Source organism: Streptomyces sp. NPDC059169 (assembly GCF_042755225.1).
Classification (GTDB): domain Bacteria; phylum Actinomycetota; class Actinomycetes; order Streptomycetales; family Streptomycetaceae; genus Streptomyces.
The window spans coordinates 133,621-190,782 of record NZ_JBHZCF010000005.1; the positions used below are offsets into that span (position 1 = coordinate 133,621).

The following is a 57,162-nucleotide window of genomic DNA, read 5'->3' on the forward strand; positions in this document are numbered from 1 at the left end:
GGGGGGAAGGGGGGGGGGGGGGCCACCCCAGGGGGGGGGGGGTTCAGCAGGGGTGGGGGGGGGGGGGAGGGGGGGTAGGGGGCAAGTGCAGGGGGGGGGGGGGCCCCACACCCCCGTGTCGGGCCACCACGCGGCGGAGCGGTCCGACCCCGCTGGCCGGACCACCACGCACAGGGCGGTCACTCGTACTCGGTGCCGCCCTTGCGGGTCAGACAGGCCGTGCGCACGCGCTGGGCGACGGCCCCGCCCCCGACCACCGGGCCGTGGCGCTCGGTGACCGGGCGGAGTGTGACGCCCCCGCCCCGGTGCAGACCCCTCGCCGAGCCCGTTTCCCGGCCGCTCGCGAACTCCGGCACCGTCCCCCGTACGTAGGGACCCTCGTGCAGCCGTGGCACCAGCGGGACTTCGCCGTCCAGCAGCCCTGCGACAGCTCACCGCGCAGCCGCACCGCAGCGAGCCGGTCGGACGCCTTGCCGGCCGACCGCCCGGTGAGCCCGAGCTCCTCGATGAGTCCCGACGGCAGGACCGCCTGCTCCGGTACGCAGACGGCGGCCTCGCCCGAGCGGTAGGCGCCCTGGGCGACGACGGCTCGGGCGAGGCCCACCCGGGCGAGCTCGAGGGCGTCGGCGTTGGGGTGCTCATGGATCGTCAGCAACCCGGCGGTGACGCGCGGCGTCGACATGTCAGGGCTCCTCCGGTGTGATCCGCATCCCGCCACTGTGCTGATGGGCATAACCGGTGGGCCAGCCGTTTTCCGTTCTGGTATGGCCGTTCTCGGCGCCGCGCCGAGAACGGCGTGCCGGACTGCGGGTTCGGGAGGCCAGTGACCGCACGGCGTCGTCGGACCCGCAGCGGATGACCGCCCCCACGCGACGTCACTGCAGCGCCGCGGCAACCTCCTGCGCGCCCTCCTCCGGCCCGTCGACCGAGACACGGTCGGGCCGCACCACAGGGCCGCACGCGCTGCGCCAGGTGCGTCAGACGGGGCGCGGCTCCGGCACTGCCACCCCGACCAGTACCGCCGTGACAGCGTGGGCCGCTCGACGGCCTGGCCGACCGCGCGGGGCGACGGCGATTCGCTCCCGCGAGACGTACGCGGGTGCCGAAGGACTCCGGCCACCCCGACGGGCGCCGCGGCCACCGCCGACCCGGCGAAAGCACCGGGCGACTCGGGCAGCACGGCTGAATCCCCGGCGTCGCGGGCCCCGTTCGTACTCGCCTGCATCATGGACCCGATGCTGCCAGGCCCCACTGACATCGATGCTGATACTCGGGTTCCGGTGGTCGTGGCTCTCCCACTGACTGACCCCCTGCTGGGCTGTCAACGGGCCGCGGCCGGCCGGGTCGCCCGGACGGGGTGCGGGGCCCGGCACCCCGCGGGGCCACGCCCGACCGCCCCTCGTGCGGGGCGGGGAACGGCCGGGTCGCCGACGGGCGGGGGCGGCCGTCCGGCGGGCGGCGGTCCCGCCGTCCCTCAGGCAGCGGAAGCCAGTTCCCTGCTCCGCATCCGCTTGGCGGTCCTCAGCGCCTCGGTGGTCAGTACGGGCTGCGGGACCACGACCCCGCAGCCGGTGCACACCGGCCCGAAACGCGGTTCGTGCTGCAGGTCCTGCCGCCACACGATCCTGCGCCCGGTGCAGACCGGGCAGGCGGCACCCGGGGCGTCCTCCAGCGCGGCGATGAGACGCCGCAGAACCACCCCGAGGGGATCCGACGGATGCACCGACGGGTCATCGCACCGGGCGATGCCGTGGCCGCCCCAAGTGCGCCGGTGCCAGTCGTCGATGCTCCCCGGGCGCCGCAGGCCCTCGTGCTTCTCGCGCCTGCGGCGCTCCGCGAACTCCACCTCGTACGCGAGCCACACGGCTCGCGCCTCCTCCAATTCGTCGAGCGCGGCCACCAACCGCGCCGGATCGGGTTCCCGGTCCTCGGGCTCGATCCTGTGCCTCGCGCACAGGTGGTGCCAGGTCGCCCGGTGTCCGTACGGGGCGAACCGTTCAAGGCATTTGCGCAGCGAATACCGCCGCAGCGCCAGGTCACTCCGCGGGTCACGCACCTGTCTCGCAAGACTCCGGAATCCGGCCATCGCACTGCCACCTCCGTCGCTCCGTACTTCCGCGTCGAGGAATGGACGTACGACTACCCCATCCGGCTCCATCGAAAATCCGTTGGATTAGGACATGTGGTGATCACCTCGGGTGCACCCGCGGACGGGGAGGGCGCACCGCGGGTCGGAACGGGGACGTGCATCGCCCTTCGTCCGCTTCGTCGGCTCTGCAAGGGCGACGGGACCCGGTGCGCCGCCCGGGTGGGCCGGCAGGGGGCGCTCGAGCCGGTCCCGGGGCACCCGGCCCGTCAGTCTTACGTCCCGGAGGGCGTGTTGGGCGACAGATCCCCGGACCGTGTGCCCGGGGTGTCGAAGGAAAAGTGACGGCCCATCATCTTACCGGCTGGTCATATCCTCAGTACCCTCCGCCGCATCGGCCTCTTTCGAGGAGAACCCATGCGACGACGCCTAGGATCCCCCACCGGACGACTCAGAACCGCCTGCGCGACCCTCGCACTCGGCACGGCTCTGCTCGCACCCCTGCCGCGGGCCGCCGCCGAGGAACCGGCACCAACCGTCACCGACCACTGCCTGAACGAAGGTCGGAGTCAGTGCGCCGACGTGCTGCCACCGGGCCAGAACGGCAACGCCACCCTCGTCGACATCCTCGCCCACCGACTCTTCGGGACCCGCCCGGGCCACAGCTCCGACCAACTCGGTCGGTACGACGCCCTGGTAGGCGGCTTCGGCGGCCTCACGGACGCCAAACTGACCGACTTCTTCAACGACGCCTCGTTCGGCGTTCCCGAGGGACAGGTCGAGTCCGTGACCTCGCCGCGCCCGGACGTCACCATCACGCGAGACCGCAGGACCGGGGTCCCGCACATCAAGGGCACCACCCGGTACGGCACCGAGTTCGGCGCCGGTTACGCCGCCGCGCAGGACCGGCTGTGGATGATGGACCTGTTCCGGCACATCGGGCGCGGCGAGCTGACCCCGTTCGCCGGCGGTGCGCTCGCCAACCAGGGCCTCGAGCAGCAGTTCTGGCCGCAGGCGCCCTACACGGAAGCCGACTACGAGGCCCAGATCGTCCGCATCCGCGAGCAGGAGGGGGAGCGCGGCGAACAGGCCATGGCCGACGCCCAGGCGTACGTCGACGGCATCAACGCCTACCGCGTCCAGTCCAAGAACGGCCGCTACTTCCCCGGCGAGTACGTCCTCACCGGGCACGTCGATGCCCTCACCAACGCGGGCGAGATCCAGCCGTTCAAGCTCACCGACCTGATCTCCATCGCCTCCGTCGTGGGCGGCCAGTTCGGCGGCGGAGGCGGCGGGGAAGTCCAGGCGGCGCTTTCGCTGCTCGCCGCCCAGCAGACGTACGGCGTCGTCGAGGGCACCCGCGTCTGGGAGTCCTTCCGGCAGCGCAACGACCCGGAAGCGGTTCTCACCGTCCACGACGGCACATCCTTCCCGTACGCGCAGAAGCCCGCCGACCCGCGGGGCGCCGCGCTGCCCGACCCCGGCTCGGTCACGGCCGAACCCCTCGTGTACGACCGCACCGGTTCCGCGGGCACCGGTGCCAAATCCCCGGTACGTGCCCCGAAGGTCCTCCAGCCCGTCCAGGGGTTGTTCGACGACGGCGTACTGCCTCCGGGGGCGCTCAACCCCAAGCGCGGCATGTCCAACGCCCTCCTCGTCTCCGGGGAGCACACCGCGAGCGGTAACCCCGTCGCCGTCTTCGGCCCGCAGACCGGCTACTTCGCTCCGCAGCTGCTGATGCTCCAGGAGTTGCAGGGCCCCGGCATCTCCGCCCGCGGCGTCGCCTTCGCCGGCGTCGGCATGTACGTCCAGATGGGCCGCGGCCAGGACTACGCCTGGTCCGCCACCTCCGCAGCCCAGGACATCACCGACACGTACGCCGTCGAGCTCTGCGTCCCGGGCGGCGGCACCCCGACGCGGGACGCCGACCACTACCTGTATCGGGGTGCGTGCACCCCGATGGAGAGGCTGGAGAAGCGCAACGCGTGGAAACCCACGGTCGCGGACGGCACCGCGGTGGGTTCGTACCGGCTGCAGGTGTGGCGCACGAAGTACGGCGTCGTCACCCACCGCGCCACCCTCGACGGGAAGCCCGTCGCGTACACGTCGCTGCGCACCACCTACGGCCACGAGGCCGACTCCATCGTCGGGTTCCAGATGCTCAACGACCCCTCCTTCGTGCGGGACGCGCGCAGCTTCCAGCAGGCGGTCCACAGCGTCGACTACGCCTTCAACTGGTTCTACGCCGACTCCCGCACCGCGGCGTACTACAACAGCGGGCTGAACCCGGTGCGCGCTCCGGGCGTCGACCCGGCGCTGCCGGTGAAGGCCGAGCAGGCGTACGAGTGGCAGGGCTTCGACCCGGGGACCAACAGCGCGGCGTACACGCCGTTCGCGGAGCACCCCCAGTCCATCGGCCAGGACTACTACATCAGTTGGAACAACCGGCAGGCCGACGGGTACAACACCGCCGGATTCGGCTTCGGGTCCGTCCACCGTGCCGACCTGCTGGACGACCGCGTCGCCGCGCTCGTCGCACAGGGCGGCGTGACGCGCGCCTCGCTCACCCGGGCCATGGCGGAGGCGGGGGTGACCGATCTGCGCGGCGAGCAACTGCTGCCCGAGCTGCTCGCGGTCGTCCGCAGCTCACCGGTCACCGATCCCCAGCTCGCCGCTGCGATAGGCCAGCTGGACGCGTGGCGCGCCGCCGGGGCACAGCGCAAGGAGACAGCTCCTGGCTCGCACACCTACGGTCACGCCGACGCAGTGCGGATCATGGACGCCTGGTGGCCGCTCCTGGTCGAGGCCGAGTTCAGGCCGGGGCTCGGGGACGGCCTGTACCGGGCGCTGACCGGCAACCTGCACGTCGACGAGTCACCCGCGGCGAGCCACGGGCCGGCGGGCGGGCACAGCGGTTCGGCGTTCCAGTCGGGCTGGTGGGCCTTCGTGGACAAGGACCTCCGGCAGGTCCTGGGGCAGCCGGTCAGCGGCCCGCTGGCCAGGACGTACTGCGGCGGTGGCCAGCTCCCCGCCTGTCGGGACGCCCTGCTGGCCACGCTCAAGCAGTCCGTGGCGAAACCGGCCACCGAGGTGTACCCGGCCGACGGCAGTTGTCGGGCCGGTGACCCATGGTGCTCGGACTCGATCGTGCACCGGGCGCTCGGTGGAATCACCCACCCGGCGATCCACTGGCAGAACCGTCCGACCTACCAGCAGGTCGTCGAATTCCCGTCGCACCGCTAGCAGTCGGCGGCCGGGTCGGGCACCGTCATCAGGGCCCGACCCGGCCCGCGGCCAGCACCACCCGTGCCAGCTCCGGGTGCAGGATGTCGCTGTGCGCGCCGGACGGCGGTCCGCCGTGGCGCACCACGGACGTCGTGTCGATATTGAAGCAACCCGGGCCGGGTGACCAGTTGCGCAGCGCCGTCTCCAGGGTGAGCTGCCGCGTCCCGGTGACCGCCTGGATGCCGTCGTGCCCGACCGCCCACCACCGTCTGTCCGAAGCGAGGAGCGTCGAGGAGTCCCCGGCCATCCGCGACGCCAGGGGATAGATCACTCCGAGGGCCGTGTCGTGCCGCGAATAGCAGGCGACGACCGGCCCGTCGACCCGGTGCTGCACGTCGCGCAGGGCCCCGCTGCTGCCGGTCGCATGAGGTAGGGCGGGGGCGAACGCGTAGTGGGAGAAGGCTCCTTGGAGCAGGGTGACCGACTTCACCGGTCGTGCACCGGCAGGCAGGCCCCGTAGCGCGAAGGCGACGAGCCGGGCGCCCATGCTGTGCCCGACGAGGTGGACGCGGGTGGTGGGCGAGGAGCGGGCGATCTGCCCCAGCAACGGTCCGAGACCGCGCTCGCCGACCGTTCCCGCCCGTTTCTTCATCGTGTAGTAGGTGGCTTGGCGCAACACCTCCCGTGCGCCCTTCCACAGCCTCTTCAGCCCGCCGCCCATCGCGAGCGGGCGTTCGGCGTCGAGCGTGAGCGGGGGCTGGGCGCCGGCGAGCGCCTCGGTGAAGAGCCGGCAGACCTCGACGGGGTCCCCCGCCAGGAAGTCCGGCGACGCGTCGTGCTCCGCCCCCGTGTCCGGGACGCACCCCTCGATCGTGACGTCGGTCAGCTCCCCCACGAGCGAGCCGAATTCGTCGAATGCCGCGCGGGAGTCCGGTGCATCGGCGAGCAGCGTCGACAAGCGTCCCAGCGTCCGTTCCCGACCGGGGAAGACCCCGGCGAGCGCCTCGAAGTCGGGGACCGGTTCGTCCGTGAACATCATGGAGGGCCATACGACGCCCGCGTACCCGACCTGCGCGCCCCGCGGAAGCAGGTCGGGGAACGGGGCGAAGAAGCGCGAGTAGAAGCGCGTCGCCACGGAACGGGAGTTGTTCCAGCCGTGGGCGAACAGGACGAGGTCCCTGGCCCTCATGCCCAGCAGCGCGGAGATCTGCCCGGCGTCAGGATCCCCGTCCGTATCGAAGGTGATCTCCCGGTACGGCTGCACGCTCATCTCGTTCACGTGTGCGTCCCTCCTGTCGCGGGACCCCGTCCCGCCGAGATGCCGTCACGGACCGTCGTCCGTCCAGCATCCCGCGGTGATGCGGGAACGGCCAGGGCTTCGTACGAGCCGGTCAGAGACGGTCGGCGGCGATCACTGTCGGTCGAGCGGAGGACGTTGAACGCCCCCTGGCCCAAGGCGGATCCGGCGTCGACGCCGACGCTCCGCAGCGCGTCGCGCGGGAAGGCGCCCTGCACTTCGGTCAGGCGCCGGGCGGCTCGTCCGCTACGCGACGGGCGTTGTGCGCCGAGAGCAGAACGCAGTGGCCGCTGTGCCGCTGCCGGCACGTCGTGTGCTCGGCCACCGCACGGTCGCGGTGCAGGGGAACGTCCCCGGTCACGGGTACAGCAAGTACTCCCGGCGCACGTCCCGGAACGCCGTCAGGCCCCGCTGCCAGGCCGCCACCACGTCGTCCGCCGCAGCACCCGCGTCGATCATCGTGCGCACCTGCGAGGACCCGGTGAGCTTGTCGATCCAGTGGTCGGGGCGCCAGGCGAATCCGCTCCAGTTCCGTTTCGCCGTCACGAGCAGACCGATGCCGGTACGGACCGGGTCGAACGCCTCGCGGTCGTGGACGTGGAGCTGGACCCCGCCGACGGTCCGGCCCTGGAACTTGGAGAACACGGGGGTGAAGTACGCCTCGCGGAAGCGGACCCCGGGAAGCTCCAGCGCGTTGGCGGCCTCCGCCCACCTCCGGTCGAGGCCCTCCGCGCCGAGGAGTTCGAAGGGGCGGGTGGTGCCACGGCCCTCGGAGAGGTTGGTGCCCTCGAAGAGGCAGGTCCCCGCGTACACCAGGGCGGTATCGGGCGTCGGCACGTTGGGGCTCGGCGGCACCCAGGGCAGCCCCGTCGCGTCGTGGAAGTCGGTGCGCCGCCAGCCCGCCATCCGGACGGTCGCCAGCTCGACCGGCGTCGCCAGGAACTCCCCGTTGAAGAGCCCGGCCAGCTCGGCGACGGTCATCCCGTGCGCCTGGGCGATGGGTTCGCGGCCCACGAACGTCGCGAACGCGGGGTCGAGGACCGGGCCGAGCGCGGCCCGGCCGCCGACCGGGTTGGGCCGGTCCAGCACCACGAAGCGTTTCCCGGCCCGTGCCGCGGCCTCCATACAGTCGTACATCGTCCAGATGTACGTGTAGAAGCGCGCGCCGACGTCCTGGATGTCGAACACGATCGTCCCGGCGCCGGACGCGGTGAAGACGTCCGCGAGTGCCTGGCCGCTCTTGCCGTAGGTGTCGTAGACCGGCAGTCCGGTGGCCGGGTCCTCGGAACGGCCCTCGGAACCGCCCGCCTGGGTGGTGCCCCGGAAGCCGTGCTCGGGACCGAAGACCGCCACGGGACGCACCCGCTCGTCGCCGTGCATGACGTCGACGATGTGGCGGAGGTGGCTGGTGACGCCCGTCGGATTGGTGACGACGCCGATGCGCTCCCCGGCCAACAGGCGGTATCCGTCAGCTGCGAGGCGTTCGAAGCCGCTGCGCACCCTGCAGGAGCCGGTGCTGGACCCGGTGCTGGTGTGGGCGTCGGCGCTGCCCGGCACCGCCCCCGCGGCGCCCAGGGCGCCTCCTGCCGCGAGCAGAGCCCGTCTGGTCAGGCTCATCGCACTACCTCCGTGATGTCCTGTCATGCCCACGCAAGTTAGCGCGGGCGTCCGTCACCCGGAACGGGCCGGACGCAGTGGTTCCCCGCGGACCCTTCCTTCTGACATACCGACTGGTTAGTCTGCTGTCCAGGAGACGCTGAGGAGAGGCAGGTCCGATGGGTGCGGTGCAGGGTGCGAACGTGGTGGTCACCGGGGCGGGCGGCGGCATCGGTGCCGCCCTCGCGCGCCGGTTCGCGGCGGAGGGCGCGCGCGTCGTCGTCAACGACCTCGACCCCGTCCGGACCAAAGCGGTCGCGGATGAGATCGGTGCACTGGCCGTCGCGGGTGACGCGTCCGCGATCGTCGAGCAGGCGAAGGACGCCCTCGGCGGTACCGTCGACATCTACTGCGCCAACGCCGGACTCGCCTCACCGGGCGACGCGTTCGCCGACGAGGCCGTCTGGGCCTCCGCCTGGGACGTCAACGTGATGGCCCATGTCCGCGCCGCACGCGCCCTGCTGCCCGACTGGCTGGAGCGGGGCAGCGGCCGGTTCGTCTCGACCGTCTCCGCGGCCGGACTGCTCACGATGATCGGTGCCGCCCCCTACAGCGTGACCAAGCACGGGGCGGTCGCGTTCGCCGAGTGGCTTGCCCTGACGTACCGTCACCGCGGCCTGAAGGTCCATGCCGTCTGTCCGCAGGGCGTCCGCACGGACATGCTCACGGCGGCGGGCTCAGCCGGCGAGCTCGTCCTCGCCCCCACCGCGATCGAACCCGAGGACGTCGCCGACGCCCTCCTCGAGGGCATCGAGGCCGACCGCTTCCTGATCCTTCCGCACCCCGAGGTCGCCGGGTACTACCAGGCGCGTGCGGGCGAGCCCGACCGCTGGCTCGCCGGGATGAACCACATCCAGCAGACGTGGGAGGCGACCGCCGGTGACCGGCCGGCCCCCGGCGGGGCGCCGTCCTGAACGAGCTCCCGAAGGCGACTAGTGGCAAGATCCTCGGACGGGACGTGCGTTTCCGGCACGGACAGCGGTGAGCCGAGTGAGAGGCGGGTGGCGGCAATGGCCAGGACGACGGACGGGGACGGCACCCCTGTTCCCCAGAGGTTGCTGGCCGCCGCCACCCGCCTCTTCGCCGAGCAGGGGTACGACCGCACGTCGGTGCAGGAGATCGTCGAGGCCGCGGGCGTCACCAAAGGGGCGCTCTACCACTACTTCGGCTCCAAGGAGGACCTCCTCCAGGAGGTCTACTCCCGGGTGCTGCGCCTCCAGCAGGAACGCCTGGACGCCTTCGCGGAGGCGGACGCGCCGGTCGAGGAGCGGCTGCGGGGCGCCGCCGCGGACGTCGTGGTGACCACCATCGACAACCTGGACGACGCCGCGATCTTCTTCCGCTCCATGCACCACCTGAGCCCGGAGAAGAACAAGCAGGTCCGGGCCGAGCGCAGGCGCTACCACGAGCGTTTCCGCGCCCTCATCGAGGAGGGCCAGCGCAGCGGTGTGTTCTCCGACGCCACCCCGGCCGACCTCGTCGTGGACTACCACTTCGGCTCGGTCCACCACCTCTCCACCTGGTACCGGCCGGACGGGCTGCTCAGCCCGCAGCAGGTCGCCGACCACCTCGCCGACCTGCTGCTGCGGGCCTTGCGCCCCTGAGGGTCCGGAGGGCTGCCCCCGGACCCCGGCGGCGTACGGCGACGGCTCGTCAGAGGTGCTTCTTCAGCTCCCGCCGGGCCAGCGACCGCTGGTGCACCTCGTCCGGACCGTCGGCGATCTTCAGCGTGCGGGCCGCCGCCCACAGCTCCGCCAGCGGGAAGTCCTGGCTGACGCCCCCTGCGCCGTGCACCTGGACCGCTCTGTCGAGGATGTCGACCACCGCGCGCGGCGTGGCGATCTTGATCGCCTGGATCTCGGTGTGCGCCCCGCGGTTGCCGACCGTGTCCATCAGCCATGCCGTCTTCAGCACCAGCAGCCGCAGTTGCTCCACGGTGACCCGGGCGTCCGCGATCCAGTTCTGCACGACGCCCTGCTGGGCGATCGGCTTGCCGAACGCGGTTCGGGACACCGCGCGACGGCACATCAACTCGATGGCGCGCTCCGCCATGCCGATCAGGCGCATGCAGTGGTGGATGCGGCCCGGCCCCAGGCGCGCCTGGGCGATGGCGAAGCCTCCGCCCTCCTCGCCGATCAGGTTCGACGCCGGGACCCGCACGTCGTGGAAGACGACCTCGGCATGACCGCCGTGGGAGTGGTCCTCGTAGCCGTACACCTGCATGGCGCGCCGCACCTCGACGCCCGGGGTGTCGCGGGGGACGAGGATCATCGACTGCTGCCGGCGGATGTCGTCGCCGTCCGGGTCGGTTTTCCCCATCACGATGAAGACCCGGCAGTCGGGGTTCATCGCCCCCGAGATGTACCACTTGCGGCCGTTGACGACGTAGTCGCCGGTTCCGTCGGCGGACCGCTCGATCCGGGTCTCGATGTTGGTCGCGTCGGACGAGGCCACGTCGGGCTCGGTCATCGCGAAGGCCGACCGGATCTCGGCGGCCAGCAGCGGCTCCAGCCACTGCTTCTTCTGCTCGTCGGAACCGAACTGGGCCAGCACCTCCATGTTGCCGGTGTCCGGGGCCGCGCAGTTCAGCGCGATGGGGGCCAAATGCGGGCTGCGGCCGGTGATTTCGGCGAGTGGCGCGTACTGGAGGTTGGTCAGCCCGGCTCCGTGCTCCTCGTCCGGGAGGAAGAGGTTCCACAGCCCCTGCCTACGGGCCTCCGCCTTGAGGTCGTCCATCACCGCCGGGGTGTCCCACGGTGAGGCGAGCTCCGCCCGCTGTGCCTGCTCGACGGCCTCGGCCGGGTACACGTGCTCGTCCATGAAGGCGAGCAGTTTGGCGCGCAGCTCTTCGGTGCGGGCGTCGAATGCGAAGTCCATGGGGGGTCACCCTTCCTGCAGGGTCGCGAGTCCGTGCTCGATGAAGACGGGGACGAGGTCGCCGATGCGGTCGAAGCCTGCCCCGACCGTCTGGCCTTGGGTGTAGCGGTAGTGGATGCCTTCGAGGATCACGGCGAGCTTGAACCAGGCGAAGGCCGTGTACCAGGCGATGGCGGAGGTGTCGCGGCCCGAGCGGGCGGCGTACCGCTCGACGAGCTCGGCGGCATCCGGATGGCCGGCGGCTCCGGCGGTCGTGCTGATGGGGGAGCCCGGTAGGTCCAGCTTCGTGCTGTACATCACCAGCAGTCCGAGGTCGGTGAGCGGGTCTCCGAGGGTGGACATCTCCCAGTCGAGGATCGCGCTGATCCGGTCGTCGTCGCCGATGAGCACGTTGTCGAGGCGGTAGTCGCCATGGATGACCGACGGCTCGGGGGAGTCGGGCAGGCGGCGGCCGAGCGCCGCGTGCAGTTCGTCGATGCCGGGGAGGTCGCGGGTGCGGGAGGCGTCGAGCTGTTTGCCCCAGCGCCGCAGTTGTCGGTCGAGGAAGCCGTCGGGCCTGCCGAAGTCGCCGAGCCCCACCGACCCGGGGTCCACCGCGTGCAGCTCCACCAAGGCGTCGACGAGGCCCAGCACCGCGCTGCGGGTACGTTCGGGGCCGAGCGGGGCGAGTTCCTCGGCCGTTCGGTACGGCGTGCCGGTGACGAACTCCATGACGTAGAAGGGCGCGCCGAGGACGGACTCGTCCTCACACAGGAGCACCGGCTCCGGTACCGGTACGGCCGTCGGGTGGAGGGCGCTGATGACCCGGTGCTCGCGCTTCATGTCGTGCGCGGTGGCCAGCACGTGGCCGAGCGGGGGGCGACGGACCACCCAGTGGTCGGTACCGTCGGTGACGGCGTACGTGAGGTTGGACCGGCCGCCCTGGATGAGCCGGGCGCTGAGCGGTCCCCTCACCAGGCCCGGCCGCTCGCGGTCGAGGTGGCCGCGCAGCTGCTCGGGGTCGAGGCCTGGGGGGTGGACTGGGCTCATCGGGTACCTCCGGTGGGGCGGCGATTCGGTTCCCCGTCATGATGACCGACCAGTCGGTATGTCGTCCAGGGTGTACGCCGCCTGGGCGGGCCGCGAAGGCCCTCCCCGTCACCCTGCCCCGCCCGGCGCGGACCACGCGCGGCCGCCGGGAGGGAGCGGGCGGTGCCCGCCCCCACTCGTCGCGGCAGGGCGCCGGCCGTCATCGGCGCCCCCGGGGGACTCGGCTGCAGACCGGATCCCATACCGCCGGCGAACTCACGCCCCTCAAGGAACCGGCCCTCCACGTTCCGCGCCCAACGGCACCCGACCGGCTCTGCGGAGGCCCGACGGAGCCGGTCGTGGCCCGGGACCGACGCGGACCCCGGGTGCCCCGGGTCACGCGTGGCAGGCGACCGGCACCCCTCCGTTCATCGCCGTCATGTCCGCGAAGACCGTGACGGGGTCCAGGGGGGAGCCCTCGGGCTTCCCGTCCAGCTCCGCGAACGCACGGTGCAGGTTGCCCACGAGGCGCTCGCTCTCCCGTAGAGCCGCGAACTCCCCGAGGTCGGCGCCGCGTGCCGTCTCCAGGGGGGTGAGGCCCTTGGCGTGCCCGGCTTCCGCGAGTCCCGCGACATACCGCAGGTAGCGCTCGGTGGCGTCGTACGCCGTCGGGTCGGTGATCGGACCGTGCCCGGGGACGACGACCTCGGCGTCCAGCGAGCGCAGCAGATCAAGCGCGCGCAGTGAGCCGCCCAGCGACCCCATGGGGATGAACGGGGTGCCGCCTTCGAAGATCAGGTCGCCCGCGAAGACGATCCCGTGTTCCGGCAGGTGGACGACCGTGTCGCCCGGGGTGTGCGCCACCCCCGGGTGGAGGAGCCGTACCTCGGTGCCACCGGCACGCAGTGTCAGGCGTTCGCTGTAGGTGACGTCCGGTGGGGTGATCGTGATGTCGCCGAATTCGGTATCCGGCCAGATCAGGTGGAGTTGGTGCCCTGCCGCGATGACCTCCGTGCGGCAGGACTCGTGTCCGATGACCGTGGCCCCGGGGGTGAACACCTGGTTGCCGTACGTGTGGTCACCGTGGTGGTGCGTGTTGACGAGCGTGCTCGGCGGCGGGGCGCCGGTTGCGCGTACGGCGTCCCGCAGCAGCAGGGCCCGCCGCTCGGTCGCGGCGGTGTCGATCAGCAGGGTGGATTCCCCGTCGCTGATGAATCCGGCGTTGTTGAGGCACCAGCCGCCGTCGGGCTGCACATAGGCGTGCACGGACGGCGTGAGCTGGACGGTGTACGGATCATTGGCAGGCACCTGGTGTCCCCCGGGGAGTGGTCGAACTGACGATCAGAGACTGCCATTTGCGCCCGCGCCGGGGGAAGCGCACGCGTCCGGCCCGGCGGCGGGGGCCGGACCCCGGCGCGGCGAGCGCGCTCCCGCACTCCTCCGACCGGGCCCCGCCCGGCTTGCGGAAGCCCGGGTCGCGCCCGAGGGTCGGTCCTATGAAGGCGATCAGCTACCGCCGCTACGGCGGTCCCGAGGTCCTGGAGTACGGTGAGCTCCCGGAGCCCAAGGTGGGCCCCGACGCCGTCCTGGTCAAGGTGCGGGCGGCGGCCGTCAACCCGGTCGACTGGAAGTGTCGCGAGGGCTACCTGGACGGGCTCATCGACGCCGTCTTCCCCGTGATCCCCGGCTGGGACGTCTCCGGGGTGGTCGTCCAGCCCGGGGTCTCCGTTCCCGAGTTCGCCGTCGGCGACGAGGTCATGGGCTACGTGCGCGAGGACTTCCTCGCGCGCGGCACCTTCGCCGAGTACGTCGCGGCACCGGTGCGCACCCTCGCCCGGAAACCGCGCAACCTGAGCTTCGAGGAGGCCGCGGGGCTGCCGCTGGCAGGACTGACCGCCTACCAGGTGCTCACGCAGGCGCTGGGGGTCCGTCAGGGTGACACCCTGCTCGTACACGCCGCGGCCGGTGGGGTGGGATCCATTGCCGTTCAACTGGCCCGTCACTTCGGTGCCCGAGTGATCGGCACCGGAAGCGAGTCGTCCCACGACTTCCTGCGCGACCTGGGGGCAGAGGCGGTGCCGTACGGCGAAGGGCTCGTCGAACGAGTGCGGGCCCTGTCTCCCGGAGGCGTCGACGCGGTCCTCGACACCGTCGGCGGCGACACCCTGACCGCCTCCGCGGAACTGCTCGCCGACGGCGGCAGGCTCGTATCCATCTCCGATCCGGCGGTGACCACCTTCGGCGGACGCTACGTCTTCGTCCGGCCCAACACCGCGGACCTCTACCGGCTGAGCGAGCTCGCGGAGGAGGAGGTCATCTCCGTGCACGTGGCCCGCAGCTTCCCACTGGAGCAGGCCGCCGACGCGCACCGGCTCAACCAGGAGGGCCACACCCGCGGAAAGATCGTGGTGACCGTCGACTGGGAAGGCTGACCGCCCGGCGTGCGGTGACCCGCTCACCACACGATCGTGACCGCGAACGCGGCGAGCGCGAGGGTGCACAGCACGGCTGTCAGGGCCTGGCCCGGATCCATCGCGGTCGGCGGCCGGCTGGTCGCCATGGCTGCGATGCGCCGGTGGGCCGCCGTGAGGAACCCCAGCCAGACCAGCACGCTCAACCCGAGCGCGACCTGGTCGCCGGGCGTGATGCGGGTGTGGTGGACCACCTGACGTGCCGCCAGCACGGCGACGACCGTGAAGGACAGCGTCGTGCGTCGCCACGCCAGCCGGGTGCGCTCGGGCTGCAACCCCGGGTCGCGGTCCGTGTGGCTCACTCCCGACCCCAGGCGACGACGACCACCATCGCCACCGACACGGCGCCCACCACCAGTGCCAGCGCCGTCGGGAAGCGGGACACGGGGAGGTCCTCGCCGTGCCGCATGGCCCGCTCGCACCGCACCCAGTGGTTCACGGCCCGCAGGGCGCACAGCACCCCCGTGCCGATCAGCGCGAGGGAGAGCCCCACGCGCACCCCCCAGCGCAGGCCGGGGAGGAACTGGTCGACGGCGAACCCCCCGCCGACGAGGGCGAGTGCCGTACGGAGCCAGGCGAGGAACGTGCGCTCGTTGGCGAGCGAGAAGCGGTAGTCGGGGGTCTCGCCCTCGTCACGGATCCGCTCCGGCGCGAACCACAGCCGCAGGCTCTGTACGAATTCGCTCACGCTCCGCACCCTACCGGGGCCCTGGCCGTGGCCCCGCCCGGCATGTCCGAGAGGTCGGCGTGGTGCCGTCCGGCAGCCCGACGCCGTGTTCGACCTGCCGCGCTCGTCCGCCGCAGCCCGGGCGCGCCCCGCTGCAGCACGGCAACCCTGGCGCGTCCCGCCGGGCCCCGGCGGGACGCACCCGAGCCGGTTTCACCCCGTCGCCCGGTGGGCGCGCAGCCGTTCGTACGCGGCGAGGCCGTCCGGTACCCAGGCCCACTCGGCGAGCCGCTGCCCGAGCTCCTCCTCCGTGAGGAACGCGTGCCAGGCGACTTCCTCGGCCTGCGGGTGCACGGGGAGCTCACAGCGGACCTCGTACACGGCCGACCACCACGTCCGGCGGACCTCGCCCGGACCGGTGGGGCCCTCGTAGAGGAATGTGAAGAGGGGGACGGGCCGGGGGAGTCCGGCGACGCCCAGTTCCTCCGCCGCCTCGCGCAGCGCAGCGTCGTCGTAGGACTCGCCCGCACCCACCACGCCACCGACGAACATGTCGTAGAGCGAGGGGAAGACGAGCTTCGTGGCGGTGCGGCGGTGCACGAAGACGCGGCCCGCGGCGTCCCGTGCCTGGACGAAGACGCAGCGGTGGCGCAGACCCCGTGCGTACGCCTCACCACGCGGGGCTTGCCCGACGACCCGGTCGTTCTCGTCGACGATGTCGAGGATTTCGTCGGAGGGGGATGCGGCGGCACTCATCCCCCCATCCCATCAGGAGCACCGTGCCGCGCCAAGTTCCCTCCGACCGGTTGACGAGTTACCGCCGAGTACCGAAGATCGGAGCCACCTGCGCCACCCGTCACCACGGCCACGTCGCCCATGGGCCACGAGCCGTCCGAGCCCCGAGCCCCGAGCCGCCGAAGCCGTCGACCGAGCCCGCAGCGCGGGCGACACCTGCTCCGAGAGGGACACCACCCATGGCGTACGACGCTGATGTCATCGTGATCGGGGCGGGGCTCGCCGGGCTCGTGGCCACCGCCGAACTCGTCGACGCGGGCCGTCGAGTGATCCTGCTCGACCAGGAGCCCGAGCAGTCCATCGGCGGTCAGGCCCACTGGTCCTTCGGCGGGCTCTTCCTCGTCGGCTCGCCGGAGCAGCGCAGGATGCGCATCAAGGACAGCCGGGAGCTGGCTCTCCAGGACTGGCTCGGCACAGCGGGCTTCGACCGCAAGGAGGACCAGTGGCCGCGCCGCTGGGCCGAGGCGTACGTGGACTTCGCGGCGGGTGAGAAGCGGCCCTGGCTCCACGCGCGGGGCGTGCGGTTCTTCCCCGTCGTCGGCTGGGCCGAGCGCGGAGGGTACGAAGCGACCGGGCACGGCAACTCGGTACCGCGCTTCCACATCACCTGGGGCACCGGCCCCGGCCTCGTCGAACCGTTCGAGCGACGGGTCCGTACGGGTGCCGCACGCGGCCTCGTCGAGATGCGCTTCCGGCACCGGGTGACCGGGCTCGGCCGCACCGCCGGAGCCGTGGACACCGTGACCGGGGAAGTCCTTGAGCCGTCCGGGGCCGAACGGGGCACGGCCAGCAGCCGCGAGATCACCGGCACCTTCGAACTGCGCGCCCAGGCCGTCGTCATCACCAGCGGCGGCATCGGCGGCAACCACGACCTCGTACGGGCACAGTGGCCCGAACGACTCGGCACCCCGCCGGAGCGGATGCTGTCCGGGGTCCCGGCCCACGTCGACGGCTTGATGCTGGGCATCGCGGAGTCGGTGGGTGCGCACCACATCAACCGCGACCGCATGTGGCACTACACCGAGGGCATAGAGAACTGGAACCCCATCTGGGCCCGGCACGGGATCCGTATCCTGCCGGGGCCCTCCCCGCTCTGGTTCGACGCCCGTGGCCGCCGTCTCCCGGTCCCGCTCTTCCCCGGCTTCGACACGCTCGGAACGCTGGAACACATCATGCGGACCGGCTACGACCACACCTGGTTCGTCCTCGACCAGCGCATCATCGGCAAGGAGTTCGCGCTCTCGGGATCCGAGCAGAACCCGGACCTGACGGGCAGGTCCGTCCGCGGGGTCATCGGCCGCGCACGGGCCGAAGTGCCGCCCCCCGTCAAGGCGTTCATGGACAACGGCGTGGACTTCGTCGTCGAGAGGGACCTCGGTTCCCTGGTGCGCGGCATGAACGCCCTCACCGAGGAGCCGCTCATCGACGAGGACGCCCTGCGCCGTGAAATCACCGCGCGCGACCGGGAGATCGCCCATCCCTTCACCAAGGACCTCCAGGTCACGGCCATCCGCGGCGCGCGCAAGTACCTCGGCGACCGGCTCGTCCGCACCGCTGCCCCGCACCGCATCCTCGACCCCTCGGCGGGGCCGCTCATCGCCGTGCGGCTCAGCATCCTGACCCGCAAGTCGCTCGGAGGACTGGAGACGGACCTGTCCTCCCGGGTGTTGACGGACAGCGGGGAGCCCCTGGCCGGTGTGTACGCGGCCGGTGAGGCCGCGGGATTCGGCGGCGGGGGCGTCCACGGCTACCGCTCCCTCGAAGGCACGTTCCTCGGGGGGTGCATCTTCTCCGGCCGGGCCGCGGGTCGGGCGGCGGCGGAGGCGGTCTCGTAGGGGACGGTCCCGTGGGGGCGCGTCCCGCCCCCGTCGCTGCCCGCTCTGATCCCACGGACGTCGGAGGCGTCCCGTGGGGCGGTGCGCCGCCCGCCGGTGAACAGCCGTTCCGCCGGAATCCGGTGGCGGGTCGACCCAACCCAGAGCCGCGCCTCAACTGAGACGAGAACAAAAGGAGTTCGACCGTCGCTGGTCGCTCAGGGCCGGCCTTGACGCGGAGCATCGGCGACCTGTTTGCTGTGCGCGATCGCTCGCTCACGTCCTGCAGTGAAGGAAGCCCGCGGATGCCCCCACCTCCGCCTCCGCTCGGCCGTGCCCGCCGCCGGGCGGCGCGTTCCGGGCGCTTCTTCGACCCGGCCCTCGACGACGAAGCACTGATAGCCGCGCGTGCCCAACTGGCCCAAGGCAGGTGGACCTCCGTACGTGCCCTGCTCGCCACGACGGGCGACGACTGGGACCGCCGCGGGCACCGGCTCGTGGTGCTCGGAGCACCGCCCTCCAGCACGGCCTGGGCGCGCGAGTGGCTGATCGCCGAACCGGCCAGCCCCGACGCCGCCGCGCTCCTCGCCACCTCCGCCGTCTGTAGCGCCCTGCAGGGCAAGGAGCGCGCCGACCGCGCCCGTGCGCTCTGCCGAACCGCCGCAGGGCTCGCCCCGCACGACCCGACCCCGTGGCTCGCCCTGCTGCTCCTCGCCCGCACCGTGGGCACCGTGTCGGAAGTCCTCCAGCTCTTCGACGAAGTGCGTGCGCGGCACCCGGAACACCACCACGCCCACCACCTGTTGGCTGCCAGACTCGCCGAGCGGCACCCGGACACGGGCCAGGACCCACTGCACGAGGTGTACGACTTCGCATCCTGGGCCGCCGAACAGGCCCCTGCCGACTCCCCGCTCGCCGTCCTCCCCGTCGTCGCCCACGCCGAGCGCTACCGGGTGCTCGCCGCTGCGGGCGGCGCCTCCGCCGACCCGCGGACCTCCGGCCACTGGACCGGCCGCCGGGCCCGTCAGGTCATGAAGGCCGCCTTCGACTGGTGGCTGGAGTGGGAGGGCGAGGACCACCCGCGCAACCGTCTCGACCTCAACTTCCTTGCCCACGCGAAGTTCTGCGAGGGCAGGCCGGCGGAAGCCGCCGCACTCTTCCACCGGATCGGTCCGCACGCCACCCCGGCCCCCTGGTCCTACCCGGACCATGACCCGCACCGCGCCTTCCAAGCCGCGCGCAGTTCCGCGCTCGGCACCGCCTGAACGACATCCTCCGAAGGGACCGTCCCGCCATGCCGCCGGCAAGTTCGAGAACGAGCACCCCCAGCGCGAGCGAGATCAACACCTACAAGGGACAGGAACGGGCGCTGCGCGCAGACCGCCTCGGCACCGCGGGCCTGCTGCTCTCCGTACTCGCCGCGAGCGCCCCACTGATGGTGGTCGCCGGAGTGATGCCCACCGTGTTCGGTGTGATGGGCGTCGTCGGCCAGCCCCTCCTCTACGTCGTCCTCGGCGCCGTCCTGACGTCGTTCGGCATCGGGTACGCGGAGATGAGCCGGCATGTGCACAACGCCGGTGCCTTCTACGCGTACATCGCCCGTGGTCTGGGACCCACCGCGGGCGCCGGTGCCTCGCTCGTCGCTCTCGTCGCGTACAGCGCGATGCAGGTGGGCATCTACGGCATCCTGGGTTTCGAGGTGTCCGGGCTGCTCGCCGACCACCTGGGCCTGACCGTCCCCTGGTGGGTTCCCGCCTTCGCCGCCGTCGCGGTCGTGGGTGCACTGGGCTGGCTGAAGATCGACCTCAACGCCCGCGTGCTCGGCGTGCTCCTCCTCGTCGAATGCTCGCTCGTCGTGGTCTTCGACGTCGCCGCCGTCGCGGAGCCGGGGCCGCAGGGCGTCTCGCTGCACGCCTTCGCCCCGGACACCCTCACGGGGCCGGGCCTGGGAACGGCCCTGTGCTTCTGCATCGCCGCCTTCGTCGGCTTCGAGCAGTCCCCGGTGTACGCAGAGGAGACCAGCCGTCCCCAGGTGGTCGTCTCCCGCGTGATGTTCCTCGCCGTCGGTGGCGTCGCGCTGTTCCTCGCCCTCAGCTCCTGGGCGCTCACGGTGGCCACCGGTCCCGACGCCGTTGTGGCCGAAGCGGGCGCCCAGGGGCCCGGGTTGCTCTTCTCGCTCACCGCGTCCCGGCTCGGCGGCGCGTTCACCGATGTGCTGCACGTCCTCTTCGTCACCGGGATGTTCGCCGCGCTCCTGAGCTTCCACAACGTCGTCGCCCGGTACGCGTTCGCGATGGGCCGCGAGGGACTGCTCCCCGCCGCCTTCGGCCGCACGAACCACACGAGCGGTGCCCCCGCCACCGGCTCCCTGCTCCAGTCCGCCGTGTCCGTCCTCGTCGTCGCGGCGTTCGCAGCCACCGACGACCTGCCGGCCGGTGACCCCACCACGCCCGTGGTGCGCCTGTTCACCTGGATGGGCAACGTCGGAGCGCTCGGCATCATCCTGCTGATGGCCGCCGCCTCCTTCGCCGTGATCGCGTTCTTCGTGCGGCGCGGCGCGGCCGGACCGCAGGCCTGGCGGCTGATCGCCTCCGGACTCGCCGGACTCGCCCTGCTCGCGATCGCCGCCTACACGGTCAAGGACTTCGACGCCATGATCGGCGCCGGCCCCGACTCCCCGCTCAGCGTGGTGCTGCCGGGTGTCATCGCGGTCGCCCTGGCCGTCGGGCTGGTCCACGGTCTCGTGCTGCGCTCCGCGAGGCCCCGCGTGCACGCCCGCATCGGGCTGGGCAACGAGGCCTTCCGGCTGGAGCACGCCGCCGGGCCGGCCGACGCGAAGGGCGGCGGGGCGTGACGGGCGGCAGGGTGTGACGGAAGTCTGACGGACGCCCGCGGCCCCTGGATTTCCGGTGGCCCGGGTGCTCGAATCGGAGGGTGAAGGACCAGAACCACGACCCGGCCCCGGCTACGGAGGGCACGCCCGTCGGGCGGCGCATCGTGCTCGGGGTGCTCGGCCTCGGCGCCTTCGGCGTCGCCACCGCCCCGTACCTGCAGCGCGGTATGGAGACGTTCCTCGGTGCGGCCGCCGACAAGGACCCCACGGGGCTGACCGGGCTGCTCCCGAACGGCGGGGGATTCCGCTACTACTCGGTTGCGACGTCCGTACCGGAGAAGAACGCGCAGACCTACCGGCTCACCGTCGACGGACTCGTCGAGCGACCGGGGACGTACACGCTGGACGCCCTGCGCGCGCTGCCGCAGACCCGTGTCGTACGCGACGTCCAGTGCGTCACCGGCTGGCGCGTTCCCCAGACCTCGTTCCATGGCGTGAAGCTGTCGGTGCTGCTCGACGCGGCGGGGATACGGCCGGACGCCCGCGCCATCCGCTTCAGCTGCTTCGACGGGACGTACAGCGAGAGTCTCACCCTCGACCAGGCCCGGCGCTCCGACGTCCTGGTGTGCCTCGGCATGCAGGACGAGCCGCTGAGCCACGACCACGGTGGGCCGGTGCGCCTCTACGTCGCACCCATGTACTTCTACAAGTCCGCCAAATGGCTCTCGGGGATCTCCTTGACCTCCGAGGTACGGCCCGGATTCTGGGAGGAGCGAGGTTATGACGTCGACGCCTGGGTCGGCCGGTCGAACGGCCGCGACGACGCCCCCACCGTCTGAACGTCCCTCCCGTGCCACTCGGTTCAGCCGCGCCGAGCGCTGGGTGCACCGCACCACCGCCGGCCTGGTGCTGCTCTGCGTCGCGACCGCGGCCTGCCTCTACGTGCCGGTGTTCGCCGAACTCGTCGGCCGCCGGTACGTGCTGGTGACCGTGCACGAATGGGCGGGGCTGCTCCTGCCCGTGCCCTTCCTGCTCGGTCTCGCATCCCGGGCCTTCCGCGCCGACCTGCGCCGGCTGAACAGGTTCGGCGACCACGACCGGCAGTGGCTCCGGGCCGTTCTGCACCGCAGGTCCACCCCGGAGGAGCGCCCCGCGGGCAAGTTCAACGCGGGGCAGAAGGTCTACGCCGCATGGATCGCGGGCGCGGTGCTGGTGATGCTCGGCACCGGGCTGCTCATGTGGTTCACCCACCTCGCGCCGCTGGTGTGGCGTACCGGCGCGACCTTCGTCCACGACTGGCTGGCACTCACCATCGGCATCGTGATCTTCGGCCACATCAGGATGGCGCTCGCCGATCCGGAGGCGCGCCGCGGCATGCGCACGGGCTCGGTCGAGCGCCCGTGGGCCAGGCGGCAGCACCCGCTGTGGGACCCGGACGAGGAGTGACCACCGCCGACCGGGCGGTCCGGCTCCACCGCCGGCCCCACCCCGGCGCGAACCCGGCGGGAGAACGCCGGACCGGCGATCACCACCGGGGGAGGGCGAGGAGCAGGCCGGGCGCGAGGGTGCCCCCGTGGTCCGCACCGCGCGTGCCGGCCGGAGCGGACCAGGTGCAGGGTCATGGCGTGGGCGAGCGGACGCCACCTGACCGTGATGGGCCTGCTCACCGCGGCACTCGCCCCGGGCGACGCGGCAGACGCGGAGGGCCGGGTACCGCCGGCGGTTCGACACCGAGACGGGCAACGCGGCTCCTTCAGCCGTCGAGCCGGCGCAGTGCCGCGGCGGCCCGCTCGGTGATCTCCGCGGGGGTTCCGGACACGTCCACGGCCGCTCCGACTTCGTCCTCCTGCAGCGGCTGGAGCGTTGCGAACTGCGAGTCGAGGAGCGCGGTGGGCATGAAGTGCCCGCGGCGATCGGCCATCCGGCGCTGGATCAGTGCGCGGTCACCGGTGAGGTGGAGGAAGACGGCGTCGGGCGCGGAGGCCCGCAGCCGGTCCCGGTAGCTCCGCTTGAGCGCCGAGCAGGCGACCACCCCGCCGAGCCCCGCCCTGCCGTGCGCCCACCGCCCGACCGCGTCGAGCCAGGGGGCGCGGTCGGCGTCGTCCAGCGGGACGCCGGCGGCCATCTTGGCGATGTTGGCCGGAGGGTGGAAGTCGTCGCCCTCGGCGTACGGGACGCCCAGTGCGGCGGCGAGCAGTCGGCCGATGGTGGTCTTGCCGGTTCCGGCCACGCCCATCACCACAACGACGTGGGGGGTGTTCATGGGTGCCTCGCTGTCCTGTTCGACGTGGGTACGACGCCATCGACGTCGGTCGGTGGCCCTCCGAGGCGATGGTGAAACAACCCGGACCCGGCCGCGGTCACCCTCCATGTGTAGATCGCCGAGGCCGTTCGCGAAGGCGACGCCCAAGGGGCGGAACGGCTGCCCCAGGACATCGCTGCGGGGTGCTCGACGAGCGGGGCGTGCGCACCTCCTGACGATCATGGCATCCTTTCTTCACTCTGAAGAAATCTCTGAAATACCTCAGATATGTATCTGAGTGAGGTTCACCACTGCCAAAATCGCAGGGTTGCTACGACTATGACCTTGCGGGTCGTCTGTGCCCCTGGCTTGGCCGTGGTGACCCATCCCCTGCACCACCGGGAAGGCCTCCGGTGTCCGACCGGGAACCGCACATCCCCTCACGAAGGCGAACTGCTCTATGAGTGACCGCACCATGGCCGCGGCCGAAACCCCCCTCGCGGGGTCCCCCGCATCGGGAAGCCCGCATGTGGACGCCGGTGACGCCGGGTACCGCAAGGACCTCAAGTCCCGCCACATCAACATGATCGCCATCGGCGGCGCCATCGGTACGGGCCTCTTCCTCGGCGCCGGTGGCCGCATGGCCAACGCCGGCCCCTCGCTCTTCATCGCCTACGCGGTCTGCGGCGTCTTCGCCTTCTTCGTCGTGCGCGCGCTCGGCGAGCTCGTGCTCTACCGGCCGTCCTCGGGGGCCTTCGTCTCCTACGCCCGGGAGTTCATGGGCGAGAAGGGCGCCTACACGGCCGGCTGGCTGTACTTCCTGAACTGGTCGACCACCGCCATCGCCGACATCACCGCGGCCGCGACCTACGCGCACTTCTGGGCCATGTTCAGTGACGTACCGCAGTGGGTGCTCGCCCTGATCGCCCTTGCCGTGGTCCTCGCCGCCAACCTGATCTCCGTGAAGTACTTCGGCGAGATGGAGTTCTGGTTCGCCATCATCAAGGTCGCCGCGCTGGTGATCTTCATGCTCATCGGCATCGTCCTCATCGTCACCCAGCACGAGGTCGGCGGCCACACCCCGGGGCTCGCCAACATCACGGACAACGGAGGCATCTTCCCGAACGGCACGATGCCGATGCTGCTGCTCATCCAGGGCGTCGTCTTCGCCTACGCCTCCGTCGAGCTGTGCGGTGTCGCCGCGGGCGAGACCGAGAACCCCGAGAAGATCATGCCGAAGGCGATCAACTCGATCATGTGGCGCGTCGGCGTCTTCTACGTCGGCTCGGTCGTCCTGCTCGCCCTGCTGCTGCCGTACACGGCGTACTCCGGCGACCAGAGCCCGTTCGTCACCGTCTTCAACAAGATCGGTATCCCCGGTGGCGCCAACGTGATGAACCTCGTCGTGCTCACCGCCGCGATGTCGAGCCTGAACTCCGGTCTCTACTCGACCGGGCGCATCCTGCGCTCCATGTCCCTCTCGGGCTCCGCGCCCAAGTTCACCGGCGTGATGAACAAGGGCGGCGTCCCCTACGGCGGCATCCTGCTCACCGCGGGCTTCGGTGTCGCGGGCGTCTTCCTCAACTACGTCATGCCCGGAGATGCCTTCGAGCTCGTGCTCAACTTCGCGTCCATCGGGATCATCGGCACCTGGGGCATGATCATGATCTGCTCCCTGCTGTTCTGGAACCACTCCAAGAGCGGCCGGGTCGCCCGCCCCGGCTACCGGCTGCCGTGGGCCCCCTACACGCAGATCGTCACGCTGGTCTTCCTCGCCTCCGTCCTCGGCCTCATGTGGATGGACGGCGGCATCAGCCGCACCACCGTCAGCTGCCTGCCGCTGATCGCGGCCGCGCTGGTCGGCGGCTGGTTCCTGGTCCGCAACCGGGTCAGGAGCATCGCCGGGCCCCAGGACGCCTGACGCCCGTACCCGCCCGACACCCCTGTGGCCCCCGCTCCCTCGGCGGGGGCCGCGCGCCCCCGCTGCCCGGCCGCGCATCCGTCGGCACCTGACGGGCGTTCGCCGGGCGGTCCGTCACCAGGCCGACAGCTGCCGCCCGCTCACGAAGCGGCTCACACATCCGCTGAGCGGGTCGGTGTACTCCAGTGACCGTGCCAGCAGCTGGAGCGGACGGGAATAGTCCGTTCCCCCCAGGGGCTCGTCCTCGACCACCACCGGGTAGACCGGATCGCCCAGGATCGGAAGCCCCAGGCCGTTCATGTGCACCCGGAGCTGATGGGTACGGCCGGTGGTCGGCAGCAACCGGTAACGACCGAGACCGCCACGGTGCTCCAGCAGCTCGATCCTGCTCTCACTGTTCGGCTCGCCCGCCACCTCCCGCGCCGCGAGTATGCCCCGCTCCTTCTCGATCCGGCTGCGCACCGTGACGGGTAGGGCGACCCCGCGGTCGTACGGCGCCACCGCCTCGTACTCCTTGCGCACCCGTCGGTCACGGAACATCGTCTGGTAGGCCCCGCGGTCCTCGGGCCGTATCACGAAGAGCAGGAGGCCCGCCGTCAGCCGGTCCAGCCGGTGGGCGGGTTGCAGCTCCGGAACCCCGAGATCGCGGCGCAACCGGGCCAGCGCGGTCTCGGTGACGTGCCGGCCGCGCGGTGTCGTGGCCAGGAAGTGGGGCTTGTCGGCGATCACCACGTGGTCGTCCCGGTACACGATGCCCACCTCGAACGGCACGCGTTCCTCTGCCGTGAAGTCCCGGTGGAACCAGACGTACCGGCCCGCGGCGTACGGTTCGTCCGCGCCCACCGGGCCGTCCCCCCAGACGAACCGCCCCCGGTGCAGCATGGCGTCCACGTGCTCCGCCCCGATCGCCCCGGCGAACCTCTCGACCAGGTGGTCCCGCACGGTCGCCCAGGACCCTTCGGGGTCGGCGGGCAGCCGGATCCGGACCGGGTCGATCCCGTCCCGCTGGTCCAACGGCGCCGCCGGGGCCCGTCTCCTGCGTCCCACGGTCTCCGCACCCGCCTCCGCACGTCCTGCCCACACACAAAAAACCCCAGCTGAGCTGGGGTTCGATGCTGGTGTCCGAGGGGGGACTTGAACCCCCACGCCCGATAAAGGGCACTAGCACCTCAAGCTAGCGCGTCTGCCATTCCGCCACCCGGACCAGGTGTCTGCCGTTCGGGCCTCGGCCCTTCCGACGTGGAAAACCATAGCAAACATTCGGGGGTGCCCGATCACGCCCCCGACGGCACCCCGCGTCCGCCGGTGTGACGGGCGGACATCGGCGCGCGGGCGCCCTTGGGGTGGAGGTCCGGGCCGCGGGAGGATGGGGGACGACCAGAGGAACACCAGAGTCACAGCGGGAGGAACCAGCGTGAGCGCGTCGGACACCGGCCGGACGATCTCCGGCGAGGACGAGGTCGTCGACCTCTGTCGTGATCTGATCCGGATCGACACCAGCAACTACGGCGACCACTCCGGTCCCGGGGAGCGGGCGGCGGCCGAGTACGTGGCGGAGAAGCTCGCCGAGGTCGGCCTGGAACCGAAGATCATCGAGTCCCACCGGGGCCGCGCTTCCACCGTGGCGCGCATCGAGGGCGAGGACCCGTCGAGGCCGGCGCTGCTGATCCACGGCCACACCGACGTCGTCCCGGCGAACGCCGAGGACTGGACCCACCACCCGTTCTCCGGCGAGATCGCCGACGGCTGCGTATGGGGCCGCGGTGCGGTCGACATGAAAGACATGGACGCGATGACCCTCGCCGTCGTCCGGGACCGGCTGCGCAGCGGTCGCAGGCCGCCGCGCGACGTGGTGCTGGCGTTCCTCGCGGACGAGGAGGCGGGCGGGACGTACGGCGCCCGTCACCTGGTGGACAAGCACCCGGACGTCTTCGAGGGCGTCACGGAGGCGATCGGCGAGGTCGGTGGCTTCTCCTTCACGGTGAACGAGAACCTGCGGCTCTACCTCGTCGAGACGGCCCAGAAGGGCATGCACTGGATGCGGCTCACGGTGGAGGGCACCGCGGGGCACGGTTCGATGACCAACGACGACAACGCCATCACCGAGCTCTGCGAGGCCGTCGGCAGGCTGGGCCGCCACACCTGGCCGGTGCGGGTCACGAAGACGGTGCGGTCCTTCCTGGACGAGCTGTCCGACGCGCTCGGCACCCCGCTGGACCCGGAGGATATGGACGCGACCCTCGCCAAACTCGGGGGCATCGCGAAGATGGTCGGCGCGACGCTGCGCAACTCCGCCGCCCCCACCATGCTGGGCGCCGGCTACAAGGTGAACGTGATCCCGGGGCAGGCCGGCGCACACGTCGACGGGCGCTTCCTGCCGGGGTACGAGGCGGAGTTCCTGGCCGATCTCGACCGGCTCCTCGGGCCGCGGGTGAAGCGCGAGGACGTCCACGCCGACAAGGCACTGGAGACGAGCTTCGACGGTGATCTGGTGGACGCGATGCAGTCCGCGCTCAAGGCCGAGGACCCCATCGCCCGTGCCGTCCCTTACATGCTCTCGGGAGGCACCGACGCCAAGTCCTTCGACGACCTCGGCATCCGCTGCTTCGGTTTCGCGCCGCTCCGGCTCCCGCCCGAGCTGGACTTCGCCGGCATGTTCCACGGCGTGGACGAGCGCGTGCCCGTGGACGGCCTGAAATTCGGCGTGCGGGTATTGGATCGTTTCCTCGGTGAGAGCTGACGCGTCCGTCCATCGGGCCCGCAGCGAGGTGAAGGTGAATCCTCAAGTAATCGCCCAGGCGTGCGCATTGGACTGAAAAGAGTGAATGGGCTCATACGCTAGTAGCCCCAATTTCTCCTCCTCGTTACAGGTGGTGCGGCCCTCGGCTGGGACGCATTGCCAACTAGGAGGAATACATGATCAAGAAGGTCGTCGCTGCTGCGGCTGTCACCGGTGGTCTCGTGCTCGCGGGCGCGGGCATGGCGGTTGCCGACTCCGGCGCCCAGGGTGCTGCCGTGAACTCTCCCGGCGTGCTCTCGGGCAACGTCGTCCAGGTGCCCGTCCACGTGCCGGTGAACGTGTGCGGCAACACGGTCTCCGTGATCGGGCTGCTGAACCCGGCCTTCGGGAACGCCTGCGTCAACCAGTGACGTTGTGTCTCACTCCGTAAGGGGTTGAGCGCGTTGGCCCCGGAGTGCACGACGTGCACTCCGGGGCCAACGACATTGTGTGCCTCCGGGGAAGCGGTCCCCGGAGGTGTTCCGGACGTCAGCAGACACGGAACCACCGATGTGGCAGGTCACGCGCAAGGGCCTGATCACCGTTGGGGCCGCGGGCGGAGTCCTCGCGCTCGGCCGTCGGCAGCACCCGCGCCAACTCATCGGGGTGGGGGAGCGGCGCGCACGCCGGGCGGAGTACGGAGCAGTCCCCCGGGGTCGCTCCCGGCAACCACACGTGTACAGGTCCCCGCCGACATTCCCGTGAACGCCTGCCGGAACAGCGTGACGGTGGGTGCCCTCGGCAACGGCACCGCAGGCGGTGCCTGTGGGAACGGCTCGGACGTCGCCCCGTCGACATCCTCCGAGCCCCCGGTGAGCCCGGTACCCCCGGAAGTCCTGACGGCCCGCTCCGGCCAAACGAGCCGGGGCAGCCGGGGATCCCCGCCCTGCCGGAGTCCCCGGTCGAGCCGTCGGGCCCGGTCGAGCCGTCGGGCCCGAACGAGCCGGCACCACCACGGCCGCCCAGTACCAGGGCCCAGGGGAACGCGCGCACCGTCGCGGGCGAACTCGCGATGGTGGTCCCCGTCGCCGCAGGGCTACTGCTCGGTGGCGCGGTCCTCTACCGGCGAGACCGCGCCAGCGCGTGACCGGGCGGTGACAGCACGGAGCGCGCCCGCCCTGGCGGCTCCGTCGCGCGCGCAGCAGGAACTCACCACGTGGCGCGTACCTGACGAATGATGCGCCTACGGAGCCGCACCTTGCGGCTCCCGTCCGTACGCAGGGTCAGTCGGTCCAACTCCCAGTGTCCGTACTCGGCATGGTCGGTCAGGAGACGGGTGGCCTCCTTGCGGGACGTCCCGCGAGGCACGTACACGTCGACAAATTCGTATTCCGGCATCGCATCTATTGTGCGGGCACACGCCCGGTACGGATAGCGTCTGCACTATGTCTGATGCATCCGCTCCTGAGCAGCCCACGGCTGCCGAGGTTCGCGCCGCTGCCGAGGCGGTCAAAGCCGCGCTGGACCGCCACCTCGAGGCGGTCGAACGTCGCACGGGAGAGGACGACCCGGCGGTGTACGCGGCGTTCAATGCGCTCGCTGCCGCGGCAGAGGCGTACGACGAGCGGCTCTACGACCGCTATGACGAAGTGACCCCTTTCGAGATTCCCGGAGCAGACGATTCCCTTCCGCCATACCAGGGACCCGAGGAGCCGAGCGCGGTCAGTGTTCTCATCCGCAGGGACTACTCCGTCGTGGAGCCGCAGCGGCTCCTCGCCCAGGCACAGCGGATCGCCGACCTCGACCGGGACGAAATCGGCGACGGGGCGCAGGCCGCCGTGGTCGGAAGGAGCGTCCATGCAGCGCTCGGCGTGTTGTTCGGCGAGTTCGAGCCGGATGAAATCGCTTCGCGGCACAAGGAGTTCGGCTTGGCGGAAGGGGACTCGACGCTGTGGGTGTCCGCAGCGGACGAGCCGTCCGAGCCGGGCGAGTGGCTGAGCACGCCGTTCGACCAGGCCGATCCGGAACGCGTCGTCTGCCGGTTCGACGTCAGCTCGGTCTTCGACGACGAGGACGCCGCCGACCTGGACGACCTGGATACGGCGGGCGCCTAGCGGCAGGCCGCACCTCGCCCCGGCCCGCCCCGCGCGGCCGGGGCGAGACCCGGTCTCTGCCCGCGCACGTGCCCGGTGCGAGGCGCACCGGGCGCCTCGCACCACGGTCGGCCGCCCCGAGCCGCCTGCCTCAGTCGGTCGGGGCGAGCAAACCCTGCAGCAGGGCGCAGAGGCGTGTGGTGCGCTCCGGGGCGGGGACCTGGGCCACCGCCCTCGGCAGTGCGTCGTCCACGCCGTGGACCACGGAGAGGTGGCGCTCACCGCGGCTGAAAGCCGTGTAGACCCACGGTCGGCTCAAGCCCTGCGCAGCGTCCCCCGGTAGGACGACGACCGCGGCGGGCCACCGCATCCCGGCCGCCTGGTGGGCGGTGAGCGCCCAGCCGTGCCGCACCGAGGTCGCCACCTGCTCCTTCGGCACGACGACGACGGTCCCCTCGCAGTCCAGTTTCAGGCCGTCCGCGTCGGCCGAGACCACCGTCCCCGGCAGGGTGCGGCCGAGCCCCGGGGCGTAGGCGATCCGGTCGGCGGGGTCGAAGCCGCCGAAGCGCCCGGGGCCGGGATTGAGCCGCTGCTTGAGCGAAGCGTTCAACGCGCGTGTGCCCGCGGAGCCGCCGTGGCCGAGGGTGATCACCTGCGTCTCCTCCGCGGGTACGCCGATCGCCCGCGGAATCGAGTCCGCCACCAGCTGGACGGTGCGGTGCACGGCCTCTGCGGCGTCCCGCACCGGAACGATGACGACCTCCTTGTCCGGCGCGTCCACCGGCAGCAGCTCGCCCGCCCCGACGCCCGAGACCAGCTCGCCGAGCGGGCCGGGGTCCGGCGTGCGGGACGTGACCCTCGGGCAGACGCGCGCCGCTGCCACATCGGCGAACACCCGCCCCGCTCCTGCCGACCAGAGCACCCCCGGATCTCCGCTGAGCACCAGGCGGCACCCGTCCGGGAGCGACTCCAGCAGCATCGCCCCGGTCTCGACGTCCAACTGGGGCGCGTCGAGGACCGCGAGCAGGTCGAGGGCGAGCATGCCGTCGCCGTCCCTTCCCGGGCCCTGCGCGCCGGACAGCAGGCCCTCCACCGTGACGGCGTCGGCACCTGCCCTGCGCCGGCCGTTCTCGCTGTGGACCGCGGTCCACGCGCGCAGGCCGATGCCACGCGCCGCCCTCACCAGCGCCAGCGGTTCGGCCCGTGCCGCCTCGCCTCCCGTGTGCAGCACGAGTCCGTGTGCGGCGGTGACCCGGATCAGCTCGGCGGCGGACGGGGAGCCCACCTGCTCCGCCGCGTCGTCCCAGGACGTCTCCCGGGCGGTGCGGACCAACCGGGCGAGACCGTCCGCGAGGCTCTCCTCGGCCAGTGCGTACCGGTCGAGGGTCACCAGGACCGGCAGCGGCTCGTCGTGCGCGGCGTCCTCGGCCGCGGCGTCCGTTCCGTGCCCCTCGGGCTCGCCGTCGTCCCCGGGCTCTCCGCCGGACTCCGCCCCGTCCCCGAAGAGCAGCACCGCACCCCCGGCGACGGCCTGTTCGAGTGCGTCGTCCGGGTCGGGCACGGAACGTCCCGCGAGCGCAGTACGCACGGCGGAGCTCTCCAGCGCCGTGTGTCCCTGGAACGCGGCACGCTCGAGGAGCCAGGTCACGAGGGCCGCGGCCCGTCGCCCGTCGTCCGGACGGCAGTCGGGGCCGAGCAGCGCACGGGCGAACCCGTCGGCCTGCTCCGGCTGCACGCCGGGCACGGCCAGCAGCCGCCAAGGGTCTTCGCGCAGTGCCCGCGCGGCCTGCTCGCCGAGCACTGCGGCGACGCGGCCGGCGAGCGACTCGGGCGCACCGCCCGCGACCAGCACGTCCAGCACGGCCGCCACGGTCGCCGGATCGACGGGGCGGGGACCGTGCTCCGGTGGGGACACCGCCGCCCGGACGGGCGCGGCCGCGGCGGGCTCCACCGGTCGTCGCGGCGCGGAAGGGGAGCCGAAGAACGCCGAGCTCGGTTTGTCACCGCCCTCCACGGCCCGTACGGCGGCGAGCAGGTCGGCGGCCGTCCCGCTGAGCTTCTCGCCGGACCGGACCGGACCGTCCTTCTCGGCCTTGCGGCGCTCGATCCGGGCGCGTAGTTCGCGCTGTGCCGCGAGCTCGGCCTGGGCCTCGGAGAGCTGATCGCCCGCGTCGCCCGCGTCGCCCGCGTCGCCCGCGTCGCCCGCGGCGGCCTCGCCCCGGTCGGTCGGGGCGGGGCCCGCATCCGCACCGACGGTGTCCGAGGTCCCGGCGGCAGCCTGGTCCTCCGCGTCCCCCTCGTCGTCGCGCTCGCCCTCCGGGCCGTCACCGGGGCCCGGCTGCGGCCCGCCCTCGGCCTCGGCGGGCTCCTCCCCGGCCATCTCCTGGTCCGAGACGGATGCGTCGACGGCCGGGTCCTCGGGGTCCTCGGCGGCCGCGGAGCCGGGGGTCGCCCCGGGAAGCGCAGTCACAGCGTGCTCCAGTCCTGATCGGGATAGCGGTGCAGCGGCGCCGACACGTCGTCCAGCGCCCGGCAGATCTCGTCAGGAAGACTAAGGCTCTCCACTGACAGTGCGGCTGCGAGCTGCTGGGCGTTGCGTGCCCCCACGATCGGGGCGACCACGCCGGGGCGGTCGCGCACCCAGGCGAGCGCCACCTCCAGCGGCGTCGTCGCCAAGCCGTCCGCGGCCGTGACCACCGCGTCCACGATCCTGCTCGCCGTGTCGTCCAGGTACGGCTCCACGAATGCCGAGAGCTGTTCTGACGCCCCACGCGAGTCCGTGGGGGTGCCGTGCCGGTACTTGCCGGTGAGCACACCGCGCCCGAGCGGGGACGACGGCAGCAGGCCCACGCCCATGTCCCGTGCGGCGGGCAGGACTTCCCGCTCGACCCCACGCTGCAGCAGGGAGTACTCCATCTGCGTGCTGGCCAGGCGGGAGCGTATGCCGGGGGCCGCCAGCTGCCAGGTTGCCGCCTTGGCCAGTTGCCAACCGCAGAATCCGGCCACGCCCGCGTACCGGGCACGGCCGCTGCTGACCGCGAGGTCCAGTGCCTGCAACGTCTCGTCCAGCGGTGTGGACGGATCGAATCCGTGCACCTGCCACAGGTCCACGTAGTCCGTGCCGAGTCGCTCCAGTGACGCGTCCAGGGCGGCCAGCAGATGGCCCCGTGACCCGTCGAACCGGCGGTCGGGGTCGAGCACGCTCCCCGCCTTGGTCGCGATCACGAGGTCGTGCCTCGGGACGAGGCCCTCCATGAGCTGTCCCAGCAGGTATTCCGCATCCCCGCCGCCGTACACGTCGGCCGTGTCGACCAGCGTGCCCCCCGCCTCCCAGAACGCCTTCAACTGGTCCGCGGCCTCGTGTTCACCGGTGTCCCGCCCCCACGTGAGGGTGCCGAGCCCGACCCGGGACACGCGCAGGCCGGTACGGCCGAGATACCTCTGCTCCATGGCCGCGAGAGTACTGGCCACGGCCCCACGGGGAGCGAGCCTGTGGACAACTCGCCCCCTGACGGATGCCGGGCGCCCACGCTAGAGTCCCACGAACGACGTTACTCATCGGTAAGGGGAGCGGTATGCGGCTCGGCATCAACCTCGGCTACTGGGGCGCGGGGATGGACAGTGACAATCTCGCCGTGGCCCAGGAAGCGGACCGCCTCGGCTACGACGTCTGCTGGGCGGCCGAGGCGTACGGCTCGGACGCCCCGACGGTGCTCGCGTGGGTCGCGGCCCAGACCGAGAGCATCGACGTCGGCTCCGCGATCCTCCAGATCCCGGCTCGCCAGCCGGCCATGACGGCCATGACGGCCGCCACGCTCGACTCGCTCTCCGGCGGTCGTTTCCGCCTCGGCCTCGGCGTCTCCGGGCCGCAGGTCTCGGAGGGCTGGTACGGCGTCAAGTTCGACAAGCCGCTCGCCCGCACCCGGGAGTACGTCGAGATCGTCCGCAAGGCGATGACCCGCGAGCGCCTGTCCTACGAGGGCGAGCACTGGACCCTCCCGCTTCCGGGCGGGCCGGGCAAGCCCCTGAAGCTCACCGTCCACCCGCAGCGCGAGCACATCCCGCTCTACATCGCCGCCATCGGTCCCAAGAACCTGGAGCAGACCGGCGAGATCGCGGACGGCGCCCTGCTGATCTTCCCGTCCGCCGACCACCTGGAGGACACCGCCGTCCGCCACATCCGCGCGGGCCGCGAGAAGATCGGGAAGACCATGGAGGGCTTCGACGTCTGCCCGACCCTCCCGCTCGCGCTCGGCGAAGACGTGAAGGGCCTCGCGGACATGTTCCGGCCGTACACCGCGCTGTACGTCGGCGGCATGGGCAGCCGCAAGCAGAACTTCTACAACCAGCTCGCCCAGCGCATGGGGTACGAGCAGGAAGCCGCGGAGATCCAGGACAAGTACCTCTCCGGCGACAAGGAGGGTGCAGCCGCGGCGGTGCCGCACGAGCTCATCGACTCGACGACGCTCCTGGGGTCCGTGGAGCGGATCGCGGAGCGGATGCAGGCGTACGCCGCGGCCGGGGTGACCACTCTGACCCTTGCCCCGGCGGGCTTCACGCTCGACGACCGACTGGCCGCGCTGCGCGCCGGTGCCGAGGCCGTGGAGCGCGCCGGCCTCGCCTAGGGCCCGGGATCCCGCTCCGGACGGGTCCGTGGTCCCTCCTCGGCGGAGCCCGGGCACGTTTGCGGCCGTGGTGGGGGCTCGGGGTCATCCCCGCCACGGCCGTCACGACTGATAACGCGCCGGCGCCCGAGCGGTCACGCCCTGCCGTCCGTGCCCGGGGGCACGGTGGTGGCAGGGGGGCGCCCGCACACCGCGGTGCTCCTTTCGGCGCAGTCGCCCCCATCACCTGTTGCCTGTCCGTCCTATCCGCACTTGACTCGTTATTTGCGGACAGGTATCGGAGGTGGCAGTCATGCTCTCGGCCCGCAGTCTTTTCCAGGAGATCCTGGACAACGACGATTCCTTCCAGCTGTTCTGCTCGATCGCCGCCAGCGGTGAGGCCCAGGGCGGCTGGGAGAACGGCCGCATCGCCACCCTCGTTCCCGCCTCGATGCAGGACCTCGCCGAGAAGATCACCCGCCATGGAGCCGACGAGGACAAGCACGGTCGGATCTTCAACGCCCTGCTGCGCAAACGCGGACTCGAACCCGTCGCCGTCCCGCCCGAGACCGACTACACGATGCTGTTGGAACGGCACGGCATCGGGCTCGCCCACGAGAAGCTGCGCCGGGACGAGCAGCTCACCGAACGGGACATCGTGGTCTACCTGGCGCACAGCAGGGTCACCGAGCAGCGCGCCGCCGACCAGATGGACATGCTGGTGAAGTACTTCGGCGAACACCCCGAGGTCGGGAAGGCCATCAAGCAGATCTGCCACGACGAGGACAACCACCTCGCCTACTGCCACGAGGAGTTGCTCCGCCTCGCCCACTCCGGTCACGGCCGTGTCATCCAGAGCACCCTGCGGGCCTGTGCCCTCACCGAGATCGTGGTCTACCGGGACGTCAGCCTCGCCGTCATGTCCTCCATGGGGCGGCTGCTGGCGTGGCCCAAGCCCAAGTCGGTCGCGCTCGCCGCCGGCATCCACGCCATGTACGCCTACGAGCGTGCGGGCGGCTGGCGGCGCATGGTCAGCCTGAAGATGCCGGAGCGGCGCAACGCGCTCGGCGGTCCCCCGGCGACGGCCACCGCCGTCTGACCGGGACCGGCCCCTGCCCCGGTGGCACTGGCACCGCTACAGCCAGCCGCGCCGTTTGAGCAGCCGGAAGAGTCCGATCACCACGCCCACCATCACCAGCAGCACGATCGGGTAGGACCAAGCCGGCCGTAGCTCCGGCATGTGGCGGAAATTCATGCCGCAGATCCCGGCGACTCCACAGGAAGGCGTCCCCCGACGCGCGGGCCTCGGCGAGCGCGTCGGAGAAGTCCTCGGGCCCCTCGGTGCGGTGCCCCTCCCGGTAGATGGCGCAGTCCACGATCACGGCGGGCACTCTTCCCCGACCCCGGCCCGCCCGCACCTTCGCCGCCCCCGCACCTTCGCCGAACACGAGGTGCGGGGCCTAGGCTGGCCGCCATGGCCACGTTGATCCTCGTACGCCACGGACGGTCCACCGCCAACACGGCGGGGGTGCTCGCGGGCTGGACGCCCGGTGTGAGCCTCGACGACCGCGGCACCGCCCAGGCCGCCGCTTTGCCGGGGCGGTTCGCCGGAGTGGAGCTCGCCGCCGCCGTCTCCAGTCCGCTGCAGCGCTGCCTGGAGACCCTCCAACCGCTCCTCGACGCACGGCCGGGACTGCCGGTGCACACCGACGAGCGGATCGGGGAGTGCCACTACGGCGCGTGGTCGGGGCGCAAACTCGCCGAACTGGCCGACGAGCCGCTGATGCAGGTGGTGCAGCAGCACGCGTCCGCGGCAGCTTTCCCCGGCGGTGAGTCGATGAGGGCCATGCAGGCCCGTGCCGTCGAGGCGGTGCGGCAGTGGAACGAGCGCATCGAGGAGGAGCACGGGGAGAACGCCGTCTACCTGATGTGCTCGCACGGCGACATCATCAAGTCGCTGGTGGCGGACGCGCTCGGGATGCACCTCGACCTCTTCCAGCGGATCCATGTGGAACCGTGCTCCGTGACGGCGGTCCGCTACACGCGTACACGGCCGTTCCTGCTGCGGCTCGGAGACACGGGGGACCTGGGTGTACTCAGGCCGCGGGAGGCCGCCGTGGAGCCTCGTGAGGGGGGTGCCGACGGGTCCGCGGTGGTCGGTGGCGGCGCGGGCGCACCGTGATCGCTGCGCGCAGTAGGGTGGACGGGCCGAAGCCCGGGGTTACGGCGTTCGCATTCGAAGACCTCAGACTTGCGAGGGAGACAGGGCGTGTCCCGTCAGGTGTTCCTGTACGACCCACCGGAGCGGTTCGTGGCCGGTACGGTCGGGCTGCCTGGACGTCGTACGTTCTTCCTGCAGGCTTCCGCAGGGGGACGGGTGACGAGCGTCGCCCTGGAGAAGACCCAGGTCGCCGCGCTCGCCGAACGGATCGACGAACTGCTCGACGAGGTGGTGCGCAGGACCGGAGGCAACGCCCCGGTCCCTGCGGTGGCTCCCGCGGACATCGCCGACACGGCGCCCCTCGACGTGCCGGTGGAGGAGGAGTTCAGGGTCGGCACGATGGCGCTCGCCTGGGACGGCGAGGAACAGCGCATGATCGTCGAGGCGCAGGCGCTGGTCGAGTTGGACGCGGATTCCGAGGAGGACCTCGCTGAGGCCGAGGAAAGGCTGCTGCAGGACGAGGAGAACGGTCCGCCGATGCTGCGGGTGCGGCTGAGCGGGGCGCAGGCGAGGGCCTTCGCCAAGCGTGCCCTGGACGTCGTGAACGCGGGACGGCCGCCGTGCCCGCTGTGCAGTCTGCCACTCGACCCGGAGGGACACGTATGTCCGCGCCAGAACGGATACCGTCGCGGAGCGTGACGGATCTCGATCTGCTCACCAAGGGTGAGCTGACGGTGCGCGGACGGGTTCGGGAGGCGTCGAACGCGGTGCTGTACTGCTCCGTCGCGCACGCGGACCGTCAGGCCTACTGCGTGTACAAGCCGATCGCGGGGGAGCGGCCGCTCTGGGACTTCCCGGACGGGACCCTGGCCCAGCGCGAGGTCGCCGCGTACGAGCTCTCCGAGGCGACGGGTTGGGGCCTCGTGCCGCCGACCGTGCTGCGCGACGGCCCGTTCGGCGAGGGCATGGTCCAGCTGTGGATCGAGGCGGACGCGTCGGCCCCCCTGCTGGCGCTCGTCGAGGACGACGAGCCGGGGGAGGGCTGGAAGGCGGTCGGCTTGGCGGACGTGGGGGAGGGACGCACGGCGCTCCTCGTCCACGCGGACGATCCGCGGCTGCGGCGACTGGCCGTGCTCGACGCGGTGATCAACAACGGGGACCGGAAGGGCGGGCACCTGCTGCCGGCCGAGGGGGGACGACTGTACGCGATCGACCACGGCGTCACGTTCAACGTGGAGGACAAGCTGCGGACGCTGTTGTGGGGATGGGCGGGTGAACCGCTGCTGCCGGACGCCGTCCGGGTACTGGGCGAGCTGGACGCGTCCCTCACGGACGGGGGCTCCCTCGTGACGCGTCTGACGGCACTGCTCACCCGGGAGGAGATCGCGGCGATCAGGACCCGGGTCCGTGCGCTGCTGGCGTCGGCACACCATCCCGAACCGTCCGGTGCCTGGCCCGCGATCCCCTGGCCTCCGGTGTAGCCGCCCGCGTTACCCGAACGGCGGCGGCGCGCGCAAGGGAGCGTAACCAGCCAAGAGGAGGCGTCCGGTTCGTATCCGGAACAGGCGTCCGGTTACGCTCGTGGCATGCATGCTTGGCCCGCTTCTGAGGTCCCCGCCCTGCCCGGCACGGGCCGCGACCTCCGGATCCACGACACCGCGACCGGTGGCCTCGTCACCCTCGCCCCCGGTCCCGTCGCCCGTATCTACGTCTGCGGCATCACCCCGTACGACGCGACCCACCTGGGTCACGCGGCGACCTACAACGCGTTCGACCTCGTGCAGCGCGTGTGGCTCGACACCAAGCGGCAGGTCCACTACGTCCAGAACGTGACGGACGTGGACGATCCCCTGCTGGAGCGCGCCGTTCGCGACGGACAGGACTGGACCGAGCTCGCGGAGCGCGAGACCGCGCTCTTCCGCGAGGACATGACCGCCCTGCGGATGTTGCCTCCGCAGCACTACATCGGAGCCGTCGAGGCCATACCCGGCATCGTCCCGCTCGTCGAACGACTCCGCGACGCAGGAGCCGCCTACGAACTCGACGGGGACGTCTACTTCTCGGTGGAGTCCGACCCACACTTCGGGGAGGTCTCCCACTACGACGCAGAGGTGATGCGCGCGCTGTCCGCCGAGCGCGGCGGCGACCCCGACCGCCCCGGCAAGAAGCACCCGCTCGACCCGATGCTCTGGATGGCGGCCCGCCCCGGCGAACCGAGCTGGGACGGCGGCAGCCTCGGGCGCGGGCGGCCGGGATGGCACATCGAGTGCGTGGCGATCGCCCTCGACCACCTCGGCATGGGGTTCGACGTCCAGGGCGGCGGCTCCGACCTCGCCTTCCCGCACCACGAGATGGGCGCCTCGCACGCCCAGGCGCTCACCGGCGAGCACCCGTTCGCGCAGGCATACGTGCACGCGGGGATGGTCGCCCTGAACGGCGAGAAGATGTCGAAGTCCAAGGGCAACCTGGTGTTCGTCTCCGCGTTGCGCCGTGAGGGTGTCGACCCCGCAGCGATCCGGCTGGCGCTGCTGTCCCGGCACTACCGCGCGGACTGGGAGTGGACGGACGAGGTCCTGCAGGAAGCCGTGGCTCGTCTCGGCCGCTGGCGCTCCGCGGTGTCCCGTCCTGACGGGCCGTCCGCCGATGCGCTCGTCGAGGAGGTCCGCGAGGCCCTCGCCCACGACCTGGATGCGCCGGCCGCGCTCACGGCCGTCGACCGCTGGGCCGAGCGGCAGCGGGCCGAGGGCGGCACGGACGAGAGCGCTCCCGGTCTCGTGTCGCGCGTGGTGGACGCCCTGCTGGGCGTGGCGCTTTAGGTCCCGCGCTCCGCACGCCCCTGGCTCCCTCCCCGGGAGTCCAGGGGCGGCTTCGTTCTGTCCTCACGACGATCGTGCGCCGCCGGAGGGTGGAGCCGTCGACGCTCCGACGGCCTCCAGGAGCGGCGACCGCGTGGGCCGGACTGCTGCCCGCCTCCGCGGCGGTGACGGTCCTGCCGCCGGCGACAGCCGGGCCGACCGACCCCCGGGCCGGCACCGGTACCACGGGCGTCCACGGCCCGTGCGGGCACGGACGGGCCGGCGGGCCGTGGCCGCAAGGGCACCTCCCCGGCCAGCCCGTTACTCTCCGGAGCCTTCCGGGGGCTCCGGGTCGTCGTCGGACCCCTGCTCCGGCTTCGGCGGCTTCGGGGGCCGGGTCCGCCCGTTGGAGGTGTCCCGCAGGTACGAGGCGTCCCCGCTCTCCGTGGCGTGGCCGCCCGGTGCGGTCTGTCCGGGACCGCCGTCACGTCGGCGCAGATAGCGCTCGAACTCCCGGGCGATGGCCTCTCCGGACGCCTCGGGAAGCTCAGCGGTGTCCCGCGCCTCCTCCAGGGTCTGCACGTACTCCGCAACCTCGCTGTCCTCGGATGCCAGTTGGTCCACTCCGAGCTGCCACGCCCGTGCGTCCTCGGGGAGTTCACCGAGCGGGATGCGAAGGCCGATCAGGTCCTCCAGCCGGTTCAGCAGCGCCAGCGTCGCCTTGGGGTTGGGCGGCTGCGAGACGTAGTGCGGCACGGCCGCCCACAGCGACACGGCCGGCACCCCGGCGTGCGTGCACGCTTCCTGGAGGATGCCCACGATGCCCGTCGGGCCCTCGTAGCGCGTCTCCTCCAGGTCCATCGTCCTGGCCAGGTCGACGTCGGAGGTGACGCCGCTGACCGGCACCGGGCGGGTGTGCGGCGTGTCGCCGAGCAGCGCGCCCAGGATCACCACCATCTCGACGCCCAGCTCATGGGCGAACCCGAGCAACTCGTTGCAGAACGACCGCCAGCGCATGGACGGCTCGATGCCACGGACCAGCACCAGGTCGCGGGGTTTCTCGCCGCCGACCCGCACGACGGACAGCCGGGTGGTCGGCCAGGTGATCTTCCGTACTCCGCCGTCCAGCCACACCGTGGGCCGGTTGACCTGGAAGTCGTAGTAGTCCTCGGCGTCGAGGGCCGCGAACACCTCTCCCTTCCACTCCCGGTCCAGGTGCGCGACCGCAGTAGAGGCCGCGTCCCCGGCGTCGTTCCAGCCCTCGAACGCGGCCACCATGACCGGGTCGATCAGCTCGGGTACCCCCTCGAGCTCGATCACCCAGGCCTCCTTCCGACGTTGCGTTGTGTACGTCCCAACCTTACGGCTTCACAGGTGCCCGCCCGCAGCCCCCGTGCACGGCCGAGTGAACTTCGCCGCGGTACGGGTACACGGTTCCGGCCGCGTGATCACCGGGACCGTTGCGTGTCGGGTGCCCCGGGCTCCCGGGGGCGGGCGGTCATGGCGCAGCGCCACCGCCGCGCCGGCGTACACGCGGATCCGCGCCCCGAGCGACGGCGCGTCCGGTCCCGGACCGTGCGGGGGCACGGTGACCGCGGCGACGGCGGCCGGTGCACCCCCCGCGCCCGGACCGGCGCGCGGGACCCGCTTCATCGCCCGGATCCGAACGACCCTTCCGGGCCGCAGACATGGGCGACCGCCCACGTCTGCGACCGCGCAACGCGGCGCGGCCGGCCCGGTGTCTGCGGACCCGCGCGGTGTGCGACGCGGGCACCCTCCGTGCGGGACCCCGTCCGCACGGACGGCGGACCACGAGGGACCGTCAAGGTGCCGGCCGAGCGCGGAGTTGTCGGAGGAAGGCGCGACCGCGCGGTGGAATTCCCCTTCCAGGAAGCCGAGTTCCCCCGTGCGGAGCGGAAACCCAACGCACCGGGCGGTATCGGCGGACGTCCGCTTCCACTCGCCGATCCGGGCGACGACCGGTGCGACCGCAGCCGTCCCCCCGATGCGCCGCACCGCCAGGCGCGACCCGGACGGTGGCGTCGCGGTACGGCTCCACGGCGAAGGCCACTGCCTCCGGGAGCCGTTGGGATGGGAACCGGGACGGGCGACGTGCGCTCAGCCGCCCCGGGGACGTCAGACCCCGCCCGTCCGCATGTTCCAGCGGCCGGACCGTCCGGTGAGCACGATCCCGGACAGTGGAGGCACGTCGATGCGCCAGAACGCGGCCGGCGGCGTTCCCAGGGCGTGCACGATCCCGGCCCGCACCACGGCGGGTTCGACCACGCAGAGGACCCGTCCGGCGTCCCCCGGCAGGGCGTCCATCCAGTCCGCGACGCGGGCGCAGAGCTGCTCCACTGACTCGCCTCCGTGCGGGGCCGCGCCGGGGTCGGTCGTCCACTGGGCCAGCCCCTCGGGGTCGGCCCCAGCCACCTCCCCGAGCGTGCGCCCGCGCCAGTGACCGGTGTCCAGGTCCCGCAGCTCCTGCCGTGCCTCGGCCTCGACGCCCAACGCGTCAGCGGTCTGCGCGCAGCGGACGGAAGGGCTCCGGAGGCACAACGCCGCCGCCGGCATCGAGTCCGCGACCGCACGCACCTCGTGCAGGCCGGTGGTATCGAGCGGCCCGTCGTCGAACCGCGCCTCCCGGACGGCGGGTCCGGCGCCCGCGCAGAACAGCGTGAGCCGTACGGACATGGCTGGATACCTCCCGTGTCGGTCCGGCCCCCTGACGGTGACCTGCTCCGGATCCTAGGGCCCGCCCGTCCCGGGATGTGATGAAGATCGCTGGTCACGGGTGGTGTTGGCGCCGTGCACCAGGACCGCTACCCTCTCTCCGACAGGACGACGGCGCTCACGGAAGACCGGTGAAATCCCGGCACGGTCGCGCCACTGTGTGCCAGGCGGTCGAGGAGGCCCGCCCGGTGAGTCAGACCCGTAGCCGTCGTCGCGTGCTCCACCCAGGTAACGGGACGCGTGTTCCCGAGGAGGTACCGGCATGGCCCAGTCCGCCGTCACGCCCAGTGCAATCCCCGTCTCCCCGCCCACCATGGTCAAACTCCCGATCCGGGTCGTCGCGCCCTGGGCGGCTTTCTTCGGCCTGTTGATGCTGGTCCTGCTCTACTTCGTCGGTGCCGAGCAGGGGGCTTTCTCCGTGTTCTCCGGCGAGTCCGTCCACGAGTGGGTGCACGACGGCCGTCACCTGCTCGGATTCCCCTGCCACTGAGACGGCGGGGCGACAACATCATGAACTCTGCAACCGTTCGCGCCCTCCTGGTGCGCGGCATGGTCGCGGGCGTCCTGGCGGGATTCCTCGCCTTCGGGCTCGCGTACCTGATCGGCGAAGGACCGGTGGACGCCGCCATCGCCTTCGAGTCCGCCCACGCCCATGACCACGGAGGCGAGGAAGAACTCGTCAGCCGGGTCGTCCAGTCGACCGCCGGTCTGGGCACGGCCGTCCTCGTCTACGGAACCGCTCTCGGCGGCATCGCGGCGCTGGCGTACTGCTTCGCGCTGGGACGCGTCGGGCGGTTCGGAGCCCGGGCCACGGCGCTGCTCGTCGCCATGGGTGGCTTCGTCACCGTCGCCCTGGTGCCGTTCCTCAAGTACCCCGCCAACCCGCCGGCGGTCGGCGACCCGGAGACCCTCAACCAACGCACCGCGCTGTTCTTCCTGATGATCGCCCTCAGCGTGCTGCTGGGGGTCGGCGCGCTCCTGCTGGGCCGTGCGCTCGCCCCGAGGTGGGGCAACTGGAACGCCACGGTCGCCGCGGGCGCGGCCTTCGCCGTAGCGGTGGCGCTCGCCATCGTCTTCCTGCCGGCGTCAGACGCACTGCCCGAGGAGTTCCCGGCGGACGTCCTGTGGGACTTCAGGATCGCGAGCCTGGGCGTCCAGGCACTGCTCTGGGCGGCTCTCGGGCTGATCCTGGGACAGCTGGCCGAGCGTGTGCTCGAGCCCCGGGCGGCACTGGCCTCCGAGCAGGTGGCGGCCTCCCGGGAGCCCACGCCGACGAGTTGACGGCAAGCACCGTACCGAGGACCCGCCGGGGGCGCGCCCGGCGGGTCCTCCGTCGTAGGCACCGCCACCGCTCGTTCGGAGACGTCGGAGGGCGGCACCCGGTCGCACGGGTGCCGCCCTCCGGACGTTCTACCGCGGCCGTCAGTCCTTGTCGCCGAGCAACTCTTCGACCTCGGCCCGGATCTCGTCCGTGGCCAGTCCGCGGATCGTCAGCGTCGTACGTCGACGCAGTACGTCGTCCGCCGTCTCCGCCCACTCGTGGTCGCGGGCGTACACGACCTGCGCCCAGATCTCGGGGGCGTCCGGGTGGATGCGCTCGGCCAGCTCGGGGTGCTCGTTGGCCAGCCGCGCGATGTCGAAGGACAGCGAGCCGTAGTGTGTGGCGAGGTGCCGTGCGGTGTCCGCGGCCATCCGGGGACCAGGCGCCGGACCGTCCACCAGCAGGCGGTGGGCAACCGCGCGCGGGTTGGCTATGCCGGGCAGCGGGAGCTTCTTCGGCAGCTGCGAGATCGGCTCCATGTCGTCGGCGAGCGGCCGACCCGGCAGCTCGGCCAGCTTGTTCATGACCGTGCGACCGATGTGCCGGAACGTCGTCCACTTGCCGCCGGCCACCGACAGCATGCCGCCGCGGCCCTCGGTGACCACCGTCTCCCGCTTGGCCTTCGAGGTGTCGCCGGGGCCGCCCGGCAGCACCCGAAGCCCTGCGAAGGAGTAGGTGATCAGATCGCGGGACAGCTGCTGGTCACGGATGGAGAAGGCGGCTTCGTCCAGGATCTGGGCGATGTCCTTCTCGTTGACGGCGACGTCCGCCGGGTCGCCCTCGTACTCCTCGTCGGTCGTACCGAGCAGCAGCATGTCCTCCCAGGGGAGGGCGAAAGTGATGCGGTACTTGTCGATCGGAGTCGCCAGGGCGGCCTTCCACGGGGAGGTGCGCTTCAGTACCAGGTGCGCGCCCTTGGAGAGGCGGATGGACGGCGCCGCGTTCGGGTCCTCCATCCTCCGCAGGTGGTCCACCCACGGGCCGGTCGCGTTCAGCACCAGTCGGGCGTCGACGCCGAACTCGGTGCCGTCGCTGCGGTCCTTGAGCTCGGCACCGGTGACCCGGCCCCGGGTGAACCGCAGCCCCGTGACCTCGGCGTGGTTGAGGACGACGGCGCCTGCCTGGACGGCAGCCCGGACCGTCATCAGGGCCATTCGCGAGTCGTTCATCTGGTCGTCGCCGTAGACGGCCACGGCCTTCAGGTTCTCCGTCCGCAGCTCCGGCACGTCACGCTGTGCCTTCGAGGGGGAGATGACGTGTCCTACGCCGTCGCCGAAGGCGGAGAGCGCCGAGTAGGCGAACACCCCCGCGCCCAGCTTGGCGGCGCCGTGCGGTCCCCCCTTGTAGACCGGGAGGTAGAAGGTCAGCGGGTTGGACAGGTGGGGAGCCACCTGCCGCGACACCGCACGGCGCTCGAAGTGGTTCTCCGCGACCAGCTTGACCGCGCCGGTCTGCAGGTAGCGCAGACCGCCGTGGAGGAGCTTGGAGGAGGCGGAGGAGGTGGCGCCGGCGAAGTCGCCGGCGTCCACCAGGGCCACCCGCAGCCCGGCCTGCGCGGCGTGCCAGGCCGTGGAGATCCCCAGGATGCCGCCGCCGATCACGAGGAGGTCGTAGGTGGCCTTGGCCAGTTGCTCCCGGGTCTCGGCCCGGCTCGGCAGGGAACCGGAGGCCATGTGCGTCCCGAGGGCCGGGGCGTTCTGCAGGGTGGTCATTCTGTGGTGCTCCTCGTCAGCTCTCGTCGTCGTGCTCGAGCCAGCCCATGGTCCGCTGCACGGCCTTGAGCCAGAACTTGTACTCGTTTTCACGCTTGTCAGCGTCCATGCGGGGGGTCCACTCGGCGGCCCGGCGCCAGTTGGCGCGCAGCGCGTCGGTGTCCGGCCAGAAGCCGACGGCCAGGCCGGCGGCGTAGGCGGCGCCGAGGCAGGTCGTCTCGGCGACCATGGGACGCACCACGGGCACGTCCAGGAAGTCCGAGAGGGTCTGCATCAGCAGGTTGTTGGAGGTCATTCCGCCGTCGACCTTGAGTGAGGTCAGCTCGACGCCCGAGTCCTTGGTCATGGCGTCCGTGATCTCACGGGTCTGCCAGGCCGTGGCCTCCAGGACGGCACGGGCGATGTGCGCCTTGGTCACGTACCGGGTGAGACCGGCGATCACACCGCGAGCGTCGGAACGCCAGTACGGTGCGAACAGGCCGGAGAAGGCCGGTACGAAGTAGGCACCGCCGTTGTCGTCGACGGAGGCGGCGAGCGTCTCGATCTCGGGGGCGGAGTTGATCAGGCCCATCTGGTCGCGCATCCACTGCACGAGGGCGCCGGTGATGGCGATGGAACCCTCGAGCGAGTAGACCGGGTCCTGGTCGCCGATCTTGTAACCGACGGTGGTGACCAGACCCGAGTACGAGTTGATGATCTTACTGCCGGTGTTCATCAGCAGGAACGTGCCGGTGCCGTAGGTGGACTTCGCCTCGCCCTCGGCGAAACAGGTCTGGCCGAACAGCGCGGCCTGCTGGTCACCGAGCGCCGAGGCGACGGGGATGCCGTCCAGGACGCCGCCCTTGACCTGCCCGTACACCTCCGAGGAGGAGCGGATCTCCGGCAGCACCGTCATCGGCACCTCCATGGACTGGGCGATCTTCTCGTCCCATTGCATGGTGTGCAGGTTCATCAGCATCGTCCGCGAGGCGTTGGTGACGTCGGTGACGTGATGTCCGCCGTCGACACCGCCCGTGAGGTTCCAGATGACCCAGGAGTCCATGGTGCCGAAGAGGATGTCGCCGCGCTCGGCGCGCTCGCGCAGGCCCTCGACGTTGTCCAGCAGCCAGCGGACCTTGGGACCGGAGAAGTAGCTGGCCAGCGGCAGGCCGGTCTCGCGGCGGAAGCGGTCCTGGCCGACGTTGCGGCCGAGTTCCCGGCAGAGCGCGTCGGTGCGGGTGTCCTGCCAGACGATGGCGTTGTGGACGGGCTCACCGGTGTTCTTGTCCCAGAGGAGAGTGGTCTCGCGCTGGTTCGTGATGCCGATGGCCTTGACGTCGGCGGCCGTGATGCCGCCCTTCTGGAGGGCGCCGGCGACGACTTCCTGGACGTTCGTCCAGATCTCGGCGGCGTCGTGCTCGACCCAGCCCGGCTTCGGGAAGATCTGCTCGTGTTCCTTCTGGTCGACGGCGACGATCCGGCCGTCCTTGTCGAAGACGATGCAGCGGGACGACGTGGTGCCCTGGTCGATGGCCGCGATGAACGGGCCGGCGGTGTGTGCGTCGGTCACGGTGTGCTCCTGGGAGTCTCGGGAAGGACGTAACGGCTCAGGCGAAGGCGATGTTGTAGATACCCGCGGCGATGGCGGCACCGACCAGCGGTCCGACGACGGGGATCCAGGCGTACCCCCAGTCGGAGCCGCCCTTGTTCGGTAGCGGGAGCAGGGCGTGCACGATGCGCGGGCCCAGGTCACGGGCCGGGTTGATGGCGTATCCGGTCGGACCACCGAGCGAGAGGCCGATGCCGACGACGACGAACGCGACGATCAGGCCGCCGAGGATGCTCAGGCCCTTTCCGCTGTCGTTGAGGCCCTGCGTGAGGACCGCGAGGACCAGCACCGTCGTGCCGATGATCTCGGTGGCGAGGTTCTGCCACACGCTGCGGATTTCCGGGCCGGTGGAGAAGACACCGAGCACGGGGCCGGCCTTCGGCGCGGCCTGCTCGGTGACCAGACCCTCCTCGTGCGGCGGTGCGGCGATGATCTCCGGATCGGTCAGGTGCGCCCTGAACTGGCCGTAGTACGCGAGCCAGGCCAGGAAGGCACCGACCATGGCACCCACGATCTGGCCGGCCAGGTAGACGGGGACGTTGCTCCAGTCCCCGCTCGTGATGGCGATACCCAGCGTCACCGCCGGGTTGATGTGCGCACCGGACAGCGGGCCCGCGATATAGACCGCGGTCATGACTGCGAAGCCCCACCCGAAGGTGATGGCGACCCAGCCGGCGTTGTGCGCCTTGGAGCGCTTGAGTACGACGGCGGCAACCACGCCGGCGCCGAGCAGGATGAGAACGGCGGTACCAATGACCTCGCCGATGAAGATGTCGGAGCTGGACACCCGCGACTCCTTTGTCCTTCGTCCAGGGGAAGGCGAACCAACGGGTCCCTCCGTCGATCCATCCCCTGAGGGGGTGAGAGCGATACCGGCCCTTGGCGTTGCCACACTCTAGCGCGTATTGCCGGTAGGTGTTCGACAATGCCGACCGATGTCCGGCAGTTTTGTCCTCGGGTTAACACGACGTCAAGGGTTGTGTGGCTGAAAACCGTTTCGTTATCGATGGTGCGCCTGAAGCCGCGGAACCGCCCGCCGTGACGGTCAGAAGCGGCCGGCCCCCAGGTCGCGGGAGACCGAGCGGGCGCAGTCCCGCACCGCTGCGATCAGCTCCGTGCGCAACTCGTTGTGGTGGCACACCCGCTCCACCGCGCCCGTGATGGCGACTGCGCCCACCGGCATACGGCGGCGGTCGTGGATGGGGGCCGCCACGGCCGCCACCCCGTGCCAGGTCTCCTCGACGTCGGCGCCCCAGCCGCGGGCCCGGGTCAGGTCGAGCACCCCCTCGAAGCCCTCGAGGTCGGTCACCGTGTGTGGGGTGAAGGCCTTCCGGTCGACCTCGAGCGCCTCGCTGTGCGCCACCGGGTCGTACGCCGCCAGTACCTTCCCGAGGGCTGTGGAGTGCAGTGGGTGCATGGCGCCGACCTCCAGCACCTGGCGGCTGTCGTCCGGCCGGAAGACGTGGTGGACGATGAGGACGCCGTGCTGGTGGAGCACGCCCAGGTGGACGCTCTCGCCGCTGGAGCGGGCCAGGTCGTCCGTCCAGACCAGGGCGCGGGCCCGCAGCTCGTGGACGTCCAGGTAGCTGTTGCCGAGCCGCAGCAGCTCGGCACCCAGCTGGTAGCGACCGGACACCGGGTCCTGCTCGACGAACCCCTCGGCCTGGAGGGTGCGCAGGATGCCGTGGGCCGTGCCCTTGGCCAGGTCGAGGGATGAGGCGATGTCGGACAGGCCGAGCCGGCGTTCGCCACCGGCGAGCAGGCGCAGCATTGCCGCCGCTCGTTCAAGTGACTGAATGTTTTTCGCCATCGCTCGGCCCTTCTCCCCATGGTTCGACAATGCTGAACACTATCGGTCCATGCCGAATTCGTGATACCGGCCGGGCCGGTCTGTCAACCCCGCGGTCGCACTCATCGTGGACGACACTCTGCGTCCACACCGTGGGACGGCGTGCCACGATTCGGCCTACCCGGGCTACGCTGGCCAGGTGTGCCTTCCGGAGGAAGCCGCAAAGCCGACAGCCGTCGCAGCCCAGGGAGCCCTTTCATGGCCTCGTTGCCCACCCTTTCCGTCGACCGCCCGACGTCCGCCCATGACGGGACGCGATCCGAAGCCCTCCGAGAGGCGCTGGCCACCCGGGTGGTGGTGGCCGACGGGGCGATGGGCACGATGCTCCAGGCGCAGGACCCCACCCTCGAGGACTTCCAGGATCTCGAGGGTTGCAACGAGATCCTGAACGTGACGCGGCCCGACATCGTGCGGTCGGTCCACGCGGCGTATTTCGAGGTGGGCGTCGACTGTGTCGAGACGAACACCTTCGGCGCCAATCACGCCGCGCTGGGTGAATACGATATTCCCGAACGTGTGTACGAGCTCTCGGAGGCGGGTGCCCGGATCGCGCGCCAGGTGGCGGACGAGTTCACCGCGGCCACGGGGCAGCAGCGCTGGGTGCTGGGATCGATGGGTCCCGGGACGAAGCTGCCCACACTCGGCCACGCCCCGTACACCACGCTCCGTGACGCCTTCCAGCAGAACGCGGAGGGGCTGATCGCGGGTGGCGCGGACGCCCTCCTGGTCGAGACCACCCAGGACCTGCTGCAGACCAAGGCCGCCGTCCTCGGTGCCCACCGCGCCCTGGCGGCGACGGGGGCCAGCCTGCCGCTGATCTGCTCGGTCACGGTCGAGACCACCGGCACGATGCTGCTGGGTTCGGAGATCGGTGCGGCGCTGACTGCCCTGGAGCCGCTCGGCATCGACATGATCGGGCTGAACTGCGCCACGGGCCCCGCCGAGATGAGCGAGCACCTGCGGTACCTCGCCCGGCACGCGCGCGTCCCGCTGTCCTGCATGCCGAACGCGGGGCTGCCGGTACTGGGCAAGGACGGGGCCCACTACCCGCTGACGGCACCCGAGCTGGCGGACGCCCAGGAGACGTTCGTCCGCGAGTACGGCCTGTCCCTGGTGGGCGGCTGCTGCGGTACGACGCCGGAGCACCTGCGGCACGTGGTGGAGCGGGTCCGCGGTCTGACCCCCGCCGAGCGGGTGCCGCGCCCGGAACCGGGTGCCGCATCGCTCTACCAGACGGTGCCGTTCCGCCAGGACACCTCCTACCTGGCGATCGGCGAGCGGACGAACGCCAACGGGTCGAAGAAGTTCCGCGAAGCCATGCTGGAAGGCCGCTGGGACGACTGCGTGGAGATGGCCCGCGAACAGATCCGCGAGGGCGCCCACATGCTGGACCTCTGCGTCGACTACGTGGGCCGTGACGGCGTGGCCGACATGGAGGAGTTGGCGGGCCGCTTCGCCACCGCCTCCACCCTCCCGATCGTGCTGGACTCCACCGAGGTCGAGGTCATCCGCGCCGGTCTGGAGAAGCTCGGCGGCCGTGCGGTCATCAACTCGGTGAACTACGAGGACGGTGACGGCCCGGAGTCGCGGTTCGCGAAGGTCACCCGGCTGGCCCAGGAGCACGGAGCGGCGCTGATCGCCCTGACCATCGACGAGGACGGGCAGGCCCGAACGCCCGAGACGAAGGTCGGGATCGCCGAACGGCTGATCGACGACCTGACCGGCAACTGGGGCATCCACGAGTCGGACATCCTCATCGACACCCTCACGTTCACGATCTGCACGGGGCAGGAGGAGTCCCGGAAGGACGGCATCGCGACGATCGAAGCGATCCGCGAGCTGAAGCGGCGCCACCCGGACGTCCAGACCACCCTCGGTCTGTCCAACATCTCCTTCGGGCTCAATCCGGCCGCCCGGATCCTGCTGAACTCCGTCTTCCTCGACGAGTGCGTGAAGGCGGGCCTGGACTCCGCGATCGTCCACGCAAGCAAGATCCTGCCGATCGCCCGCTTCGACGAGGAACAGGTCACGACCGCCCTGGACCTCATCTACGACCGTCGCTCCGAGGGCTACGACCCGCTCCAGAGACTGATGGAGCTCTTCGAAGGTGCCACGGCCATGTCCCTCAAGGCCGGAAAGGCCGAGGAACTGGCCGCGCTGCCGCTGGACGAGCGACTCAAGCGCCGCATCGTCGACGGCGAACGCAACGGCCTGGAAGCGGATCTCGACGCGGCACTGGGGGAGCGGCCCGCGCTCGACATCGTCAACGAGACGCTGCTGGACGGGATGAAGGTCGTCGGCGAACTGTTCGGCTCCGGTCAGATGCAGCTGCCGTTCGTGCTGCAGTCGGCCGAGGTGATGAAGACCGCGGTGGCCTACCTGGAGCCGCACATGGAGAAGTCCGATGCCCAGGGCAAGGGCACCATCGTCCTCGCCACCGTCCGCGGGGACGTCCACGACATCGGCAAGAACCTGGTCGACATCATCCTGTCCAACAACGGCTACAACGTGGTCAACCTGGGCATCAAGCAGCCCGTCTCGGCGATCCTGGAGGCCGCCGAGGAGCACAGGGCCGATGTGATCGGCATGTCCGGCCTGCTGGTGAAGTCCACCGTGATCATGAAGGAGAACCTGGAGGAGCTGAACCAGCGCAAGCTGGCCGCCGACTACCCGGTCATCCTCGGCGGTGCCGCCCTGACCCGCGCATACGTCGAGCAGGACCTCCACGAGATCTACGAGGGCGAAGTCCGCTACGCCCGCGACGCGTTCGAGGGACTGCGACTGATGGACGCCCTCGTCGCCGTCAAACGCGGCGTTCCCGGCGCCGCGCTGCCGGAACTCAAGCAGCGCCGCGTCAGGACCACCGTGTCACCCGTGGTGGAGGAACGCGTCGAAGAGGGCGCCGTCCGTTCCGACGTCACCACCGACAACACGGTGCCCGAGCCGCCGTTCTGGGGCACCCGCGTGATCAAGGGCATCCAGCTGAAGGAGTACGCCTCCTGGCTCGACGAGGGCGCCCTCTTCAAGGGCCAGTGGGGCCTGAAGGAGTCCCGCACGTCGAACGGCCCCTCGTACGGGGAACTCGTGGAGAGCGAAGGCCGCCCGCGGCTGCGCGGCTGGCTCGACCGACTGCACACCCGGAACATGCTGGAGGCGGCCGTCGTGTACGGCTATTTCCCCTGCGTGTCCAAGGGCGACGACCTGATCATCCTGGGCGAGGACGGCGCGGAACGCACCCGCTTCACCTTCCCCCGCCAGCGCCGCGGACGACGGCTGTGCCTGGCGGACTTCTTCCGGCCCGAGGAGTCCGGCGAGACCGACGTCGTGGGCCTCCAGGTCGTCACCGTCGGCTCCAGGATCGGCGAGGCCACGGCCGAGCTGTTCGCCTCCGACTCCTACCGGGACTACCTCGAACTGCACGGGCTCTCGGTCCAGCTGGCCGAGGCGCTCGCCGAGTACTGGCACGCCCGCGTGCGCTCCGAGCTCGGCTTCGCGGGCGAGGACCCGGCCGATGTCGAGGGCATGTTCGCGCTCAAGTACCGTGGCGCCCGCTTCTCGCTCGGTTACGGAGCGTGCCCGGACCTGGAGGACAGGGCGAAGATCGCCGCGCTCCTGGAGCCGGAGCGGATCGGGGTCGAGCTGTCCGAGGAGTTCCAGCTGCACCCCGAGCAGTCGACCGACGCGATCGTGATCCACCACCCCGAGGCGAAGTACTTCAACGCGCGCTGAGCCGTCTCGACGTACACTGGTCGGTCCCATACAGGCCGGTCGCCCGATTTGGCGGCCGGCCTGCGCGTCCCTCCTGGAGGTGTGCCGGATGACCAGTACGGTCCCCGCGTCCTTGGCCCGCACGGCCGGCGGCTCTGCGCTGCAGGCCGTCTTCCTCGACATGGACGGCACCCTCGTGGACACCGAGGACTTCTGGTGGGACGTCGAGGTGGAGGTCTTCGCCGACCTGGGCCACACCCTCGACGCCGGATGGCGTGACGTGGTGGTCGGCGGGCCGATGACCCGCAGTGCCGGCTATCTCATCGAGGCGACCGGCGCGGACATCACACTCGCCGAGCTGACGGTGCTGCTCAACGAGCGCTTCGAGGACCGCATCGGTCGCGGAGTGCCGCTGATGCCGGGCGCCGAACGCCTCCTCGCCGAGCTGGCCGAGCACAACGTCCCCACGGCCCTGGTCTCCGCCTCACACCGGCGCATCATCGACCGGGTCCTCGCTTCGCTCGGTCACGACCGCTTCGTGCTCACCGTCGCGGGCGACGAGGTCGCGCGTACCAAGCCGCACCCCGACCCGTACCTCCTGGCAGCCCGGGGCGTCAGCGCCGACCCCTGGCGGTGCGCCGTCATCGAGGACACCGCCACGGGGGTCGCCGCGGCCGAGGCCGCCGGTTGCCGGGTGGTCGCGGTTCCCTCCATCGCGCCGATCGCGCCCGCCGACGGCAGGGTGGTCGTCGGGTCGCTGGAAGAAGTCGACCTCGGCTTTCTCCGCACCCTGATCACCCGATTGAACTAAGGCTTTTACCGAGCGTGCCGGATAAATACCGGAGGAACTCTCGGCAGCGGAGCATGCATTTTCCGTAACGCAGGCCGAGGCGTGATGTTCGTCACTCGTTGTGATGCATAAATAGATTGGCGGTGCCACCCCGAGCCCGATGTGGGCGATTTGCCCGCTCCTTTATGTCCGTCTTGATGGCGATGTGAGGGAATAGTTAGCCCGAGTGACTATCGACATGCCGCCATGCCTCATCACTGAGCGATTACGGCTCAACTCCCGCTCGGTCCGGCTCTCCTGGCGTGGCGGACTAATCTCGACGCGAGAACTTCGCCGCACTCATCGGCGTGCCACGGAGACCACCCAAGTCGACGTGGCCGAAGGACAGATCGCCCTGCGCATCCCGGCCCGATCGCGCCGCCCTGACCGGACGGCCGCGGCGGAGTCTCCCGTAACACCGCTGCATCCCAGTGTGGGATCGAGGGAGAACGTCCAGGATGAACCGCAAGACTCTGGTGCTGCCGGCCGTCATCGGCCTGCTCGCCCCCGCCCTCGCCGCCTGTGGCACCACGCCGGGCGGCGCCGCGGGAGGGGACGCCATAGTCGTGGGGACCACCGACCAGTTCGTCGCCAACAGCGAGGCTCCCGCACCGTTCGACCCGGCGTTCGCGTACGACACGAACGCCTGGAACGTCCTGCGGCAGACCGTCCAGACGCTGATGCACGTCCCGCGCGGCGGTGGTCAGCCGGTGCCCGAGGCGGCGTCCCGCTGCGCGTTCACGGACACCGAGAGCGAGCGCTACAGCTGCACCCTGCGTGACGGCCTCGCCTTCGCGGACGGGAAGCCCGTCACCGCGGCGGACGTGAAGTTCTCCATCGAGCGCGTCCTGAACATCAAGTCCGACAACGGCACGGCCGCGTTGCTCTCCACGGTCGACACCATCGAGGTCGCGGGGGACAAGGACATCGTCTTCCACCTCAACACTCCCGACGCCACGTTCCCGTACAAACTCTCGACTCCCGTCGCCGGCATCCTGAGTCGCGACGAGTACGACGCGAAGAAGCTGCGCGACGGCTTCCAGGTCGACGGCTCCGGCCCGTACACCGTGCGCACCGAGGCGGACGGGCAGAAGCTCGTCCGAGCCGTCTTCACCAAGAACCCGGCCTACAAGGGCGACCTGAAGGTCCACAACGACAAGGTCGAACTCCGTTCCTTCCCGGACGCCGCCGCCATGGGCGCGGCCCTGGAGTCCGGCGAGATCGACATGGCGGCCCGTTCCATGTCCCCGGAGCAGATCAAGGACCTGACGGAGCACCCGGAGGAGGGCGTCGAACTCAACGAGATGCCCGGCCTCGAGATCCGCTACCTCGGTTTCAACACCGACGACCCGTCGGTCAAGGACAAGGCGGTCCGCAAGGCCATCGCCTCCGTGGTCGACCGGGGCGAGATCGCCGGCGGTGTCTACGGCGCCACGGCTGAGCCGCTGTACTCGCTGATCCCCACGAGCATCGTCGGCCACACCAACTCGTTCTTCAACGAGTACGGCGACCCGGACCCCAGGAAGGCCGCCGCCGTCCTCCGCGCCGCGGGGATCACCACTCCGGTGAAGCTGACCCTGCACTACACCACCGACCACTACGGCCCCGGCACCGCCGAGGAGTTCCGGGCGCTGCGCGACCAACTCAACGGCAGCGGGCTCTTCGACGTCACGGTCAAGGGCACCGAGTGGGCGAAGTTCCGGCCCGCTCAGAAGCGCGGCGACTACGCCGTCTACGGTCTCGGCTGGTTCCCCGACTTCCCGGACCCGGACAACTACATCGCTCCGTTCCTGGACGAGGACAACTTCCTCAACACCCCCTACGTGAGCACGGCCGCCCGCAGCCGGCTCATCCCGCAGTCGCGCCGCCAGGCCGACCGCAGCAAGGCTTCCCGGCCCTTCAACAAGCTGCAGGACATCGTCGCCGACGACGTCCCGGTCCTGCCGCTGTGGCAGGGCAAGCAGTACGTCGCCGCACGGTCGGACATCGACGGCGTCGAGTGGGCGCTGAACTCCTCGTCCGACCTCCAGCTGTGGGAGCTCGCGCGCGGCACCGCCTGACCTTCAGTACCCGGCCGTGAACGTCGCGGTCGACAAGCGAGAGCAAGAGGCAAGGTTCTGTGAAGGCACGAATCAAGAGGACTGCGGTCGCCCCGCTCGCGATGGGGCTGTCCGCCTCGCTGCTGGCGGGCTGCGGCTCCGACAGCGGCGACGGCAAGGACGCGCAGGGCATCCGGGTGGCCGTCGGCATGTCCGACGAGGTCCTCGCCACGGACCCCGCGGACGGTTACGACCCGGGATCCTGGCTGCTGTTCAACAACGTCTTCCAGTCCCTGATGAGCTTTCCCAAGGGCAGCTCCACGCCGCAGCCGGAAGCCGCCGAGAAGTGCCAGTTCGAGGGCGGCGGCAGCACCGTCTACCGCTGCACGCTGCGCGAGGGCCTCACCTTCAGCAACGGCAACGCGTTGACCTCGGAGGACGTCAAGTTCTCCTTCGAGCGGGCGCTGAAGATCGCCAGTGAGTCCGGCCCGGCGCCGCTGCTCAGCACCATCGGCAGCATCCAGACGCCCGACGAGCGGACCGTCATCTTCAAGCTGAAGGTCCCCGACGCCACCTTCCCCAGCAAGATCGCTTCGGGTGCCGGCTCCATCGTGGACCACCGCGAGTACGACGAGGGCTCGCTGCGCACCGACGGCAAGGCGGTCGGCTCCGGCCCGTACAAGCTGGACTCCTTCAGCGAGAAGGAAGCGGTCTTCTCGGTCAACCCGAAGTACAAGGGCACCGCGGAGGTGAAGAACGGCGGCGTCACCCTCACGTTCTTCCGCGGCGACCAGAAGGGCCTCAGCAGCGCGCTCAAGAGCGCCAACGTCGACGTCGCCTACCGAGGTCTCACCGCCCAGGACATTGACGCGCTCCAGGGCTCGGTGTCCGCGGGCGAGCAGGGCATCGAGGTCATCGAGGGCGGCAGCGCCGAGGTCCAGCACCTGGTCTTCAACATGAAGGACCCGGTCGCCGGGAAGCTCGCCGTGCGCAAGGCCTTCGCCTACCTGGTCGACCGTGACGCGCTGGTCAAGAACGTGTACAAGGCCACCGCCGAGCCGCTGCACTCGATCATCCCGGCCGGTATCGCCGGCCACAACACGGCCTTCTTCGACCGCTACGGCGGCAGCCCGCAGCCCGACAAGGCCCGCAAGGCCCTGCGCTCCGCGGGCATCAACGACAAGGTGAAGATCACCCTCTGGTCCACGCCCAGCCGCTACGGCCCGGCGACCGACCTCGAGATGAGCGCCATCGCCCAGCAGCTGAACGACAGCGGGCTGTTCCGGGCGGACGTCAAGTCCGTGGAGTTCGACCAGTACGAGAAGGGCATCACGGCCGGCAAGTACGCCGTCTACGTGAAGGGCTGGGTCCCCGACTACCCGGACCCCGACAACTTCACCCAGCCGTTCTTCGGCGAGGACAACGTCCTGGGCAACGGCTACGACAACAAGCAGATCACCGGGAAGATCATCCCGGAGGCCTCGGCCGTGTCGGACCGCCCCTCGGCTGCCGCCAAGTTCGGCCAGCTCCAGGACATGGTCGCCGAGGACCTGCCGATCCTGCCCCTGTGGCAGGGCAAGCAGTACGCCGTGGCCAACGGCGACATCACCGGCCTGGAGTGGACGCTCGACGCCTCCACGGTCTTCCGCTTCTGGGAGATCAAGAAGGGCTAGGGGCCCCTCCTCGGACGACCCCCCTCCCCGGATGCCGCCCCGGCGCCCTCACTGGGCGCCGGGGCGCACCAGCCCGCTCTCGTACGCGTACACCGCGGCCTGCACCCGGTCCCGCAGGCCCAGCTTGGTCAGCACGTGGCCCACGTGGGTCTTGACCGTCGTCTCGCTGACGAAGAGATCCGCGGCGATCTCCGCGTTCGACAGACCGCGTGCCACCAGCTTGAGCACCTCGACCTCCCGCTCCGTCAAGGTGTGGAGCGTGTCGGGAACCGACTCGTCGCCGGACGGCAGGTGCCCCGCGTACTTGTCGAGCAGCCGGCGCGTAATGCTGGGGGCGAGCATCGCCTCGCCCGCCGCCACCACCCGGATCGCCTGCACCAGCTCGTTCGCCGGGGCGTCCTTCAGCAGGAACCCGCTCGCACCCGCCTTCAGCGCCTCCACCACGT

General features: G+C 71.2%; 47 protein-coding genes, 1 tRNA gene and 3 pseudogenes (1 of these 51 only partly in view). 26 read left to right on the plus strand and 25 right to left on the minus strand.

Features of this window, described 5'->3' with window-relative positions; genetic code table 11:
- Positions 1-179 precede the first annotated feature (179 nt).
- Both ACFXOM_RS11260 and ACFXOM_RS11265 read right to left on the minus strand, forming a co-directional pair.
- Positions 180-682, minus strand: a pseudogene (locus ACFXOM_RS11260) (hypothetical protein).
- A gap of 792 nt (positions 683-1,474) precedes the next feature.
- Positions 1,475-2,086 (minus strand): hypothetical protein, encoded by a 612-nt coding sequence (locus tag ACFXOM_RS11265; protein WP_384936186.1) that lies wholly within the window; start codon positions 2,084-2,086, stop codon positions 1,475-1,477.
- 417 nt (positions 2,087-2,503) lie between these two features.
- Here ACFXOM_RS11265 and ACFXOM_RS11270 point away from each other — a divergent pair, with 417 nt between their 5' ends.
- On the plus strand, positions 2,504-5,329 hold the full coding sequence (locus ACFXOM_RS11270; RefSeq protein ID WP_385037732.1) for a penicillin acylase family protein: 2,826 nt from the start codon (positions 2,504-2,506) through the stop codon (positions 5,327-5,329).
- A 28-nt stretch (positions 5,330-5,357) separates the two neighbouring features.
- On the opposite strand, the gene ACFXOM_RS11275 is transcribed toward ACFXOM_RS11270, so the two are convergent.
- On the minus strand, positions 5,358-6,581 hold the full coding sequence (locus ACFXOM_RS11275; protein WP_384936261.1) for an alpha/beta hydrolase: 1,224 nt from the start codon (positions 6,579-6,581) through the stop codon (positions 5,358-5,360).
- A gap of 384 nt (positions 6,582-6,965) precedes the next feature.
- The gene (locus ACFXOM_RS11280; RefSeq protein WP_384936181.1) at positions 6,966-8,225 is read right to left on the minus strand and encodes an exo-beta-N-acetylmuramidase NamZ domain-containing protein; all 1,260 of its coding nucleotides are present in this window, start codon (positions 8,223-8,225) and stop codon (positions 6,966-6,968) included.
- A 158-nt stretch (positions 8,226-8,383) separates the two neighbouring features.
- On the opposite strand from ACFXOM_RS11280, the gene ACFXOM_RS11285 reads away from it, so the two are divergent.
- Positions 8,384-9,178, plus strand: coding sequence for an SDR family oxidoreductase (locus ACFXOM_RS11285; protein ID WP_384936178.1), 795 nt, complete (start codon positions 8,384-8,386; stop codon positions 9,176-9,178).
- A gap of 96 nt (positions 9,179-9,274) precedes the next feature.
- On the plus strand, positions 9,275-9,868 hold the full coding sequence (locus ACFXOM_RS11290; RefSeq protein WP_384936176.1) for a TetR/AcrR family transcriptional regulator: 594 nt from the start codon (positions 9,275-9,277) through the stop codon (positions 9,866-9,868).
- A gap of 49 nt (positions 9,869-9,917) precedes the next feature.
- Here the strand turns inward: ACFXOM_RS11290 and ACFXOM_RS11295 are convergent, their stop codons facing one another.
- The 3 genes from ACFXOM_RS11295 to ACFXOM_RS11305 all read right to left on the minus strand — a co-directional run bounded on the left by ACFXOM_RS11295 (position 9,918) and on the right by ACFXOM_RS11305 (position 13,457).
- Positions 9,918-11,141 (minus strand): acyl-CoA dehydrogenase family protein, encoded by a 1,224-nt coding sequence (locus tag ACFXOM_RS11295; RefSeq protein WP_384936174.1) that lies wholly within the window; start codon positions 11,139-11,141, stop codon positions 9,918-9,920.
- 6 nt (positions 11,142-11,147) lie between these two features.
- Positions 11,148-12,170, minus strand: coding sequence for a phosphotransferase family protein (locus ACFXOM_RS11300; protein WP_384936171.1), 1,023 nt, complete (start codon positions 12,168-12,170; stop codon positions 11,148-11,150).
- 375 nt (positions 12,171-12,545) lie between these two features.
- On the minus strand, positions 12,546-13,457 hold the full coding sequence (locus ACFXOM_RS11305) for an MBL fold metallo-hydrolase (protein ID WP_384936168.1): 912 nt from the start codon (positions 13,455-13,457) through the stop codon (positions 12,546-12,548).
- A gap of 188 nt (positions 13,458-13,645) precedes the next feature.
- Between ACFXOM_RS11305 and ACFXOM_RS11310 the strand changes: the two genes are divergently transcribed.
- Complete coding sequence (locus ACFXOM_RS11310) at positions 13,646-14,581, plus strand: NADP-dependent oxidoreductase (RefSeq protein WP_384936165.1); 936 nt, start codon at positions 13,646-13,648, stop codon at positions 14,579-14,581.
- 23 nt (positions 14,582-14,604) lie between these two features.
- On the opposite strand, the gene ACFXOM_RS11315 is transcribed toward ACFXOM_RS11310, so the two are convergent.
- The 3 genes from ACFXOM_RS11315 to ACFXOM_RS11325 all read right to left on the minus strand — a co-directional run bounded on the left by ACFXOM_RS11315 (position 14,605) and on the right by ACFXOM_RS11325 (position 16,043).
- The gene (locus ACFXOM_RS11315) at positions 14,605-14,922 is read right to left on the minus strand and encodes a DUF202 domain-containing protein (RefSeq protein WP_384936163.1); all 318 of its coding nucleotides are present in this window, start codon (positions 14,920-14,922) and stop codon (positions 14,605-14,607) included.
- The gene (locus tag ACFXOM_RS11320) at positions 14,919-15,308 is read right to left on the minus strand and encodes a YidH family protein (RefSeq protein WP_384936160.1); all 390 of its coding nucleotides are present in this window, start codon (positions 15,306-15,308) and stop codon (positions 14,919-14,921) included. Before ACFXOM_RS11320 ends, ACFXOM_RS11315 begins: the two co-directional genes overlap by 4 nt.
- A gap of 192 nt (positions 15,309-15,500) precedes the next feature.
- Positions 15,501-16,043 carry an NUDIX hydrolase gene (locus tag ACFXOM_RS11325; RefSeq protein ID WP_385037734.1) on the minus strand — a complete coding sequence of 181 codons (543 nt, stop codon included), beginning with the start codon at positions 16,041-16,043 and terminating at the stop codon, positions 15,501-15,503.
- 218 nt (positions 16,044-16,261) lie between these two features.
- Between ACFXOM_RS11325 and ACFXOM_RS11330 the strand changes: the two genes are divergently transcribed.
- The 5 genes from ACFXOM_RS11330 (at position 16,262) to ACFXOM_RS11350 (ending at position 22,175) form a co-directional block, all read left to right on the plus strand.
- On the plus strand, positions 16,262-17,917 hold the full coding sequence (locus ACFXOM_RS11330; RefSeq protein ID WP_385037737.1) for an FAD-binding dehydrogenase: 1,656 nt from the start codon (positions 16,262-16,264) through the stop codon (positions 17,915-17,917).
- 284 nt (positions 17,918-18,201) lie between these two features.
- Complete coding sequence (locus ACFXOM_RS11335) at positions 18,202-19,161, plus strand: hypothetical protein (protein ID WP_384936154.1); 960 nt, start codon at positions 18,202-18,204, stop codon at positions 19,159-19,161.
- Positions 19,162-19,190: 29 nt separating this feature from the next.
- Positions 19,191-20,750 (plus strand): APC family permease, encoded by a 1,560-nt coding sequence (locus ACFXOM_RS11340; RefSeq protein ID WP_384936151.1) that lies wholly within the window; start codon positions 19,191-19,193, stop codon positions 20,748-20,750.
- Between the two features lie 80 nt (positions 20,751-20,830).
- On the plus strand, positions 20,831-21,568 hold the full coding sequence (locus tag ACFXOM_RS11345) for a molybdopterin-dependent oxidoreductase (RefSeq protein WP_385037740.1): 738 nt from the start codon (positions 20,831-20,833) through the stop codon (positions 21,566-21,568).
- Complete coding sequence (locus ACFXOM_RS11350; RefSeq protein WP_384936145.1) at positions 21,510-22,175, plus strand: cytochrome b/b6 domain-containing protein; 666 nt, start codon at positions 21,510-21,512, stop codon at positions 22,173-22,175. Before ACFXOM_RS11345 ends, ACFXOM_RS11350 begins: the two co-directional genes overlap by 59 nt.
- Positions 22,176-22,482: 307 nt before the next feature.
- Here ACFXOM_RS11350 and ACFXOM_RS11355 read toward each other — a convergent pair whose 3' ends face one another.
- Positions 22,483-22,992 carry a gluconokinase gene (locus ACFXOM_RS11355; protein ID WP_384936143.1) on the minus strand — a complete coding sequence of 170 codons (510 nt, stop codon included), beginning with the start codon at positions 22,990-22,992 and terminating at the stop codon, positions 22,483-22,485.
- 439 nt (positions 22,993-23,431) lie between these two features.
- On the opposite strand from ACFXOM_RS11355, the gene ACFXOM_RS11360 reads away from it, so the two are divergent.
- Positions 23,432-24,892 carry an amino acid permease gene (locus ACFXOM_RS11360; protein WP_384936140.1) on the plus strand — a complete coding sequence of 487 codons (1,461 nt, stop codon included), beginning with the start codon at positions 23,432-23,434 and terminating at the stop codon, positions 24,890-24,892.
- Between the two features lie 114 nt (positions 24,893-25,006).
- Here the strand turns inward: ACFXOM_RS11360 and ACFXOM_RS11365 are convergent, their stop codons facing one another.
- Positions 25,007-25,939: a pseudouridine synthase gene (locus ACFXOM_RS11365; RefSeq protein WP_384943882.1), complete on the minus strand. Its 933-nt coding sequence runs from the start codon at positions 25,937-25,939 to the stop codon at positions 25,007-25,009.
- Positions 25,940-26,008: 69 nt separating this feature from the next.
- Positions 26,009-26,096: transfer RNA gene (locus ACFXOM_RS11370), tRNA-Leu, on the minus strand.
- 210 nt (positions 26,097-26,306) lie between these two features.
- Between ACFXOM_RS11370 and ACFXOM_RS11375 the strand changes: the two genes are divergently transcribed.
- The 3 genes from ACFXOM_RS11375 to ACFXOM_RS11385 all read left to right on the plus strand — a co-directional run bounded on the left by ACFXOM_RS11375 (position 26,307) and on the right by ACFXOM_RS11385 (position 28,849).
- Positions 26,307-27,632, plus strand: a complete 1,326-nt coding sequence (locus ACFXOM_RS11375; RefSeq protein WP_384936135.1) for a M20/M25/M40 family metallo-hydrolase — start codon at positions 26,307-26,309, stop codon at positions 27,630-27,632.
- Positions 27,633-27,808: 176 nt separating this feature from the next.
- On the plus strand, positions 27,809-28,042 hold the full coding sequence (gene chpH / locus ACFXOM_RS11380; protein WP_384936132.1) for a chaplin ChpH: 234 nt from the start codon (positions 27,809-27,811) through the stop codon (positions 28,040-28,042).
- 330 nt (positions 28,043-28,372) lie between these two features.
- The gene (locus tag ACFXOM_RS11385) at positions 28,373-28,849 is read left to right on the plus strand and encodes a hypothetical protein (protein ID WP_385037742.1); all 477 of its coding nucleotides are present in this window, start codon (positions 28,373-28,375) and stop codon (positions 28,847-28,849) included.
- Here ACFXOM_RS11385 and ACFXOM_RS11390 read toward each other — a convergent pair.
- Positions 28,821-29,009, minus strand: a complete 189-nt coding sequence (locus ACFXOM_RS11390; RefSeq protein WP_384936127.1) for a DUF5703 family protein — start codon at positions 29,007-29,009, stop codon at positions 28,821-28,823. The genes ACFXOM_RS11385 and ACFXOM_RS11390 overlap by 29 nt on opposite strands.
- A 47-nt stretch (positions 29,010-29,056) precedes the next feature.
- Here ACFXOM_RS11390 and ACFXOM_RS11395 point away from each other — a divergent pair, with 47 nt between their 5' ends.
- On the plus strand, positions 29,057-29,725 hold the full coding sequence (locus tag ACFXOM_RS11395; RefSeq protein WP_384936124.1) for a hypothetical protein: 669 nt from the start codon (positions 29,057-29,059) through the stop codon (positions 29,723-29,725).
- A gap of 130 nt (positions 29,726-29,855) precedes the next feature.
- Here the strand turns inward: ACFXOM_RS11395 and ACFXOM_RS11400 are convergent, their stop codons facing one another.
- Positions 29,856-32,174, minus strand: coding sequence for a helix-hairpin-helix domain-containing protein (locus tag ACFXOM_RS11400; RefSeq protein ID WP_385037745.1), 2,319 nt, complete (start codon positions 32,172-32,174; stop codon positions 29,856-29,858).
- Positions 32,171-33,154 carry an aldo/keto reductase gene (locus ACFXOM_RS11405; protein ID WP_384936119.1) on the minus strand — a complete coding sequence of 328 codons (984 nt, stop codon included), beginning with the start codon at positions 33,152-33,154 and terminating at the stop codon, positions 32,171-32,173. Before ACFXOM_RS11405 ends, ACFXOM_RS11400 begins: the two co-directional genes overlap by 4 nt.
- Positions 33,155-33,279: 125 nt before the next feature.
- On the opposite strand from ACFXOM_RS11405, the gene ACFXOM_RS11410 reads away from it, so the two are divergent.
- Together ACFXOM_RS11410 and ACFXOM_RS11415 are read left to right on the plus strand one after the other, a co-directional pair.
- Complete coding sequence (locus ACFXOM_RS11410; RefSeq protein ID WP_384936116.1) at positions 33,280-34,329, plus strand: LLM class F420-dependent oxidoreductase; 1,050 nt, start codon at positions 33,280-33,282, stop codon at positions 34,327-34,329.
- A 292-nt stretch (positions 34,330-34,621) separates the two neighbouring features.
- On the plus strand, positions 34,622-35,407 hold the full coding sequence (locus ACFXOM_RS11415) for a ferritin-like domain-containing protein (RefSeq protein ID WP_384936114.1): 786 nt from the start codon (positions 34,622-34,624) through the stop codon (positions 35,405-35,407).
- Positions 35,408-35,443: 36 nt separating this feature from the next.
- On the opposite strand, the pseudogene ACFXOM_RS11420 reads toward ACFXOM_RS11415, so the two are convergent.
- Positions 35,444-35,581: pseudogene (locus ACFXOM_RS11420) on the minus strand (CorA family divalent cation transporter); the annotation flags it as partial.
- A 1-nt stretch (position 35,582) separates the two neighbouring features.
- Positions 35,583-35,699, minus strand: a pseudogene (locus ACFXOM_RS11425) (magnesium transporter CorA); the annotation flags it as partial.
- Between the two features lie 83 nt (positions 35,700-35,782).
- On the opposite strand from ACFXOM_RS11425, the gene ACFXOM_RS11430 reads away from it, so the two are divergent.
- The 4 genes from ACFXOM_RS11430 to mshC all read left to right on the plus strand — a co-directional run bounded on the left by ACFXOM_RS11430 (position 35,783) and on the right by mshC (position 39,285).
- A complete protein-coding gene (locus ACFXOM_RS11430) occupies positions 35,783-36,490 on the plus strand; it encodes a histidine phosphatase family protein (RefSeq protein WP_384943877.1) in 708 nt (235 codons plus the stop codon).
- A gap of 87 nt (positions 36,491-36,577) precedes the next feature.
- Complete coding sequence (locus tag ACFXOM_RS11435; protein ID WP_384936109.1) at positions 36,578-37,168, plus strand: DUF3090 domain-containing protein; 591 nt, start codon at positions 36,578-36,580, stop codon at positions 37,166-37,168.
- Positions 37,132-37,950, plus strand: coding sequence for an SCO1664 family protein (locus ACFXOM_RS11440; RefSeq protein ID WP_384936107.1), 819 nt, complete (start codon positions 37,132-37,134; stop codon positions 37,948-37,950). The genes ACFXOM_RS11435 and ACFXOM_RS11440 overlap by 37 nt, the downstream gene beginning before the upstream one ends.
- Before the next feature lie 105 nt (positions 37,951-38,055).
- Entirely contained in the window at positions 38,056-39,285 is a 1,230-nt protein-coding gene (gene mshC / locus ACFXOM_RS11445; RefSeq protein WP_385037748.1) for a cysteine--1-D-myo-inosityl 2-amino-2-deoxy-alpha-D-glucopyranoside ligase, read from the plus strand.
- 300 nt (positions 39,286-39,585) lie between these two features.
- On the opposite strand, the gene ACFXOM_RS11450 is transcribed toward mshC, so the two are convergent.
- Positions 39,586-40,584: a PAC2 family protein gene (locus ACFXOM_RS11450; protein WP_384936101.1), complete on the minus strand. Its 999-nt coding sequence runs from the start codon at positions 40,582-40,584 to the stop codon at positions 39,586-39,588.
- Between the two features lie 816 nt (positions 40,585-41,400).
- Positions 41,401-41,958 (minus strand): histidine phosphatase family protein, encoded by a 558-nt coding sequence (locus tag ACFXOM_RS11455; RefSeq protein ID WP_384936098.1) that lies wholly within the window; start codon positions 41,956-41,958, stop codon positions 41,401-41,403.
- Positions 41,959-42,259: 301 nt separating this feature from the next.
- Here ACFXOM_RS11455 and ACFXOM_RS11460 point away from each other — a divergent pair, with 301 nt between their 5' ends.
- A complete protein-coding gene (locus tag ACFXOM_RS11460; RefSeq protein WP_384936096.1) occupies positions 42,260-42,487 on the plus strand; it encodes a CbtB domain-containing protein in 228 nt (75 codons plus the stop codon).
- A 20-nt stretch (positions 42,488-42,507) separates the two neighbouring features.
- Positions 42,508-43,278 carry a CbtA family protein gene (locus ACFXOM_RS11465; RefSeq protein ID WP_385037751.1) on the plus strand — a complete coding sequence of 257 codons (771 nt, stop codon included), beginning with the start codon at positions 42,508-42,510 and terminating at the stop codon, positions 43,276-43,278.
- Between the two features lie 141 nt (positions 43,279-43,419).
- Here the strand turns inward: ACFXOM_RS11465 and ACFXOM_RS11470 are convergent, their stop codons facing one another.
- From ACFXOM_RS11470 to ACFXOM_RS11485, 4 genes are all read right to left on the minus strand, one after another.
- Positions 43,420-45,030 carry an FAD-dependent oxidoreductase gene (locus ACFXOM_RS11470; protein WP_385037754.1) on the minus strand — a complete coding sequence of 537 codons (1,611 nt, stop codon included), beginning with the start codon at positions 45,028-45,030 and terminating at the stop codon, positions 43,420-43,422.
- Positions 45,031-45,046: 16 nt separating this feature from the next.
- Positions 45,047-46,579, minus strand: a complete 1,533-nt coding sequence (gene glpK / locus ACFXOM_RS11475) for a glycerol kinase GlpK (RefSeq protein WP_384936089.1) — start codon at positions 46,577-46,579, stop codon at positions 45,047-45,049.
- Between the two features lie 37 nt (positions 46,580-46,616).
- Complete coding sequence (locus tag ACFXOM_RS11480) at positions 46,617-47,405, minus strand: MIP/aquaporin family protein (RefSeq protein ID WP_384936086.1); 789 nt, start codon at positions 47,403-47,405, stop codon at positions 46,617-46,619.
- A 258-nt stretch (positions 47,406-47,663) separates the two neighbouring features.
- Positions 47,664-48,428 (minus strand): IclR family transcriptional regulator, encoded by a 765-nt coding sequence (locus tag ACFXOM_RS11485; RefSeq protein WP_384936084.1) that lies wholly within the window; start codon positions 48,426-48,428, stop codon positions 47,664-47,666.
- 237 nt (positions 48,429-48,665) lie between these two features.
- Here ACFXOM_RS11485 and metH point away from each other — a divergent pair, with 237 nt between their 5' ends.
- From metH to ACFXOM_RS11505, 4 genes are all read left to right on the plus strand, one after another.
- Positions 48,666-52,196, plus strand: coding sequence for a methionine synthase (gene metH, locus ACFXOM_RS11490; RefSeq protein WP_384943874.1), 3,531 nt, complete (start codon positions 48,666-48,668; stop codon positions 52,194-52,196).
- An 88-nt stretch (positions 52,197-52,284) separates the two neighbouring features.
- Positions 52,285-52,986, plus strand: coding sequence for an HAD family hydrolase (locus tag ACFXOM_RS11495; RefSeq protein WP_384943872.1), 702 nt, complete (start codon positions 52,285-52,287; stop codon positions 52,984-52,986).
- 476 nt (positions 52,987-53,462) lie between these two features.
- Complete coding sequence (locus ACFXOM_RS11500) at positions 53,463-55,064, plus strand: ABC transporter substrate-binding protein (protein WP_385037756.1); 1,602 nt, start codon at positions 53,463-53,465, stop codon at positions 55,062-55,064.
- A 59-nt stretch (positions 55,065-55,123) separates the two neighbouring features.
- Positions 55,124-56,716 (plus strand): ABC transporter substrate-binding protein, encoded by a 1,593-nt coding sequence (locus ACFXOM_RS11505; RefSeq protein WP_384936073.1) that lies wholly within the window; start codon positions 55,124-55,126, stop codon positions 56,714-56,716.
- Between the two features lie 48 nt (positions 56,717-56,764).
- Here the strand turns inward: ACFXOM_RS11505 and ACFXOM_RS11510 are convergent, their stop codons facing one another.
- Positions 56,765-57,162 carry the 3' portion of a response regulator gene (locus tag ACFXOM_RS11510; RefSeq protein WP_384936071.1) on the minus strand. The gene runs 274 nt beyond the window's last position, so 398 of the gene's 672 nt are visible here — the last part of the coding sequence; its start codon lies off the right edge, out of view; it ends in the stop codon at positions 56,765-56,767.

Coding starts and splice junctions, on each gene's coding strand:
- chpH (WP_384936132.1), top strand. CDS start 27,809: ATGATCAAGAAGGTCGTCGCTGCTGCGGCTGTCACCGGTGGTCTCGTG.
- ACFXOM_RS11465 (WP_385037751.1), top strand. CDS start 42,508: ATGAACTCTGCAACCGTTCGCGCCCTCCTGGTGCGCGGCATGGTCGCG.
- ACFXOM_RS11470 (WP_385037754.1), bottom strand. CDS start 45,030: ATGACCACCCTGCAGAACGCCCCGGCCCTCGGGACGCACATGGCCTCC.
- ACFXOM_RS11275 (WP_384936261.1), bottom strand. CDS start 6,581: ATGAGCGTGCAGCCGTACCGGGAGATCACCTTCGATACGGACGGGGAT.
- ACFXOM_RS11340 (WP_384936151.1), top strand. CDS start 19,191: ATGCCGCCGGCAAGTTCGAGAACGAGCACCCCCAGCGCGAGCGAGATC.
- ACFXOM_RS11290 (WP_384936176.1), top strand. CDS start 9,275: ATGGCCAGGACGACGGACGGGGACGGCACCCCTGTTCCCCAGAGGTTG.
- ACFXOM_RS11360 (WP_384936140.1), top strand. CDS start 23,432: ATGAGTGACCGCACCATGGCCGCGGCCGAAACCCCCCTCGCGGGGTCC.
- metH (WP_384943874.1), top strand. CDS start 48,666: ATGGCCTCGTTGCCCACCCTTTCCGTCGACCGCCCGACGTCCGCCCAT.
- ACFXOM_RS11415 (WP_384936114.1), top strand. CDS start 34,622: ATGCTCTCGGCCCGCAGTCTTTTCCAGGAGATCCTGGACAACGACGAT.
- ACFXOM_RS11310 (WP_384936165.1), top strand. CDS start 13,646: ATGAAGGCGATCAGCTACCGCCGCTACGGCGGTCCCGAGGTCCTGGAG.
- ACFXOM_RS11460 (WP_384936096.1), top strand. CDS start 42,260: ATGGCCCAGTCCGCCGTCACGCCCAGTGCAATCCCCGTCTCCCCGCCC.
- ACFXOM_RS11350 (WP_384936145.1), top strand. CDS start 21,510: ATGACGTCGACGCCTGGGTCGGCCGGTCGAACGGCCGCGACGACGCCC.
- ACFXOM_RS11430 (WP_384943877.1), top strand. CDS start 35,783: ATGGCCACGTTGATCCTCGTACGCCACGGACGGTCCACCGCCAACACG.
- ACFXOM_RS11390 (WP_384936127.1), bottom strand. CDS start 29,009: ATGCCGGAATACGAATTTGTCGACGTGTACGTGCCTCGCGGGACGTCC.
- ACFXOM_RS11405 (WP_384936119.1), bottom strand. CDS start 33,154: ATGGAGCAGAGGTATCTCGGCCGTACCGGCCTGCGCGTGTCCCGGGTC.
- ACFXOM_RS11325 (WP_385037734.1), bottom strand. CDS start 16,043: ATGAGTGCCGCCGCATCCCCCTCCGACGAAATCCTCGACATCGTCGAC.
- ACFXOM_RS11395 (WP_384936124.1), top strand. CDS start 29,057: ATGTCTGATGCATCCGCTCCTGAGCAGCCCACGGCTGCCGAGGTTCGC.
- ACFXOM_RS11355 (WP_384936143.1), bottom strand. CDS start 22,992: ATGAACACCCCCCACGTCGTTGTGGTGATGGGCGTGGCCGGAACCGGC.
- ACFXOM_RS11410 (WP_384936116.1), top strand. CDS start 33,280: ATGCGGCTCGGCATCAACCTCGGCTACTGGGGCGCGGGGATGGACAGT.
- mshC (WP_385037748.1), top strand. CDS start 38,056: ATGCATGCTTGGCCCGCTTCTGAGGTCCCCGCCCTGCCCGGCACGGGC.
- ACFXOM_RS11280 (WP_384936181.1), bottom strand. CDS start 8,225: ATGAGCCTGACCAGACGGGCTCTGCTCGCGGCAGGAGGCGCCCTGGGC.
- ACFXOM_RS11335 (WP_384936154.1), top strand. CDS start 18,202: ATGCCCCCACCTCCGCCTCCGCTCGGCCGTGCCCGCCGCCGGGCGGCG.
- ACFXOM_RS11330 (WP_385037737.1), top strand. CDS start 16,262: ATGGCGTACGACGCTGATGTCATCGTGATCGGGGCGGGGCTCGCCGGG.
- ACFXOM_RS11500 (WP_385037756.1), top strand. CDS start 53,463: ATGAACCGCAAGACTCTGGTGCTGCCGGCCGTCATCGGCCTGCTCGCC.
- ACFXOM_RS11265 (WP_384936186.1), bottom strand. CDS start 2,086: ATGGCCGGATTCCGGAGTCTTGCGAGACAGGTGCGTGACCCGCGGAGT.
- ACFXOM_RS11440 (WP_384936107.1), top strand. CDS start 37,132: ATGTCCGCGCCAGAACGGATACCGTCGCGGAGCGTGACGGATCTCGAT.
- ACFXOM_RS11495 (WP_384943872.1), top strand. CDS start 52,285: ATGACCAGTACGGTCCCCGCGTCCTTGGCCCGCACGGCCGGCGGCTCT.
- ACFXOM_RS11295 (WP_384936174.1), bottom strand. CDS start 11,141: ATGGACTTCGCATTCGACGCCCGCACCGAAGAGCTGCGCGCCAAACTG.
- ACFXOM_RS11455 (WP_384936098.1), bottom strand. CDS start 41,958: ATGTCCGTACGGCTCACGCTGTTCTGCGCGGGCGCCGGACCCGCCGTC.
- ACFXOM_RS11285 (WP_384936178.1), top strand. CDS start 8,384: ATGGGTGCGGTGCAGGGTGCGAACGTGGTGGTCACCGGGGCGGGCGGC.
- ACFXOM_RS11485 (WP_384936084.1), bottom strand. CDS start 48,428: ATGGCGAAAAACATTCAGTCACTTGAACGAGCGGCGGCAATGCTGCGC.
- ACFXOM_RS11270 (WP_385037732.1), top strand. CDS start 2,504: ATGCGACGACGCCTAGGATCCCCCACCGGACGACTCAGAACCGCCTGC.
- ACFXOM_RS11300 (WP_384936171.1), bottom strand. CDS start 12,170: ATGAGCCCAGTCCACCCCCCAGGCCTCGACCCCGAGCAGCTGCGCGGC.